This window comes from Promicromonospora panici (assembly GCF_900608595.1).
GTDB lineage: Bacteria > Actinomycetota > Actinomycetes > Actinomycetales > Cellulomonadaceae > Promicromonospora > Promicromonospora panici.
Map to the genome: position 1 here is coordinate 57,672 of NZ_UWYY01000022.1, position 55,852 is coordinate 113,523.

General features: G+C 69.9%; 56 protein-coding genes, 3 tRNA genes and 1 pseudogene (2 of these 60 only partly in view). 30 read left to right on the forward strand and 30 right to left on the reverse strand.

The genetic code is table 11. The annotated features are described in order from the left end of the window. Together EW117_RS23370 and murQ are read left to right on the forward strand one after the other, a co-directional pair. Positions 1-28, forward strand: partial view of a glycoside hydrolase family 3 N-terminal domain-containing protein gene (locus EW117_RS23370; RefSeq protein WP_129789103.1) — the 3' portion only. 1,826 nt of this gene lie to the left of the window's left edge; the window shows 28 of its 1,854 coding nt (coding positions 1,827-1,854); the start codon falls outside the window, past its left edge; its stop codon occupies positions 26-28. 109 nt (positions 29-137) lie between these two features. Beyond that, the gene (gene murQ / locus EW117_RS23375) at positions 138-1,097 is read left to right on the forward strand and encodes an N-acetylmuramic acid 6-phosphate etherase (RefSeq protein WP_129789104.1); all 960 of its coding nucleotides are present in this window, start codon (positions 138-140) and stop codon (positions 1,095-1,097) included. Positions 1,098-1,105: 8 nt separating this feature from the next. On the opposite strand, the gene EW117_RS23380 is transcribed toward murQ, so the two are convergent. Continuing rightward, a complete protein-coding gene (locus EW117_RS23380; RefSeq protein ID WP_129789105.1) occupies positions 1,106-1,621 on the reverse strand; it encodes a GNAT family N-acetyltransferase in 516 nt (171 codons plus the stop codon). 120 nt (positions 1,622-1,741) lie between these two features. Continuing rightward, a complete protein-coding gene (locus tag EW117_RS23385; protein WP_129789106.1) occupies positions 1,742-2,515 on the reverse strand; it encodes a YggS family pyridoxal phosphate-dependent enzyme in 774 nt (257 codons plus the stop codon). A gap of 87 nt (positions 2,516-2,602) precedes the next feature. On the opposite strand from EW117_RS23385, the gene EW117_RS23390 reads away from it, so the two are divergent. After that, entirely contained in the window at positions 2,603-3,016 is a 414-nt protein-coding gene (locus EW117_RS23390; RefSeq protein WP_129789107.1) for a YccF domain-containing protein, read from the forward strand. A gap of 80 nt (positions 3,017-3,096) precedes the next feature. Here EW117_RS23390 and ybaK read toward each other — a convergent pair whose 3' ends face one another. Continuing rightward, entirely contained in the window at positions 3,097-3,597 is a 501-nt protein-coding gene (ybaK, locus tag EW117_RS23395; RefSeq protein ID WP_129789108.1) for a Cys-tRNA(Pro) deacylase, read from the reverse strand. Positions 3,598-3,747: 150 nt separating this feature from the next. On the opposite strand from ybaK, the gene EW117_RS23400 reads away from it, so the two are divergent. After that, the gene (locus EW117_RS23400) at positions 3,748-4,503 is read left to right on the forward strand and encodes a sulfite exporter TauE/SafE family protein (protein ID WP_129789109.1); all 756 of its coding nucleotides are present in this window, start codon (positions 3,748-3,750) and stop codon (positions 4,501-4,503) included. 81 nt (positions 4,504-4,584) lie between these two features. On the opposite strand, the gene EW117_RS23405 is transcribed toward EW117_RS23400, so the two are convergent. The 3 genes from EW117_RS23405 to EW117_RS23415 all read right to left on the reverse strand — a co-directional run bounded on the left by EW117_RS23405 (position 4,585) and on the right by EW117_RS23415 (position 9,844). Then, complete coding sequence (locus EW117_RS23405; RefSeq protein ID WP_129789110.1) at positions 4,585-5,901, reverse strand: SGNH/GDSL hydrolase family protein; 1,317 nt, start codon at positions 5,899-5,901, stop codon at positions 4,585-4,587. Between the two features lie 150 nt (positions 5,902-6,051). Further along, complete coding sequence (locus EW117_RS23410; RefSeq protein WP_129789111.1) at positions 6,052-8,811, reverse strand: DEAD/DEAH box helicase; 2,760 nt, start codon at positions 8,809-8,811, stop codon at positions 6,052-6,054. Between the two features lie 37 nt (positions 8,812-8,848). Further along, positions 8,849-9,844: an EamA family transporter gene (locus EW117_RS23415; protein ID WP_129789112.1), complete on the reverse strand. Its 996-nt coding sequence runs from the start codon at positions 9,842-9,844 to the stop codon at positions 8,849-8,851. A gap of 38 nt (positions 9,845-9,882) precedes the next feature. Between EW117_RS23415 and EW117_RS23420 the strand changes: the two genes are divergently transcribed. Continuing rightward, the gene (locus EW117_RS23420) at positions 9,883-10,431 is read left to right on the forward strand and encodes a CGNR zinc finger domain-containing protein (RefSeq protein WP_129789113.1); all 549 of its coding nucleotides are present in this window, start codon (positions 9,883-9,885) and stop codon (positions 10,429-10,431) included. Here the strand turns inward: EW117_RS23420 and EW117_RS23425 are convergent. Beyond that, positions 10,413-10,994, reverse strand: coding sequence for an AAA family ATPase (locus EW117_RS23425; protein ID WP_129789114.1), 582 nt, complete (start codon positions 10,992-10,994; stop codon positions 10,413-10,415). The genes EW117_RS23420 and EW117_RS23425 overlap by 19 nt on opposite strands. After that, positions 10,991-11,812, reverse strand: a complete 822-nt coding sequence (locus tag EW117_RS23430) for an aminoglycoside 3'-phosphotransferase (protein WP_129789115.1) — start codon at positions 11,810-11,812, stop codon at positions 10,991-10,993. The genes EW117_RS23425 and EW117_RS23430 overlap by 4 nt, the downstream gene beginning before the upstream one ends. Positions 11,813-12,045: 233 nt before the next feature. Between EW117_RS23430 and EW117_RS23435 the strand changes: the two genes are divergently transcribed. Beyond that, positions 12,046-13,224, forward strand: a complete 1,179-nt coding sequence (locus tag EW117_RS23435) for a DUF418 domain-containing protein (protein ID WP_242504488.1) — start codon at positions 12,046-12,048, stop codon at positions 13,222-13,224. 25 nt (positions 13,225-13,249) lie between these two features. On the opposite strand, the gene EW117_RS23440 is transcribed toward EW117_RS23435, so the two are convergent. The 4 genes from EW117_RS23440 to EW117_RS23455 form a co-directional block, all read right to left on the reverse strand. Next, complete coding sequence (locus EW117_RS23440) at positions 13,250-14,197, reverse strand: phosphotransferase (RefSeq protein ID WP_129789117.1); 948 nt, start codon at positions 14,195-14,197, stop codon at positions 13,250-13,252. Between the two features lie 187 nt (positions 14,198-14,384). Beyond that, a complete protein-coding gene (locus EW117_RS23445) occupies positions 14,385-15,032 on the reverse strand; it encodes a lytic polysaccharide monooxygenase auxiliary activity family 9 protein (protein WP_207212009.1) in 648 nt (215 codons plus the stop codon). A 274-nt stretch (positions 15,033-15,306) separates the two neighbouring features. Further along, complete coding sequence (locus tag EW117_RS23450; RefSeq protein WP_129789118.1) at positions 15,307-15,948, reverse strand: lytic polysaccharide monooxygenase auxiliary activity family 9 protein; 642 nt, start codon at positions 15,946-15,948, stop codon at positions 15,307-15,309. Positions 15,949-16,172: 224 nt separating this feature from the next. Next, a complete protein-coding gene (locus EW117_RS23455; RefSeq protein WP_242504489.1) occupies positions 16,173-17,237 on the reverse strand; it encodes a 3-methyladenine DNA glycosylase in 1,065 nt (354 codons plus the stop codon). 110 nt (positions 17,238-17,347) lie between these two features. Here EW117_RS23455 and EW117_RS23460 point away from each other — a divergent pair, with 110 nt between their 5' ends. Genes EW117_RS23460 through EW117_RS23475 form a run of 4 tightly spaced genes read left to right on the forward strand, consistent with a single transcriptional unit; the run spans position 17,348 to position 20,284 of the window. Beyond that, entirely contained in the window at positions 17,348-17,920 is a 573-nt protein-coding gene (locus tag EW117_RS23460) for a type IV toxin-antitoxin system AbiEi family antitoxin domain-containing protein (RefSeq protein WP_129789119.1), read from the forward strand. Continuing rightward, positions 17,917-18,402, forward strand: coding sequence for a nucleotidyl transferase AbiEii/AbiGii toxin family protein (locus tag EW117_RS23465; RefSeq protein ID WP_207212010.1), 486 nt, complete (start codon positions 17,917-17,919; stop codon positions 18,400-18,402). The genes EW117_RS23460 and EW117_RS23465 overlap by 4 nt, the downstream gene beginning before the upstream one ends. Before the next feature lie 9 nt (positions 18,403-18,411). After that, on the forward strand, positions 18,412-19,374 hold the full coding sequence (locus EW117_RS23470; RefSeq protein WP_129789120.1) for an aldo/keto reductase: 963 nt from the start codon (positions 18,412-18,414) through the stop codon (positions 19,372-19,374). Positions 19,375-19,417: 43 nt separating this feature from the next. Beyond that, positions 19,418-20,284, forward strand: a complete 867-nt coding sequence (locus EW117_RS23475; RefSeq protein ID WP_129789121.1) for a PhzF family phenazine biosynthesis protein — start codon at positions 19,418-19,420, stop codon at positions 20,282-20,284. Here the strand turns inward: EW117_RS23475 and EW117_RS23480 are convergent. Continuing rightward, a complete protein-coding gene (locus EW117_RS23480) occupies positions 20,269-21,630 on the reverse strand; it encodes a heparan-alpha-glucosaminide N-acetyltransferase domain-containing protein (protein ID WP_129789122.1) in 1,362 nt (453 codons plus the stop codon). The genes EW117_RS23475 and EW117_RS23480 overlap by 16 nt on opposite strands. Before the next feature lie 354 nt (positions 21,631-21,984). Between EW117_RS23480 and EW117_RS23485 the strand changes: the two genes are divergently transcribed. The 13 genes from EW117_RS23485 to EW117_RS23545 all read left to right on the forward strand — a co-directional run bounded on the left by EW117_RS23485 (position 21,985) and on the right by EW117_RS23545 (position 30,693). After that, the gene (locus EW117_RS23485; protein ID WP_242504496.1) at positions 21,985-22,842 is read left to right on the forward strand and encodes a class I SAM-dependent methyltransferase; all 858 of its coding nucleotides are present in this window, start codon (positions 21,985-21,987) and stop codon (positions 22,840-22,842) included. Positions 22,843-22,874: 32 nt separating this feature from the next. Next, positions 22,875-23,654 (forward strand): fumarylacetoacetate hydrolase family protein, encoded by a 780-nt coding sequence (locus EW117_RS23490; RefSeq protein ID WP_129789124.1) that lies wholly within the window; start codon positions 22,875-22,877, stop codon positions 23,652-23,654. A 2-nt stretch (positions 23,655-23,656) separates the two neighbouring features. After that, entirely contained in the window at positions 23,657-24,253 is a 597-nt protein-coding gene (locus EW117_RS23495) for an NUDIX hydrolase (protein ID WP_207212011.1), read from the forward strand. A 7-nt stretch (positions 24,254-24,260) separates the two neighbouring features. Further along, the gene (locus EW117_RS23500; RefSeq protein WP_242504490.1) at positions 24,261-25,070 is read left to right on the forward strand and encodes a GNAT family N-acetyltransferase; all 810 of its coding nucleotides are present in this window, start codon (positions 24,261-24,263) and stop codon (positions 25,068-25,070) included. A gap of 307 nt (positions 25,071-25,377) precedes the next feature. Beyond that, positions 25,378-25,566: a hypothetical protein gene (locus tag EW117_RS23505; RefSeq protein ID WP_129789125.1), complete on the forward strand. Its 189-nt coding sequence runs from the start codon at positions 25,378-25,380 to the stop codon at positions 25,564-25,566. A gap of 156 nt (positions 25,567-25,722) precedes the next feature. Beyond that, on the forward strand, positions 25,723-26,142 hold the full coding sequence (locus EW117_RS23510) for a hypothetical protein (protein WP_129789126.1): 420 nt from the start codon (positions 25,723-25,725) through the stop codon (positions 26,140-26,142). Beyond that, on the forward strand, positions 26,139-26,711 hold the full coding sequence (locus EW117_RS23515) for a hypothetical protein (RefSeq protein WP_129789127.1): 573 nt from the start codon (positions 26,139-26,141) through the stop codon (positions 26,709-26,711). The genes EW117_RS23510 and EW117_RS23515 overlap by 4 nt, the downstream gene beginning before the upstream one ends. Before the next feature lie 58 nt (positions 26,712-26,769). Beyond that, on the forward strand, positions 26,770-28,272 hold the full coding sequence (gltX, locus tag EW117_RS23520) for a glutamate--tRNA ligase (RefSeq protein WP_129789128.1): 1,503 nt from the start codon (positions 26,770-26,772) through the stop codon (positions 28,270-28,272). 20 nt (positions 28,273-28,292) lie between these two features. Beyond that, complete coding sequence (locus EW117_RS23525) at positions 28,293-29,414, forward strand: CPBP family intramembrane glutamic endopeptidase (protein WP_129789129.1); 1,122 nt, start codon at positions 28,293-28,295, stop codon at positions 29,412-29,414. Next, positions 29,411-30,190, forward strand: a complete 780-nt coding sequence (locus EW117_RS23530; protein WP_129789130.1) for an HAD family hydrolase — start codon at positions 29,411-29,413, stop codon at positions 30,188-30,190. Before EW117_RS23525 ends, EW117_RS23530 begins: the two co-directional genes overlap by 4 nt. Before the next feature lie 160 nt (positions 30,191-30,350). After that, a tRNA-Gln gene (locus EW117_RS23535) sits at positions 30,351-30,422 on the forward strand. 88 nt (positions 30,423-30,510) lie between these two features. After that, positions 30,511-30,583 (forward strand) — tRNA-Glu (locus EW117_RS23540). A 37-nt stretch (positions 30,584-30,620) separates the two neighbouring features. Beyond that, positions 30,621-30,693, forward strand: a tRNA-Glu gene (locus EW117_RS23545). A 79-nt stretch (positions 30,694-30,772) separates the two neighbouring features. On the opposite strand, the gene EW117_RS23550 is transcribed toward EW117_RS23545, so the two are convergent. The 3 genes from EW117_RS23550 to EW117_RS23555 all read right to left on the reverse strand — a co-directional run bounded on the left by EW117_RS23550 (position 30,773) and on the right by EW117_RS23555 (position 32,915). Further along, a complete protein-coding gene (locus EW117_RS23550) occupies positions 30,773-31,741 on the reverse strand; it encodes a PH domain-containing protein (RefSeq protein ID WP_129789131.1) in 969 nt (322 codons plus the stop codon). A gap of 113 nt (positions 31,742-31,854) precedes the next feature. Further along, positions 31,855-32,025: a hypothetical protein gene (locus EW117_RS29535; protein WP_165362834.1), complete on the reverse strand. Its 171-nt coding sequence runs from the start codon at positions 32,023-32,025 to the stop codon at positions 31,855-31,857. A gap of 170 nt (positions 32,026-32,195) precedes the next feature. After that, positions 32,196-32,915, reverse strand: a complete 720-nt coding sequence (locus EW117_RS23555) for an IclR family transcriptional regulator (protein ID WP_026365378.1) — start codon at positions 32,913-32,915, stop codon at positions 32,196-32,198. Between the two features lie 77 nt (positions 32,916-32,992). On the opposite strand from EW117_RS23555, the gene leuC reads away from it, so the two are divergent. Both leuC and leuD read left to right on the forward strand, forming a co-directional pair. After that, a complete protein-coding gene (gene leuC / locus EW117_RS23560; RefSeq protein WP_129789132.1) occupies positions 32,993-34,549 on the forward strand; it encodes a 3-isopropylmalate dehydratase large subunit in 1,557 nt (518 codons plus the stop codon). Between the two features lie 14 nt (positions 34,550-34,563). Then, positions 34,564-35,199: a 3-isopropylmalate dehydratase small subunit gene (gene leuD, locus EW117_RS23565; protein ID WP_129789133.1), complete on the forward strand. Its 636-nt coding sequence runs from the start codon at positions 34,564-34,566 to the stop codon at positions 35,197-35,199. A gap of 30 nt (positions 35,200-35,229) precedes the next feature. Here the strand turns inward: leuD and EW117_RS23570 are convergent, their stop codons facing one another. After that, the gene (locus EW117_RS23570) at positions 35,230-36,096 is read right to left on the reverse strand and encodes an LLM class flavin-dependent oxidoreductase (protein ID WP_129789134.1); all 867 of its coding nucleotides are present in this window, start codon (positions 36,094-36,096) and stop codon (positions 35,230-35,232) included. Positions 36,097-36,227: 131 nt separating this feature from the next. Here EW117_RS23570 and rnhA point away from each other — a divergent pair, with 131 nt between their 5' ends. Together rnhA and lpdA are read left to right on the forward strand one after the other, a co-directional pair. Next, entirely contained in the window at positions 36,228-36,674 is a 447-nt protein-coding gene (gene rnhA / locus EW117_RS23575; protein WP_479725116.1) for a ribonuclease HI, read from the forward strand. A gap of 100 nt (positions 36,675-36,774) precedes the next feature. Next, positions 36,775-38,178, forward strand: coding sequence for a dihydrolipoyl dehydrogenase (gene lpdA / locus EW117_RS23580; protein ID WP_129789135.1), 1,404 nt, complete (start codon positions 36,775-36,777; stop codon positions 38,176-38,178). A 1,013-nt stretch (positions 38,179-39,191) separates the two neighbouring features. On the opposite strand, the gene EW117_RS23585 is transcribed toward lpdA, so the two are convergent. Further along, positions 39,192-39,818: an HAD family hydrolase gene (locus EW117_RS23585; RefSeq protein ID WP_129789136.1), complete on the reverse strand. Its 627-nt coding sequence runs from the start codon at positions 39,816-39,818 to the stop codon at positions 39,192-39,194. A gap of 114 nt (positions 39,819-39,932) precedes the next feature. Then, the gene (gene aroA / locus EW117_RS23590; protein WP_340641109.1) at positions 39,933-41,303 is read right to left on the reverse strand and encodes a 3-phosphoshikimate 1-carboxyvinyltransferase; all 1,371 of its coding nucleotides are present in this window, start codon (positions 41,301-41,303) and stop codon (positions 39,933-39,935) included. A 220-nt stretch (positions 41,304-41,523) separates the two neighbouring features. On the opposite strand from aroA, the gene metG reads away from it, so the two are divergent. Then, positions 41,524-43,245, forward strand: coding sequence for a methionine--tRNA ligase (gene metG, locus EW117_RS23595; RefSeq protein ID WP_129789138.1), 1,722 nt, complete (start codon positions 41,524-41,526; stop codon positions 43,243-43,245). 148 nt (positions 43,246-43,393) lie between these two features. On the opposite strand, the gene EW117_RS23600 is transcribed toward metG, so the two are convergent. The 7 genes from EW117_RS23600 to EW117_RS23630 all read right to left on the reverse strand — a co-directional run bounded on the left by EW117_RS23600 (position 43,394) and on the right by EW117_RS23630 (position 50,364). Further along, positions 43,394-43,714 carry a hypothetical protein gene (locus tag EW117_RS23600; RefSeq protein WP_129789139.1) on the reverse strand — a complete coding sequence of 107 codons (321 nt, stop codon included), beginning with the start codon at positions 43,712-43,714 and terminating at the stop codon, positions 43,394-43,396. Between the two features lie 99 nt (positions 43,715-43,813). Beyond that, positions 43,814-45,061, reverse strand: a complete 1,248-nt coding sequence (locus EW117_RS23605) for a class I SAM-dependent methyltransferase (RefSeq protein WP_129789140.1) — start codon at positions 45,059-45,061, stop codon at positions 43,814-43,816. Continuing rightward, positions 45,024-45,686 (reverse strand): GNAT family N-acetyltransferase, encoded by a 663-nt coding sequence (locus EW117_RS23610; RefSeq protein ID WP_242504491.1) that lies wholly within the window; start codon positions 45,684-45,686, stop codon positions 45,024-45,026. The genes EW117_RS23605 and EW117_RS23610 overlap by 38 nt, the downstream gene beginning before the upstream one ends. A 74-nt stretch (positions 45,687-45,760) precedes the next feature. Beyond that, complete coding sequence (locus EW117_RS23615) at positions 45,761-46,378, reverse strand: GNAT family N-acetyltransferase (protein WP_242504492.1); 618 nt, start codon at positions 46,376-46,378, stop codon at positions 45,761-45,763. A gap of 5 nt (positions 46,379-46,383) precedes the next feature. Further along, on the reverse strand, positions 46,384-46,986 hold the full coding sequence (locus EW117_RS23620) for a lasso peptide biosynthesis B2 protein (RefSeq protein WP_129789142.1): 603 nt from the start codon (positions 46,984-46,986) through the stop codon (positions 46,384-46,386). Beyond that, entirely contained in the window at positions 46,983-48,809 is a 1,827-nt protein-coding gene (locus EW117_RS23625; protein WP_129789143.1) for an albusnodin/ikarugamycin family macrolactam cyclase, read from the reverse strand. Before EW117_RS23625 ends, EW117_RS23620 begins: the two co-directional genes overlap by 4 nt. An 88-nt stretch (positions 48,810-48,897) precedes the next feature. Further along, positions 48,898-50,364, reverse strand: coding sequence for an HAD family hydrolase (locus EW117_RS23630; RefSeq protein ID WP_242504493.1), 1,467 nt, complete (start codon positions 50,362-50,364; stop codon positions 48,898-48,900). Here EW117_RS23630 and EW117_RS23635 point away from each other — a divergent pair. Further along, the gene (locus tag EW117_RS23635; protein ID WP_129789144.1) at positions 50,354-51,610 is read left to right on the forward strand and encodes a hypothetical protein; all 1,257 of its coding nucleotides are present in this window, start codon (positions 50,354-50,356) and stop codon (positions 51,608-51,610) included. The two genes, EW117_RS23630 and EW117_RS23635, sit on opposite strands and share 11 nt — an antisense overlap. Before the next feature lie 19 nt (positions 51,611-51,629). Here EW117_RS23635 and EW117_RS23640 read toward each other — a convergent pair whose 3' ends face one another. Further along, the gene (locus tag EW117_RS23640; protein WP_242504494.1) at positions 51,630-52,661 is read right to left on the reverse strand and encodes a 1-aminocyclopropane-1-carboxylate deaminase/D-cysteine desulfhydrase; all 1,032 of its coding nucleotides are present in this window, start codon (positions 52,659-52,661) and stop codon (positions 51,630-51,632) included. A 38-nt stretch (positions 52,662-52,699) separates the two neighbouring features. Here EW117_RS23640 and EW117_RS23645 point away from each other — a divergent pair, with 38 nt between their 5' ends. Further along, a complete protein-coding gene (locus EW117_RS23645) occupies positions 52,700-53,593 on the forward strand; it encodes an aminoglycoside phosphotransferase family protein (RefSeq protein ID WP_129789145.1) in 894 nt (297 codons plus the stop codon). A gap of 193 nt (positions 53,594-53,786) precedes the next feature. On the opposite strand, the pseudogene tyrS reads toward EW117_RS23645, so the two are convergent. The 3 genes and pseudogenes from tyrS to EW117_RS23660 all read right to left on the reverse strand — a co-directional run. Further along, positions 53,787-55,175 (reverse strand): annotated as a pseudogene (gene tyrS / locus EW117_RS23650) (tyrosine--tRNA ligase). After that, positions 55,172-55,633: an NUDIX domain-containing protein gene (locus EW117_RS23655; protein WP_129789146.1), complete on the reverse strand. Its 462-nt coding sequence runs from the start codon at positions 55,631-55,633 to the stop codon at positions 55,172-55,174. Before EW117_RS23655 ends, tyrS begins: the two are co-directional and overlap by 4 nt. Next, a protein-coding gene (locus tag EW117_RS23660; protein ID WP_129789147.1) for a DegT/DnrJ/EryC1/StrS family aminotransferase crosses the window boundary here: on the reverse strand, positions 55,630-55,852 show its 3' portion. It continues 1,031 nt past the right edge of the window; 223 of the gene's 1,254 nt are visible here — the last part of the coding sequence; the start codon falls outside the window, past its right edge — the gene reads right to left on this strand; the stop codon is at positions 55,630-55,632. The genes EW117_RS23655 and EW117_RS23660 overlap by 4 nt, the downstream gene beginning before the upstream one ends.

A 55,852-nucleotide genomic window follows, 5' to 3' on the forward strand; every position in this document is an offset into this window, starting at 1 on the left:
AGCAGCGAGCAGTGATGAGCAGCCATGAGCGATGAGCAGTACCGGCTGGGACGGCAGCACGGGTTCCAGCGGCGAGACAGAGTCCAGCGGCATAGAGTCCTAGAGCACAGGGCAAATGATGAGAAAGGGGCACGCCGATGATCGCGGAGGCGGGATTCGAACGGCACGCACAGTCGGCGCCGCGCCCGGTCTCACCGACCGAGGAGCGCAACCCGCGCACACGTGACATCGACGTGGTCTCCACGGCGGAGATGGTGCGCATGATCACCGACGAGGACGCCGCCGTCATCGCCGCGGTACGCGCGGCGCACCCGCGCATCGTCGAGGCGATCGACCTGGCCGTGGACGGCATCCGGGCCGGCGGGCGGGTGCACTACGTGGGTTCGGGCACGTCGGGCCGCATGGGCCTGCTCGACGCCGCGGAGCTGCTGCCCACGTACGGCGTGGGTGAGGAGATGTTCGTGCCGCACCTCGCGGGCGGGCTTACCGCCTTCAAGAAGGCGGCCGAAGGCGCGGAGGACGACGTCGAGGCGGGCGGCGCGCTCGTGGCCGACGTCGGGCCGGCCGACATCGTGTTCGGGATCGCCGCCAGCGGCGGCACGCCGTACGTCGGGGGTGCGCTCGACATGGGCCGCTCCCGCGGCGCGCGGACCGTGCTGCTCGCGTCGAACCCGTTCGCCGCGCTGGCGCCGAAGGCCGACGTCCCGATCCTGGTGAACACTGGTCCGGAGGCCATCACCGGCTCCACGCGGATGAAGGCGGGCACCGCCCAGAAGATGGTGCTCAACACCTTCTCGACGGCGGTCATGGTGCGGCTCGGAAAGACCTACTCGAACCTCATGGTCGAGGTGATCGCCTCCAACGCCAAGCTGCGCCTGCGCCTCGTGCGGCTGCTCGTGCAGGCGACGGACCTGGAGCAGGACGTGTGCGAGGACGCGCTGGCGGCGACCGACGGCGACCTGCGGGCCGCCCTCGTGATGCTCGTCGCGGGCGTGGACCGGTCCGCGGCGCTACGGGCCCTGGCGATCGAACCGGGCCGGCTCGCCGCCCCGTCGGTCCGCGAGGCCCTGGCAACCCTGGGAATCGACCCGGCGTGACCCGCGTGTCAGGCGGGGGTGACCTCCGCCGCGAGCTTGGCGACCAGGATGTCACCGCCCTTGGTGAGCTGCTGCCCGCGCTCGGAGAACCCGAGGCGCCCGTGGAAGCGCAGCGAGCCCGGGTTCGGCGGGTTCAGGTTGACCTCGCAGGTGACGACGTCGTGGCCCGCGGTGCGGGCGGCGTCGAACACGGCGTCGTAGAAGAGCTTGCCGATGCCGCGGCCCCGGGCGCCCTCGCCCACGACTATCCGGTCCACGTACAGGTGGTCGAGGCCGCGCTCCTCGAACCAGGCGTAGTTCTCGCCGGACCAGTCCTCGCCGCCGTCGAGCGCGACGACGAAGCCGAGGGGGTCCGCCGGCGTCTCCGCGTCGACCGCGACCAGGGCGAGCGACGAGGCGTCGAGCAGCTCGGCCATGTCGTCGGCCGGGGTGTCCGGGACGGCGGGGATCGAGGCGTTGTTCAGCACGACCAGGCGATCGACGTCCATGTCGGTGACGGGGCGCAGCAGGGTGGCCGTGGGCATGACGGTTCACTCCAAGGAGTTGGCGGGGGAACCCGAGGACCTTAGCCGTCGGGCCACCCGCGCGTCTGTGACCTGTCTCAAAGAGTGGTGGCGGTCACGCGGGCGCTGCTCCGGCGCCGGTCACACCGGCGTCGGGCGCGGGCCGAAGACCGCGGTGCCCACCCGCACGATCGTCGCGCCCTCGGCGATCGCGAGCTCCAGGTCGCCGGTCATGCCCATGGACAGCTCGGTGGCGGAGGCAGTCCCCGGCGCGCCCGACGCCCGGACCTCGTCGCGGATCGCGCGCAGGCGGGCGAAGCCGGCGCGGACCGCCTCCTCGCCCGAGCCGTCCAGGCGGGCGCCGATCGTCATGAACCCGGTCAGCCGCAGGCCCGGCAGGGCGGCGACGGCGGTGGCGAGCGCCGCGGCGTCGTCGGGCGCGAGGCCGGACTTGCTCTCCTCGCCCGTGACGTTGACCTGCACCATCACCTCCAGGGCGCGGTCGCCCGTGCGGCCGTCGCGCAGGCACCTGTCCGAGATCGCCCGGGCGAGGTCGAGCGAGTCGAGCGTCTCGAGACACGTCGCGGTGGCGAGCACCTGGTTGATCTTGTTGCGCTGCAGGTGGCCGATCATGTGCACCTGCAGCTCGCCCTGGGTGACCCGGTCCGCCACGGCGGGCGCCTTCGCGACCAGCTCCTGTACGCGGTTCTCGCCGATCAGGTCGACGCCCTCGGCCAGCGCGTCGAGGACGGCGTCCGGCGTCTGCGTCTTCGTCGCCACGAGGAGCCGCACGTCGCCCGGGTCGCGCCCGGCGGCGACCGCGGCGGCGGCGATGCGGCCGCGGACGACGGCGAGCCGCTCGGCGATCGAACCGGATGCGAGAGGGGACGCTGAAGGCTGAGACTGGTCTGGCACGGGGCGAGTCTATTTCGGTGGACTTCAGGGTCGGGTCAGGGGATCGCCCGGTACCACCGACCCGCCGCGCTAGGGAAGGATGGACCTATGAAGACGCTGCTGAACATCATCTGGGTCATCTTCGCGGGGTTCGGCCTATGGGTCGGGTACATGCTCGCGGGGATCATCTGCTGCCTGCTGATCGTCACCATCCCGTTCGGCATCGCGTCCTTCCGCATCGCGGGGTACGCCCTGTGGCCGTTCGGGCGCGAGGTCGTCGAGAGCCCGCGCTCCGGTGTGTTCTCCCTGATCGGCAACGTGATCTGGGTGATCGTGGCCGGCTGGTGGCTCGCCCTCGGCCACATCATCACCGCGATCCCGCTGGTGATCTCGATCATCGGCATCCCGATGGCGTGGGCGAACCTCAAGCTCATCCCGGTCTCGCTCATGCCGCTCGGCAAGCAGATCGTGCCGAGCGACGCCCTGCTCCCGACCTACCGCAAGCAGCCAACGGCCGCTTGAGACCGGGGTTAGTTGTGGGCGTGATCGTTGTGACTACCCGTCCGTTTCAGGCGCAACGATCACGCCCACAGCCAACCCCGTCAGGCGCGGGCTATCGGGGCCGTTGTGCCGGACGTCAGGGTGAGCAGGTCCGACGGGGCCAGGCCGATGTCCAGGCCGCGGCGGCCACCGGAGACGTAGACGACGTCGTACGCCTCGGCCGACTCGTCGAGCACCGTCGTGTGCCGCGTCTTCTGGCCCAGCGGCGAGATGCCGCCCACCACGTAGCCGGTGGCGCGCTCGGCCTCCGCCGGGTCGGCCATCCAGGCCTTCTTGCCGCCCGCGGCACGGGCCAGGGCTTTGAGGTCCAGCTTGCGGTCCACGGGAACGATGCCGACGACGAGCTTCCCATCGACGTCGGCAAGCAGTGTCTTGAACACCTGCTCCGCGTCGACGCCGATCGCCACGGCCGCCTCCATGCCGAAGCTGAGGCCGCTCAAGGGGTCGTGCTCGTACGGGTGCAGCGTGTGCGGTATGCCCGCCTTCTCGAGTGATACGACGGCGGGCGTCCCATGGCTCGCGCGTGCTGTCTTCTTGGCCACGACGCGATTCTGCCTCGTCCGGCCCGCGGCGCCGCACAGATTTTCCGCGCGAGTCTCCCGCGGCGCCGCCGTACGCCGTCGTCCCGCGCGGCCTCGCGCCATCGATACCCGGCCAGCTCGGTCGGACGGAGATCAGTTAGCGTGGGTAACGTGTTAGCCCTCCTGATCGTCGCCATCCTGGTCGGGGGCTCGCTGCAACGTGTCGCGGGTATGGGCTTCGGGCTCGTCGCCGGGCCGTTCATCGTGCTCCTCGTCGGCCCGGTCGAGGGTGTGCTCTTCGTGAACCTCGTGGGCGCGATGATGGCGGCACTGGTGCTCGGGCGCACGATCCGCGGCGTCGACTGGCGCCGCTACCGCTGGCTGGCCGCCGCGTCGGTCACGGTCAGCGTGCCGGCGGCGCTGCTGCTCCGGGACGCCAGCGCGTCCGCGCTGGAGATCAGCGTGGGCGGCATCGTCGTGATCTGCATGACGCTCGCCCTGGTGGCCTCGCGCCTGCGCGGCGCGGAGCGCCCCTTCGCACCGGAGGCGCGTGTCCCGCTCCTGGTCACGGGCGCGGCGGCCGGTTTCGGCAGCGTCGCGGCGGGGATCGGGGGCCCGCCCATCGCCGTCTACTCCGTGCTCGACCGGTGGGACCCGCGCGCGTTCGCGGCTACCGCCCAGCCGATCTTCCTGACCAACGCGCTGGCGGCGATGACGGCGAAGCTCCTGGTCGCCGACGCCACCTTCCCGGCCCTGGCCGTGTGGGAGTGGGTGGTGGTCTTCGTCGCTCTCCTGGCGTCCGTCGGCCTGGGCGAACTGCTCGTCGGGCGCATCTCGGCGAGCGCCACGCGCAACGTCCTCGTGGCGCTCGCCTACGTCGGTGGGTTCGCGACGCTCGGCCGCGGGCTCATGGGTCTGGTCGGCTGACATCCGGACCGGTCACCGAAGCCCGGTCCCGTTGGCGGCAGACCAGCCATCCAGGCCCGGCCCTCCGCTGCCCGCTGCGGGTCAGCCCCGGGAGAGCGGCCCGAGGACCATCGACGGCTCGCCCGTGGACGTGAGCCTGGCCGTCCCGAGGTTCCCTACCGTGCAGCTCCCGCTGCGTGGTGTCCCGCCGTTCCAGACCTGGCGCAGGCAGTTGCGCATCGCGAGCTGCCCCCAGTAGCTGGGGTGCAGCGACTCCTGCACGTAGTACGGGCTGTCGCCGATGGTGGACACCGTACGGATCTGGTTGACCCACTCGGTCCGGTCGACGGCGCCGGGCGACTGCCAGCCGGGCAGGCCCACCTCCTCGTAGAGCCCGACGCCGGTCTCGCACAGGCGCTTGCCGTCGAATGCGTGCGTCATGTCGAGGGTGCGCACGTTCGGCAGCCCGACGTCGGACGCCGCACCGAGCAGCGCACCGTTGATGGTGGGCAGGGCCGTGGAGTTGGCCCAGTCGGCGTCGCGGTTCCAGATGCCGCACCCGCCCGTGGACTGGCGGGTGTACCCGGACTCGGGGTACCGGAAGCCTGAGCCGCTCGGCACGGGCGACGGGTACGTCTGGACCACGAGCGTCCACCGGTCGGTGGTGTACCCGGCGTTGCTCATGGCGGTCGCGACGTTGCCGAGCGCCCGCGCCACCCGCGACCGGACGGCGGCGACGTTCGCGGCGGTGAAGTTCTCCGCGACCGAGGCGTCGTCGTGGCAGTAGTTCTTCCACCAGGACGGCGACGTGAGGAAGTTGACCACGCAGGTCTGGACGACGCTCGCGAACTCGAAGTCGTTCCCGCCGATCGAGACCACGACCATGCGGACGTTCCTCGTGGCGGCGGCCTCCTGGAGCGCGAGGGCCTGGCCCTTCCCCGCCGAGCTGTCGTGGAAGTCGATCCCGGGCTTGAAGTACTTGCCGGTCGAGGTCGCGGTCGTGGCGCCGCTGCAGGCGAGGTTGAGTCCGTTCACGCCGCCCCCGATGTGCGCCTCGGCGGAGGACGCGCGGTGGCAGCGGTTGATCGTCTCGGCGGTGCCGTCGGGGTTGTCGAAGTAGGCGGTCGGGCCGAGTGCGTCCGCCCGGCGGTAGTCGCGGTTGGAGCTTCCGGCCCAGCGTCCCGCCTCGCCGGAGATGTAGGAGTCGCCGAGGGTCACCACCCACGGCGTCCCGGCGCCGGGACCGTCGGCGGGTGTCGCGGTGATGGGCGTCGCGGTGACGGGCGTCGCGGTGGCCGGCGTCGCGGTGACGACGAGCCCGGCGAAGAGGCTCACCGTGCCGAGGGCGGCGGTGAGGACGGGGGTGAGGCGGCGGAGAGGGCTGAGGTGGCGGTCGGGGTTTCGCAGGTGCGTCGTCATTGGCACTCCTGTCTCCACAGCAGTGCCCGCGCGGCGCTGCTGACCGGGACTTCAATAACGGAAGTCTAAGTCAGGACCGCAATAAGGTAAATAGCGAGTCAAATCCGACGGATGGCCTCATCGGCACCCGTCAGATCTGACAGGTCGGGGTCAGAGCTGGCCGACGTCGAGCACGGTCAGGACGACCTCGCCCGCCTCGTCGCTCGCCGCGAGGTCGACCCGCGCGGTGAAGGCCCAGTCGTGGTTGCGGTCGGCGTCGTCGAGCACCTGCCGGACCCACCAGGTTCCGGGTTCGACGCGGATGTCGTCCCCTCCGGTGCCGCCCGGCAGCTCGGCGCCCGGCTCCAGGATCGTCAGCAGCGCGGCGGAGCGGGCCTCCGGGCCGATGCCGACTGCATCGTCGCCCTGTTCCTCGAACAGCGGGTCCAGGGCGTCAGCCCAGGCGTCGGCGTCCCAGCCGCCGCCCAGCGCGGCCAGCCGCCCGTAGGACTCGCGGGCGATGAGCTCGACGCGGCGGAACATGGCGTTGCGGACCAGCCGGCGGAACGCGCGCGGGTTGCCGGTGACCGGTCGCGCGGGAGCCTCGGCTCCGGCGTCGGCCAGCTCGCCGTCCGTCACGAGGTCGGCATCGTCGTCCACCGGGTTGGCCAAGCGCTCCCACTCGTCGAGCAACGAGGAGTCCACGCCGCGCACGAGTTCGCCGAGCCACTCGATGATCTCCTGCACCTCCTCGGTGCGGTGCTCGTCGGGGACCACCTGGCGCACGGCGCGGTAGGCGTCGGCGAGGTAGCGGAGCACCACGCCCTCGGTGCGCTCCAGCCCGTACACGCTCACGATCTCGGCGAATGTCATGGCCTTCTCGACCATGTCGCGGACCACGGACTTGGGCGACAGCTCGGCGTCGGCGACCCACGGGTTGGTGCGGCGGTAGGTCTGGAACGCCGGCTCCAGGAGGTCGGCGAGCGGCTTGGGCCACGTGACCTCCTCCAGGAGCTCCATGCGCTCCTCGTACTCGAGCCCCTCGGCCTTCATCGCCGCGACGGCCTCGCCGCGCGCCCTGTTCTGCTGGCCCATGAGCACCTGGCGGGGGTCGTCGAGGGTGGCCTCGATGACGGAGACGACGTCGAGCGCGTGCGTCGGGTTCTCGACGTCGAGCAGGTCCATGGCCGCCAGAGCGAACGGCGACAGCGGCTGGTTCAGCGCGAAGTCGCGGGGGAGGTCCACAGTCAGGCGGGCCGACGGCCGGAGGCGGCCGTCGCCGTCGGGCACCCGTACCTTCTCGACGACGCCCGCGATCCGCAGCGAGCGGTAGATCCGGAAGGCCTGGCGCACGTGCTCGGCCTGCTGCGTCTCGGTGTCGTGGTTGGCCGTCAGGAGATGCCGCAGCGCGTCCACGGGATCGGTCCCGTCGCCGCCCGAGCGGGCCGACGCCCGTGCCAGGACGTTGAGCACCATCGCGTGGTTCACGCGGAACTGGGAGACGAGGGGCTCGGGGTCGGCGTCGCGCAGGCGCTCGAAGGTGGCATCGGTCCAGTTCACGGAGCCCGACGGCGCCTTCTTGCGGACTATCTTCTTGAGCTTCTTCGGGTCGTCGCCCGCCTTGGCCAGGATCTTGCGGTTCTCGATGACGTGCTCGGGCGCCATCACGAGCACCTCGCCCACCGTGTCGTACCCGGCGCGGCCCGCGCGCCCGGCGATCTGGTGGAACTCGCGGGCGCTCAGGTGACGCATGCGCTCGCCGTCGAACTTCACGAGGCTGGTCAGGAGCACCGTGCGGATCGGCACGTTGATGCCGACGCCCAGCGTGTCGGTGCCGCACACGACCTTGAGCAAGCCCTTCTGCGTGAGGCGCTCCACGAGGCGGCGGTACTTCGGCAGCATGCCCGCGTGGTGCACGCCGACGCCGTGCCGCAGGAACTTGCTGAGCGTCCTGCCGAACCCGGTGCCGAACCGGAAGGCGCCCATCTCCGCGGCGATGGCCTCCTTCTCGGACTTGGTGGAGACATTCATCGACAGCATCGACTGCGCGCGGTCGACGGCGTCCTTCTGCGTGAAGTGGACCACGTAGACCGGGGCGCGATGCGTCTGGACGAGCTCCTGGATGACGTCCGTGAGCGGTTCGACCACGTAGGAGAACGTGAGCGGCACCGGGCGCTCGGCGCCCGCGACCTCGGCGACGGGCCGGCCGGTGCGCTCCTCGATGTCCTCGCGCAGCCGGGTCGTGTCGCCGAGCGTGGCGCTCATCAGGATCAACTGCGTGTCCTTGAGCTCCAGCAGGGGTACCTGCCAGGCCCAGCCGCGCTGCGGGTCGCCGTAGTAGTGGAACTCGTCCATGACGACCTGCGCGATGGCGTCGTCGTCGGCGGCTGCGCCGGTCTCGCCGTCTCCGTTGCCGCGGCGGAGCGCGAGGTTCGCGAGGATCTCCGCCGTGCAGCAGATGATCGGCGCGTCCGGGTTGACGGCGGAGTCGCCGGTCATCATGCCGACGTTCTTCGAGCCGAACGCCGCCACCAGGTCGAAGAACTTCTCGCTGACCAGCGCCTTCAGCGGGGCCGTGTAGTACGTGCGCCCGCCGCGGCCGGACCGGTGGGCGGCCAGGGCGGCGAACTGCGCGCCCATCGCGACCATCGACTTGCCGGAGCCCGTCGGCGTCGCGAGCACGACGTGGGACCCGGTCATGACCTCCAGGAGGGCCTCCTCCTGGTGCGGGTAGAGCGACCGACCGCCCGCGGCGGCCCATTCGCCGAAGCTCTCGAACAGCACGTCCGGGTCGGGATCCTTGCCCGTGGGCGCGGGCAGGTACGGGATCAGGGTTCCGGCGGGCTTCGGGGTCGCCGATGCCGGGCCGGGGTCGCCGGTGGAGGAGAGAGCTGTCGAGGAGACCGAGGTTGTCGAGGAGGGCGCCGTCATGGTCCGCCCATTGTTGCAGGCGGGTGAAGAGCGCCGCCTACCCGTTGCCGACCCGCTTCTCGCCCGCCTGGACCGCGACGACGCCGGCGAGGATCAGGACGCCGCCGACGAGCTGGATCGTCCGGGGGAGCTCGCCGAGCAGCAGCCAGGCGAACGCGATGGCCGAGACGACCTCGAACAGCCCGACGAAGGACGACAGCCGCGGGCCCAGCAGGCGCCCCGCGGCGATCCCTGCCACGTAGGCGAGCGCGGCGGTCACGATGCCGAGCCCGATCACCGGCAGCCACCAGGGCACCTCCGTGCCCGCGTAGACCGGCGACGCGGTGCTGTAGGTCAGCGGCATGATCCCGGTCGCGCCGAGCAGGCCGAGCGCCAGGGAGGCCGTCGTCAGGCCGCCGGCGGCCAGGGCGAGCGGCGGCAGGCCCGTGTCGACGTTCGCGTTGATGACGAAGTAGGTCGAGACGCCGAGCATCGCGACCAGCGCCCATGCGACGCCGACCGGATTCATCGCGGTGGCGCCGGGAGCCCCGGAGACCAGGTCCAGCACGAGCACCAGCCCGACGGCGGCGAGCAGCGTGCCGGCGATCGTGGCGAGCGTCGGCCGCTGGCCGTGCCGCACCCAGAACCAGAGCACGACGGCGGCGGGCGCCGTGTACTCGATCAGCAGGGCCGGGCCGACAGGCATGTACTGCACGGCCGAGAAGTAGGCGAACTGGCAGCCCGCCACCGACACCGCGCCGTAGACGGCGATGAGCCCGAGGTTGCGCCGCACCGGACGCCAGTCCCCGCGCAGCGACAGGATGCCGAGCGGCAGCACCACCAGAGCCGCTATCGCGACGCGGACCAGCACCATCGCGCCGGGGCTCCAGCCGGTGTCGAGCAGCCCGCTGGCGAACACCCCGGACAGGCTGAAGGCCGCGGCGGAGACTCCCGCGAACACGAGGCCGGTGGTCAGACGGCGCGTCGGGCGGGCACGGACGACGCCCGGCCTGCTCGCTTCGGGAGTGCCGGTGTCAGGTGTCACGATGCCCATGAGTCCTGACGTTAAGGCGCAGGGGGTAATGTGTCAACGTGGTTTTCACCTATGACACCGAGGAGTCGCTGCAGGCAGCAGTCGCGCTCGTGAACTCAGCCGAGCCGCCCGTCACGCTGGTGACGGTCGCGGAGCTCGACGCGTTTTTCGACCGGTACGGCTACACGGGGCGGCACGACAGCACCCGCGCCGAGCTCGACCAGGTGCTGGCGCTCCAGCCGCGGCTGCGCGAGCTGCTCACCGCGGACCGCGACTCGGCCGCGCACCTGGTGAACGACATGCTGGCCGACACCGGCGCGGTGCCCCAGCTCGTGCGGCACCCGCCCGTCGACTGGCACATCCACGCGGTGCCCGCGGACGCCCCGCTCGCCACGCGCATCCTGGTCGAGACCGCGATGGCGATGATCGACGTCATCCGGGAGGACGAGCTCTCCCGCCTGGCCGTGTGCGCGGACACCGACTGCGAGGGCCTGGTCCTGGACCTCTCCCGCAACCGTTCACGCCGCTACTGCTCCACCACGTGCAGCAACCGCAACGCCCAGGCGGCGCATCGGGCGCGCCGGGCGGGTCAGCCCTCGACGGTGTAGCGGCTCCGCCCCGACTCCAGGGCCGCGACGATCATGTCGGTCACCCCGGCGACGTCGTCCGGCAGCTCGGTCAGCACGACGCCGGGCGGGTCGGACACCGTCGCCCGGACGAAGTCGTCGTGCATGTGCTGGGTGGCCGCGAGGTCCGTGAACCCGTGACCCGTGCGCGTCTCGACCCGCTTCAGGCAGGTCTCCGCGGGCGGCAGCAGCACCACGTAGTCGATCACCTCGACGCCGGCCAGCCGCGCGAAGGTGGGCAGGAACCACGGGCCGATCACGCCGTCGTACACCACCGTCATGCCGCCGGCGGCAAAGCGGCCCGCGGCGGCCGCCGCCGCGCGGACGGTCGTGTCGTTCTGGGCGTGCGACCCCGGCAGCCAGGGCGAGATCGCCCCGCGGCGCAGAAAGGCGAAGAACGCGTCGCCCTCCACCAGGACGCTCGGCTCCCAGCGGTCGGCGAGGGCCTCGGACACGGTGGACTTGCCCGAGCCGGGCGGCCCCGTCACGACCAGCAGCCGCGGCGCGGGACCGACTTCGGCCGGGTTGCTCTCGGCCGCGCTCATCCCAGGTCCCACAGGAGCCGGTAGTAGGCGACGCGGTCGGGGTCCTCCTCGATCCCGTACGCCTCGTACACGAGGTGGTCGTACCCGGGGCCGAAGTTCCAGCCCAGGCTGTAGGTCGCGATGGACAGGTCGGCCCAGCGGTCGGCGATGCCGAGCGCGCCGAGGTCGACGTGCCCGGCAAAGCTGCCGTCGTCGGCGAGCAGTGTGTTGGGGGCGCAGGCGTCACCGTGGCAGACGACGAGCCGGTCGTGGTCCGGCGAGTCCAGGAGGCGGTCGCGGGCCTCGGGTGACCAGCCGTCGGACGCGTGGCCCTGGGCGGCCCGGGCCTCGGCGACCGCTATCCGGTCGCTGATGCTCCAGGTCCAGGGGCACTCGTCGACGGGCAGGGCGTCGTGGAGCGCCCGCAGTCCGGCGCCGATGGCGCGGGCGGCGGTCTCCGGCTCGGCCAGCCACCGCGGGTCGACGGCGGAGCGCGCCTCGATCGCCTCCGTGACCAGCCACTCCGAGTCCTCGTCGGCGCCGACCTCGAGGACGTGCGGCACCCGGGTGTACCGGGCGGCCCACTGCATCCGGGCGGCCTCGTCCGCCAGGTCGACCCGCTCGATGGTCGCCCGCTCCGAGCGGGGTGCCCACTTCACGAACGAGGCGCGCTGTCCCGCTCCGGCCCGCCCGCCGCCGTCGGCCGCCTGACCGTTGGCGGGCTCGATCCGGAACGTGAGGCCGCCGAGCTCGTTGCTCCAGGCCGGCGCGACGCGGGAGTCGCCGGCGAGCTCTCGAACGACGTCGGGCACGCCGACTTCGCCGGTGGGGATGGTCATGGCGCCAGCGTGCCAGACCAGGTCAAGCCGTCACGAGATGATTTCCGGCGCCCGCTCCGACGGCGGCTACCGGTGCCGCTCCGGCATCCTCCGAAGGATGTACGCGGCCCGGACAGATCGCCCGGATGACCGACGACACCGGCCGCCGTCCGCGACAGGGTCGGGGCATGCCCGCCAACTCGCCAGCAAGTCCGTCACCTGCGACGACGGCGTCTCCGCCGTCGACCACCTCGATGAGCACCGGGGGCCGGATCGCCGCGCTCGACATCCTGCGCGGGGTCGCGATCCTCGGCACGTTCGCCAGCAACGTCTGGATCTTCACGACGCCGGGCGGCCCCGCCGAGTGGATCTCCGACGGTTTTGCCACCGCCGATCCCGTGCAGCGTGTGCTGCAAGGGTTGGCCAACGGCAAGTTCCTCGGGCTGCTGACCCTGCTGTTCGGGGTGGGGCTCGAGCTGCAGTACCGGTCGATGGTGCGCCGCGGCCTGCCGTGGCCGGGCCGGTATGCCCTGCGCGCCGGGATCCTGTTCGTCGAGGGCCTGGTGCACTACGTGCTCGTCTTCGAGTTCGACGTCCTGATGGGGTACGCGATCGCATCCCTGCTCGCCGCCTACCTGATCGGCCGCAGCGACCGCGGGGTGCGGGCCTGGGGTGGCGTGATCGCGTCGGTCTACGTGGCGGGGATCGTGGGCATCACGGCGCTGCTCGTCGCGGCGCCGGATGCGTCGGACGGCGCCGCAGCGGGGGACGGGACGGCGGCCGGCGCCGCGCCCCTGCCGACGACGAGCTGGCTCGACCAGGTGCTGCTGCGGATCACGAACATGGACGTGTTCCGGATCGAGCTGATCCTGATCGTGCCGTCGGCCACCGTGCTGTTCGTCGTGGGCTCTCGGCTCGTCCGCGCCGGGATGTTCTCGGCGACCGAGAGTGGGGCGTGGCTGCGCCGTCGGCTCGCGTTGGCCGGGCTGGGTGCCGGCATCCCCCTGAACGCACTGACCATGTGGGCCGGGGCGGACTGGTTCCTCGTCGACCGGTACCTGGTGCCGCCGCTGGTGGCGCTCGGCATCCTGGCGCTGGGCACGACCCTCGTCCAGCGCGGGCAGGCCCGGGCGCAGGTGGCCCAGGTCCCGACGAGCGGCCCGGGCCGGGGCCCGGCCGGCCTGCTCCGCCGGGGTGTCGAGGCGGTCGGGCGGACGGCGCTGTCGTGCTACGTGCTGCAGAACGTGCTCGCTTCGGCCCTCTGCTACGACTGGGGCCTGGGGCTGGCCGGAGGCGGCCCGTGGCAGGCGGTGGCGATCTGGGCCGGCGTCTCGCTGACGCTGATGCTGGTGGCACCGCTGTGGCTGCGGCGGTGGCCGCGCGGCCCCATCGAGCTGGTGATACACCGGGTCTATGGCGCGCGGCGCCGGTGACGGAGCCTGAGGCCACCCGGCGCGGCTACCTCGGCACCCCGGGACGGGCGCGGGCGGCCTCCTCGGCGTCCCACAGGGCCCGGTAGTAGGCGGTGCGCTCGCGGTCGGGCGCCACGCCGTACGCGGCGAGCACCAGCGGCTCCAGGCCGGGACCGTAGCGGCGGGTGACGCTGCGGGTGGTCACGGCGATGTCGGACCAGCGGTCCGCGACACCCAGGTCGCCGACGTCGACGTGGGCGGCGAACCGGCCGACGTGGTCGAGGAGTGTGTTCGGGACGGTGGCGTCGCCGTGGCACACGACGAGCCGGTCGACGGGCGGCGGGGCGGTGATCGATCGAGCGGTGACCGGTTGGGCGCCGATCGGCTGGGCCGTGAGCGCGGCGACGCGCGTCTCGGCCGTGCGGACGAACGGGCAGGTGTCCGTGGGCAGTGCGTCGTGGAAACGCCGCAGGCCGATGCCGACGGCTATCGCCGAGCGTTCCGCCCGGGAGCGCCACTGGGGTTCGATGGCCGACGTCGCCACCGCCCCGCCGACCTCGACGGCCGCCGTGAGCATCCACGAGCCGTGCCCGTCCCGCCCGGCGCCGAGCACCCGGGGGACCGGGGTGAACGAGCCGGCCCAGACCAGGCGGTCGGCCTCGGCGAGCAGGTCCGGGCAGGGTGCGCCGTGGGGCACCCACTTGAGGTACGCGCTGTGGCTCCTGCGCCGCGCGGACCGGCGTCCACCGCTGTACGCCCTGGGGTTGGTGAGCTGAGCCGGACGGCGGGCGGGTACCCGACCGGGCTGGAGGGCGGGCTCGCGTATGGGGTCGATCCCGGGCCGGCGGTCTTCGAGCCGCACCGTGAGGCCGCCGTACTCGTTGCGCCATACGGGGACGACCGTCGTTCCCGTCCGTAGCCGTTCGGCCAAGGCGCGTACGACGGGCGGTACTTCGACGGGTGCCGGACTGATGCCGACGAGCGCGTTCGACACCCTAATATCGTCCCATAGAGCGGGTGAAAAAGTGCTCCTGGTTCGGGACGCTCGCGGGCACTGGGCAACATGGTCGGGGCCTGCGTGCCGTCCGCTCGGGCGGCCCGGGCCGGAGACCGAGAACGGGGTGAGGTGCGTCTCAGGCCACCCGACGCAGATAACCCCGTTCTCGACCTGCGGCCTCGGGTCAGACGGCGGTCAGGATGCCCGCAGTGCCCAGGAGGTTCGGCAGTGTCGTCGCGGTCGACCCGGTGGCGGCCCCGGACCCGGTGTCCGACGCCGCGGCGCCCGTCACCGTCACGTCGACGCACTGGTAGAAGGCGTTCACGGTGTCGGCGATGTTCCAGCGGGCGAAGATCGTGTGGTCGCCGGCGGGCAGGCCGGTCAGCTGGTGCTCGACGGTCGCCCCGGGCTGGGCGCCGCCGTCGTCCACGGTCTTGAAGAGCTGGCCGTCCACGAAGTACTCCCACGTGGACGTGGAGTGCCGGGCGGTGATCTGCCAGCGGAACGTGGTGTCGCCGCTGATGGTGGTGCGCGGCCAGGGGAGCGAGTCGTCGTCGACCACGCTGAACCCGCCGCCGCCGGAGCACTGCATCGAGCCCTTGGGCGCTTCGACGCTCTGCGGCTCGTACTGGAGGCCGCCGCAGTCGAAGTCGACCTGACCCGTCGCGCAGTGGTCCGCGCGGCTCGGCGGGTTGGTGATCCAGCCGTGCGCCTGTGCCTGCGGCTGGAACGCGCTCGGGGCGGCGACGAGGAACGCCGCCGCCAGAGCCAATGTCGCGAGGGCGGAGAGCAGGAGTCGGATCTGTGGGCTGGCTGTGCGTGCACGGTTCACGGTGGTGCCTTCCGCCGGTCGGGAGTGGCTGCCGGTCCGGGCGCGGCCCCAGGGTGTGCGGCCGGCTCGGGGCGGGTGAAATATGTTGTGGGCACCGAACCTAGGGAAATGTCAGCACTGCTGACAATGAGGGTGAATTCGTACGCGGAAACCCGTATTTCTCCCACGGGCCCGACGCCGGACGCCCGCCGCGCCGTCGGCGCGGGCACACCGAACGGCCGGTGTCCGACGTCGGGCACCAGCCGCTCGTGCTGTTCTCCGGCTCAGCGGGTCGTCACAGCTGCGCCGCCAGCAGGCGCCCGCCCCCGCTCCGGAGCTCGGCGTCGACCGTCGTCGTGCCGGTGCCACCACCCGCGCTCGGGCTGCCGCCGCTGACGTTCACGTCCATGCAGGCGTAGAACGCCATCGCGGTGTCGTACACGTTCCACCGCGCGAGGATCGTGTGGTTGCCGCTCGGCAGGCCCGACAGCGTGTGGGTGACGGTCGGTGGCGGCGCGGCGCCGTTGTCGTTCACCGTCTTGAAGAGCCGGCCGTCCACGAAGTACTCCCAGGTCGCCGTGCGGTGGAAGGCCGTCAGCGTCCACTGGAACGTGTGCGTGCTGCCGATGTTCGTGCGCGGCCAGGCGAGCGACGCGTTGTCGAGGGTGGTGAAGCGGCTGCCTCCGGAGCAGAGCATCGAGCCCTTCGGGGCCTCGACGCTCTGCGGCTCCCACTCGACGCCGTTGCAGGTCCAGCTCACGGTCCGCTTGGCGCAGTGGTCCTGCCGGCTGGGCGGTGAGACCACCCAGCCGTGGGCCTGGGCGTGGGGTGTCATGGAGCTCGGTGCGGCGACCAGCGCCGTCAGGGTCAGGGCCAGGACGGCGAAGATGCCGAGTACGACTCTGGCGGCGGGCGTATGCAGTGCGGCGACTCTCATGGGGCTCACCTCGGGATGTGAAGTTGGAAAGTTCCTGGAGTACTCCTGTGTGCTCGGGTGTGACCCCTCGACGCTAGAAAGCGGAGGAGCCCGCGACAATTGGGGCAACTACGTACTGCCGGGCGTCAGTGCTGAGCCGGGCCGCGATGCCGGGTGCGGCGGTGGTGGGGCGGGGAGCGGGGCGACGATGTCGGGACCGTGCCCGGGTCGTTTCGGTACCGGGCCTATCCCGTCGAGCCCGCGCCCAGCAGCACGTCGCAGACCTCGATCAGCCGACGCCGCAGGTCCTTCGACCGCCGCGCGTACTCCCGCTGCCGCCGCACGTACTCCGCCTTGCCGTGCGGCGTCTCGATCTCGACGGCGGCCACGCCGTACTCCGACACGTCGTACGGCGAGGCGGCCATGTCGGTCCAGCGGATGTCGCGCGCCAGCTCGAACGCGTCGAGCAGCAGGTCACCGGGTACGGCCGGGCCGAGCTTCAGGCACCACTTGTAGAGATCCATGTTGGCGTGCAGGCAGCCCGGCTGCTCCAGGCCGACCTGTGTGGCGCGGGTGGGCCGGAGCTGGTTGCGTCCCGTCGCCTCCGGCGTGAAGAACCGGTAGGCGTCGAAGTGCGAGCAGCGCACGGGGTTCGCCTCGACGACGGCGTCCGTCCCCGCGTGCCCGAGCCGCAGCGGCAGCGGATGCCGCTGGTCGCGCCCCGCCTCCCGGTCCCGGTAGACCATCGCCCACTCGTGGAGCCCGAAACAGCCGAACGTCCCCGGGCGCGACGCCGTTGCGGACAGCAGCTCGCGCACGTACCGCACGGTGTCGCCGCGGTCGGCGAGGAAGGCGTCGGGGTCGAGAGTGACGGTCAGGCTGGGGCCGCAGGTGGGGCCGGGCACCGCGGCGTCGTGCGGGACGGTCGTGTGCCACCGCCACGTCGTGCGGTCCTCGGGGTCGGCGGCTCCGGGAGCGGCGGCTCCGTAGCCGGGCGAGCCCGGCTCGGGGGTGCCTGTCCCGTCGTCGTCGGGCAGCTGGAGAGCGACGCCCCCGCCCGGGTGCCAGCGGCGCAGGTGCGTGATCCGAGTGGGGTAGTAGGTGAAGAGAAAGTCCTCGATCGCGTGCTTCCGCCCCGCGGCGCGGGCCTCGCGCCAGACGGCGGTGAGCGCGTCGGCGCGCTCCGCATGCGCGGTTGCGAGCGGCAGCCACTCCTCGGGGAGCAGCACCCGGGCAGGCTGCGCACCCGACCCGGGCCCGACGGCGTCGGGCGCAGCGGGCGCGATCGGCTCGCCGAGGATTGTGCTCATCGATCCAGGGTAGGTCCGTCTCGGCACCCTGCCGACGGCCTTGCTGTACGCGATGTGTTCCTAACTGTATACAGGCACCCTTGAGGTGTGCGCAGTTAGGAGTTCTGATCATGACGTCCTCGTCGGCCGTGCTGACACTTGACGATGCGCGTGCTGCTGGTCTGCGCAAGGACCAGGTGTATCGCATGGTTCAGAGCGGTGAACTGGAGCGGGTCGCAAGGGGCGTGTTCATCCGCCCCGACCTGATCGATCCGACATTGATTCCCCTCGCTGCGGCAACAGCGCTCCGACCTCAAGCGACAATGTGTCTCACCAGTGCACTGGTCCACCATGGATTGAGCGACGCGATTCCGTTCGGTCCGGACATCGCCCTCCCGCGGGGAGTCCGTCTTCCATCGGGTTTCGGTCAGGTGACCTGGCACAGCTTCGATCCCGCGACGTTCGACGTCGGGCGCATCAGGCTGGACGACACGGACGATCTGGAGTTGTGGGTCTACTCCGCCGAGCGCACCATAGTCGACAGCTTCCGCCTGGCCCATCGCGAAGGCCTTGATGCTGCCCACACAGCGCTACGCCGCTGGGTACGCCGGCGGGGGAACTCACCTGCCGCACTGCTCACGATGGCTGGCGAGTTCCCGCAGTCCTTGACTCGCATTCGACAAGCCCTGGAGATTCTGCTGTGACTCGACCTACCCGCGGCACATCGGCAGGTCGCGCCTACAACGACTTGCGGAACCTGGCACGCCGCGACGGCCGCGACGGTGCCGAATACCTGACGCTCTACGCCCTCGAAGGTTTCCTAGCACGCCTGGCCGCGTCGAAGCACGCCGCAGGCTTCGTTCTCAAGGGCGGTGTCCTGATGGCAGCTTTCGCCGCCCGCCGGCCCACGCGGGACGTCGATCTTGCCGCGTCAGGCTTCCCGAACGACATCGACGACGTCGCCGAGCGCGTGCGCCAGATCGTCGCTGTCGATCTCGACGACGGGCTGGAATTCGATCTGGCTTCGGTCTTCGGCTGGACGAGATCGTCGCCTTCACAGGCCCAGTACTTGATGGCAGTTCCGAGAGCCGGGCGTGGGATCCCGAAGCACGCGCATGGCAGGCGCCACGGGCGGTTTCGACGACCACGTAGGGGTCCGGCGCGTTCGCTCCGCAGGTCGTCGTAAGGTGCAAACATGTCCGACCTCCCCCTGCGCCGCCTCGGGCGCTCCGGCCTGTCCGTTCCCGTCGTCGGCCTGGGGTGCAACAACCTCGGCCGCTCCGGCACCGTCACCGAGACCGCGGAGGGCGCGACGGCCCTGGTCGACGCCGCCATCGACGCGGGCGTGACGTTCTTCGACACCGCGGACTCGTACGGCGTCCGCCCGGGGTTGTCCGAGGAGCTGCTCGGCGCCGCCCTGAAGGGCCGCCGCGACGACGTGCTGGTCGCCACGAAGTTCGGCCTGGACGTGCGCGGGGCGAACGGGAACGACTTCGGCGCTCGCGGCTCGCGCCGGTACATCGTGCGGGCGGCCGAGGCGTCGCTGCGCCGGCTCGGCACCGACTGGATCGACCTCTACCAGCTGCACGCGCCCGACCCGGCGACCCCGATCGACGAGACGCTGGCCGCGCTCGACGACCTCGTCCGCTCCGGCAAGGTGCGCTACGTGGGCCATTCCAACTTCAAGGGCTGGCAGGTCGCCGACGCCGAGCACGTGGCGCGGTCGATCGGCACCACCCGGTTCGTGTCCGCGCAGAACCACTACTCGCTGCTCGCCCGCGAGGTGGAGCACGAGGTGCTGCCCGCCGCGAAGGCGTACGGCGTCGGCGTCCTGCCGTACTTCCCGCTGGCGAACGGCCTGCTCACGGGCAAGTACACGGGTGGCGACCGACCGGACGGCTCCCGGCTCGTGATCGCGAAGCCCCACCTGCTGGAGACGGCGCCGTGGGAGGCCCTGGACCGGTTCGGCGCGTTCTGCCGCGAGCGCGGCGTGGCCGAGATCGACGTCGCGTTCTCGTGGCTGCTGTCCCGGCCTGAGGTGTCGTCGGTGATCGCCGGCGCCACGCGGCCGGAGCAGGTGCGCCGCAACGCCGAGGCGTGGTCGTGGTCGCCGACGCCAGAGGACCTCACGGAGCTGGACGAGATCTTCCCGGCCTGACGACCTGTCGGACGACACGTTCCGGTCGGTTAGCGTGGGCGCCATGAGCCTTCCGTTCCGCCAGGTCAACGTCTTCTCCTCGAACCCGACGGGTGGCAACCCCGTCGCCGTCGTGCACGACGCCGACGGCCTCACCGACGACCAGATGGCCGCCTTCGCGCGGTGGACCAACCTGTCGGAGACCACGTTCCTGCTCACCCCGACCGACGCAGGCGCCGACTACCGCGTGCGGATCTGGACCCCGGGCGGCGAGCTGCCGTTCGCCGGGCACCCCACGCTCGGCACCGCGCACGCGTGGCTGGAGGCCGGGGGCGCGCCCGCCGGGACGGACGTGGTCCAGGAGTGCAGCGTCGGCCTCGTGCGGCTGCGGCGCGAGGCCGTCGGTGATGGGCACCGCCTGGCATTCGCGGCGCCGCCGCTGATCCGCTCGGGCGCGGTCGACGACGCCGACGTCGCGCAGATCGCGAAGTCGCTGCGCATCGACGTGTCCGACGTCGTCCGTTCGGCCTGGGTCGACAACGGTCCCGGCTGGGTGGCGGTCCAGCTCCAGGACGCCGACGCCGTGCTCGCGCTGGAGCCCGACTTCGCGGTGATGGGCGACCTGCGGCTCGGCGTCGTGGGCGAGTACGGCATCGGGGTGGTGGGGGAGGAGTACGCGACCGGCGAGCCCGCCGTCGAGGTGCGCGCTTTCGTGCCGTCCCTGGGGACGGGAGAGGACCCGGTGACCGGCAGCCTCAACGCCGGCCTGGGGCAGTGGCTCGCCGGCGAGGTGCTGCCCTCATCCTACATCGCGTCCCAGGGGACGGCGCTGGGTCGCGAGGGCCGCGTGCATGTCGACAAGCTGCCGGACGGCGAGGTGTGGGTCGGGGGCGACACGCTCACGACGATCGTCGGTCAGGTGGGCTTCTGACTTCTTGCTTCGCCTGACGCCGGTTCGCCTGACGCCGGTTCCGGGCCCGGAAAAGGTGCGGGAAAGGCCTTCCGGGCGACCCGCGCGAACAGCCGCTCCAGCGGTCCGCGGCCCAGGAACGCCCGCCACAGGGTTGCCGCGGCGAGCGTGATGAGCACCATCCAGCCGAGCGGTTCGTTGTCCGGGGGATCCAGCAGGTCCCAGTACGTGCGGGTCCACCACCAGATGACGGCGATCTGCACGGAGTAGACGGTCAGGGCCAGGGCACCGACGGCGGCCAGCGGCGTCACCACCACCAGCACGGCCCAGCGCACGATGCGTCCGAGCCAGCCGCCCACGCCACCGTTGCTCGTGCCCACGCCCGCGCTGACCAGGGTGCCGACGAGCAGGCACAGCCCGAGCACACCGAGCGCGAACCCGCCGGACCCCAGGGCCTCGAACATCGTGTCGTCGTGCGGGCCCTCCAGGTACAGGCCGGCCAGCGGTGGCCACGGATCGGACCAGGCCGGTGCCGGCACGACGCTCTCGGACGACGTCATGGCGACCTGGCCGTCGATGGCTACCGTGCCCCCGGCGCCGGCCACGAGGGTCGCCGAGGCGATCGAGCTCATCGTGGCCAGCCCGAACCCGCCCGCGACCAGAGTGAGGTGCAGCGCCGGCGACCGCAGGTCGCAGCGGCCCACGGCCAGCCCCGCGAGCACGTACGCCATCCAGACCAGGGCCGGGTAGTGGCCCGTGAGGAGGAAGTCGGTGGCGGCGCCCGAACCGTCGTGCGGCGCGCGGAGCCCGGCACGGGCCAGCGCCTCTGGCCCGTAGTACACGAGAAACGGGCCCACCACGGCGATGAGCACCGCGATCGCCGCGAGCCGGGCCGGCGGCATCCGCAGGAACGGCAGGGCGAGCACGAAGTACGCGGCGTAGAAGCCGAGGATGAGAAACACGCGCGTCCCGAACAGGTCCAGGAGAGCGACCAGGGCCAGCAGCAGCACGGCCCGGACCAGGATCCGGGACCGCGCGGTGCGCATCACCTCGCCCGAGAACGGCTCGCGGCCGCCGGTGACCAGCGCCAGGGACAGCCCGGCGACCGTCGCGAACAGGATTGACGAGCGCCCGTGCGCCAGGCTCAGCCAGCCCTCCAGCGTGCTAATGTCCGCGCTGGTCACGCCCACGTGCGCGGTAAACATACCGAGCACGGCGATGCCCCGGGCGAGGTCGGCGCCGACCACGCGGCCCGGGCCGCCGCGCAGGTTGCGGCGCATCCTGTCGAGGATCCCGCGGACCGTTCCGCGAGACGCGCCGTGGTCGACCGCGGCAGGCCGGTCGGACGGCTGGGAAAGCGTGGGCATGCGGGCATCCTTCCGCGTCGTCGACGCCGATGCGCGCGGGCCACGCCGTCGGGCGGGCCGACGGGCTGACTGTCGGGCAGGCTGCTGAGCAGGCTGCCGGGTGAATGGCTGGACTTACCGTCCCGAGGGATGAGAACGCAGATGTGCGGCACTGCGCGTCGCACATACAGTTCGCCCATGACCGGCAGCGCCAACGAGCACGACATGGCCCGCAGTGACACGCCCAGCCACAAGCTCGGCAACACGTTCACCCGCAGCGCGAGCGAAGGGACCGGCGGCCCCGCCCGCGACCGGGCGAAGCCCGCGGGGACCGACCCCATCGACGCGGTCGACGCCCCCAGCAGCCTCTCGGGCCTGAACGGCCACGACCAGAACAACCCGGGCGCGGTGAAGGACCTCACCAAGGAGTCCGAGTCGTACACGCACGGGCACCACGAGTCCGTGCTGCGCTCCCACCGCCGTCGGACGGCGGCCAACTCCGCCGCGTTCCTCCTGCCGCACCTGCTCTCCGACATGACGCTGCTCGACGTCGGATGCGGGCCCGGCACCGTCACTGTCGACCTGGCAGAGCGGCTGACACAGGGCAGCGTCGTCGGCGTGGACGCGTCCGACGACGTCCTGGAGTCCGCCCGCGGCCTCGCGGACGCGCACGGCACGAAGAACATCAGCTTCGAGCACGCCAACGCCTACGAGCTGCCGTTCGCGGACGACTCGTTCGACGTCGTCTTCGCGCACCAGCTCCTGCAGCACCTCTCCGACCCGGTGGCCGCCCTGCGCGAGATGAAGCGCGTCGCCAAGCCAGGCGGTTTCGTCGCGGTGCGCGACGCCGACTACGAGGCCATGGCCTGGTACCCCGAGTCCGCGGAGCTCACCGAGTGGAACATGCTCTACCACGAGGTCACCCACACCTACGGCTTCGAGCCAGACGCCGGCCGCCGGCTCGCCTCCTGGGTGCGTGACGCCGGATTCGACCCCGCCACGATCGAACCCGGCGCCAGCGTCTGGTGCTACGCGACCCCCGACGACCGCACCTGGTGGGGCGGCCTGTGGGCGGAGCGCTGCACCCAGTCCAACTTCGCCGTGCAGGCCAAGGACTCGGCGCTCGCGGACGACGTCGCCCTCGAGCAGCTCGCCCAGGGCTGGCGGGAGTGGGCGGCCGCGCCGGACGGCTGGTTCGCCGTCCTCAACGGCGAGGTGCTGGCGCGGGCGTGAGCGTCCCGCCGTCGGGCACGTAGATTGAGCACGTGCGTATCGCTAGATTCACCACCGGAGACGACCCCCGCTTCGCCCTCGTGCAGCAGGAGGGCGACAAGACCTTCCTCGCCGTCCTGGGCGGCGACCCCCTGTACATGCCGGCCATGCCGACCGGCGAGCGCATCGAGCTGGGTGACGGCGTCCGGCTGCTCGCCCCGGTGATCCCGCGCTCCAAGGTGGTGGCCGTGGGCAAGAACTACGTCGACCACGCCAAGGAGATGGGCGGCGAGGTCCCGGCCAGCCCGCTGCTGTTCTTCAAGCCGAACACCTCGGTGGTCGGCCCGGACGACCCGGTCGTGCTGCCGGACTTCACGCAGGAGGTCTCCTACGAGGCCGAGCTGGCCGTCGTCATCTCCAAGGTCTGCAAGGACGTCACGCCGGAGAACGCGCCGTCGTACATCCTCGGCTACACGGTCGCGAACGACGTCACCGCGCGGGACGCGCAGCGGACCGACGGCCAGTGGGCGCGTGCCAAGGGCTTCGACACCTCGTGCCCGCTGGGCCCCTGGATCGACACGGACCTCAACCCGGAGGACGTCGGGGTGCGCTCGCGGGTCAACGGCGAGCCGCGCCAGGACGGCCGGACCCGGGACATGGTGTTCGACGTACCGTTCCTCGTGTCGTACATCTCCGAGGCGATGACGCTGCTGCCCGGCGACGTGATCCTCACCGGGACGCCGGCCGGGGTCGGCCGGATCGACCACGGCGACCGCGTCGAGTGCGAGGTCGAGGGGCTCGGCGTGCTGTCCAACCCGGTGCTGCGGCGCTGAGGGTGCTCAGCGCTGAGCAGCTGCATCACGACGCGTCGCGGGTGCTGCGCGCCTGGACCGGGCCGACGCCGGAGCAGGAACGCCTTCGAGCGCGGTACGTCCGGCATCTCGACACGCACGATCCGTCGGCCGATCCGTCGGCGGGTGCGAGTTCCGGCGTCTTCCGTGAGTGCGTGCCTGACCACCTCACGGCGTCGACCCTCGTGCTCTCGCACGACGGCGCACGCGTGCTGCTGACCCTGCATGCCAAGGCACGGCGATGGTTCCAGTTCGGCGGGCACCTGGAGGCGGCGGACCCCACCCTGGCGGACGCCGCCAGGCGGGAAGCGCGCGAGGAGTCCGGGCTTGCGCTGACGCTCGACCCGGTGCCGGTGCACCTGAACGAGCACGCGGTGCCGTTCTGCCGGCCGGGCACGGGTGACGCGGATCGTCCGGTGCACCACCTGGACGTGCGGTTCGTCGCCGTCGCCGGCCCGGACGCAGTACCCGTCGTCTCGGACGAGTCGCTGGACGTGCGCTGGTGGGACGCCGACGCACTGCCGAACCCCGACCTGACCGACCTGGTGGCACTGTCCCGGGCACGGTTCGGTAGAGCATGATCGACGCATGATCATCAGACGGTCCACCGCCCAGGTACGGCCGGGCATGCTCGACGAGTTCCGCGCCTTCATCGAGGGCGGCATCACGGAGTTCGCGTCGCTCGACGGCTTTCTGGGCGACGAGATCGTCGTCGGACCCGACACGCTGACCTACGTGAGCAGGTGGCGGGACACCGCGGCGCTCGCCGGTTACGCCGGGCCCGGTTGGCGGACCGAACCGGTGGTGCTGGACGACGAGGACCGCTTCCTGCGCGAACCGCTTCGCGTGCGGCACGTCGAGCTCCGGCCTGCCACCGCGGGCGACGCCCCGGCGATCGCCGTAGTCTGGCACACCGGCTGGGGTGACGGGCACCGTGGGCTGGTGCCGCCGGAGCTGGAGCGAGTCCGCACGCGGGAGTCGTTCGGACCGCGCGCGGCGGACCGGGTCCCAGGCACCACGGTCGCGGTGGTGGGCGCCGTCGTCGGCGAGGGAGTGCCCGGCGTCGGAGTCGCCGGCTTCGTGACGGTGCACGGCGACGAGGTGGAGCAGGTGCACGTCTCGGCGGCACACCGTGGTTCCGGAATCGCGACAGACCTCTTGTCCGACGGCGAGCACCGGGTCGCCGCCGCTGGGCACTCCGAGGCTTGGCTCGCCGTCGTGGCCGGCAACGCGCGGGCACTGCGGTTCTACGAACGTCAGGGCTGGTCCGACGCCGGACCGCTCGACTACTGGACGGATACCGCTGAAGGCCCGGTGTTGGTGCCGGTGCGCCGGTACGTGAAACGCCTGGTGGACCGTCCCGCGTCGTCGGCGTCGACCGCCCGCTCAGGCCGCTGACCGGCAGCATTCGTGGCTATTCCGTGGCGGACCAGTCAATATGAGCCATGGCGATCACGCGGCGGTTCCTCGTGCTGTCCCCTGTGGCGCTCGGCGTCTGCGCGGTCCTGCTCCTGATCTTCTACGTCACGGTCGGCACCGGTACCAGCATCGGGTTGCTGGAGATCGGCATCGCCCTCCTGGTGGCGCTCGCGGCGACGGTCGTCGTGCTCGCGGTGGTCCTCATCGCCGTCGGGCTGCTCCGTCTGCTGGTGTCCGCAACGCCTGGGCCGCACTGGGCCTGGCCTTCGGCCTGGTCGCCATCGTCATGGGAATCATCTACATCGGGATCGACGCGTCCATGTCGCCGGGCGACCCGGGGTTCAACATGCTCATCCTCATGGAGGCTGCCGCCGTGCAGATCCCCGTCTGGCTGACATTCGTCGTCGGGCTCCTGGTCGGCGACCGGCGGAACCGGGCGGCGCGGGACGGAACCGTCGGTCCCACCACTGCCTAGGCCTGAGGCCTGCGACTGAGAGCGGGGTGCTGCGGCGCTGACCTGCGTGTATTCCTGGTCATTCCGGCAGGCGCGGCGCGCGGCGCGTCAGACCGTGTGAGCCACGGGCGGCGGACATTGCTGGTCCTGGTGCCACGCACCAGTCACCATGTGCCTATGACGACCATGCGGCGTTTCCTCGTCCTGACTCCCGTGGCGTTCATCGTGACCGCGGTCCCGTCCGTCTACCTGGCGCCCGTCATCTGGCTGGAAGGCACCGGCGCCGCCCTCCTGATCGCGCTCGCGGTGACGGCCGTCGCGCTGGCAGCGGTCCTCGTCGCTGTATGGCTGCTTCGTCTCCGGGATGTCCACAGCGCCTGGGCTGCGCTGGGCTTGGCCGTCGTCCTGTTCGCCGTCGTCTGCGCGCTCGTCTATGTCGCGGTCGCGCAGCCGTGGCCTAGCGGCGCAGGGTGGGGAGCGGCCCTGGTCGTCGTGGGTGCGATCGCCTCTATCCCCGCCTGGCTGGCATACGCCGTCGGACTCCTGGTCGGCGACCTGCGGCACCGGGCGGCCCGGGGACAGAGCGCGGCGGTATGACTGCCGCAGGCGCGTCGGGCATGCGGTTGCGCTACCTGATCGCCGCCGCAGTCGCTGGATTCCTCTACGCAGTGGTTCTCACGGGTATTGGGCTGGGGTCCGCCGCGAGTGCGGAAGCCGCAAATGAGGACGTGGACGTCTGGCCGCTCGGCGCCGTGGTCGGTGCAGTTTTCTTCGGTGTCGTCCTCACCGTGCTCGTCTACGTCGTGGTGGTGGGTGACCAGATCGGCCGCGTCCGTGACCGGCACGACGTCCGCTTCGTGGCCGTTGCTCAGGCTGGGGTGCTCGTGGTGGTCGACCTAGCGCTCGTCATGTGGCTCGGTGCCGTGCCGGGTGTGCCATGGACGACGCCGCTGATCCTGCTCGGCGGCCTCCTGTTGGCGACCGTCCCGGGGTGGCTGGTCGTCGGCGTCCTCCCATGGTTCGTGCGGGGGCCGTCGACGAGCGGCAGCGGGCCGGACGACACCGTCGATGCGGAGTCCGACGACACGGATGAGGGGGTCGCTGCCCGCCGGGAGATCGCGATCCAGGATGCGCTGGACCGGGTTCGTGCCCGCGAGGGTCGGTGATCCGGGGGACTTGGCCCCGCTGGACCGCAGTGTCGGTCCCACCGCCTAGGCTGGGTCCGTGACCTCAGCAACCAACACCTCGACCGGCCCGGCGGCGGCCGCGGCCGTCCGTGTCCGCTTCGCGCCGTCCCCCACCGGCATGTTCCACGTGGGCGGCGCCCGCTCCGCGCTGTTCAACTGGGCAGTGGCGAAGCAGCAGGGCGGCACGTTCGTGCTGCGCATCGAGGACACGGACGCCTCCCGGAACCAGCCCGAGTGGGTGGACGGGATCATGTCGGCCATGGCGGCCCTCGGGATCACCAAGGACGACCCGGCGTTCGAGGGGCCGTACTTCCAGTCCGAGAACGCCGGCATCCAGAAGGAGGCCGCACAGCGGCTCTTCGCCGAGGGCAAGGCGTACTACTGCGACTGCACCCGCGACGTCGTCCTGGCGCGCACCGGCAACCAGCAGACGGGCTACGACGGCTTCTGCCGCGACCGCGGCCTGGAGTACGCCGAGGGCCGCGCCCTGCGCTTCCGCACGCCCGACGAGGGCGAGACGCAGGTCGTCGACCTGATTCGCGGCAACCCCACGTTCCCGAACCGGAACCTCGAGGACTTCGTCATCGCGCGCGGCAACGGCTCGCCGGTCTTCCTGCTCGCCAACGTCGTGGACGACATCGACGAGAGCATCACCCTCGTCATGCGCGCCGAGGAGCACCTGCCCAACACCCCGAAGCAGCAGCTGCTGTGGGAGGCCCTGGGCCAGACCCCGCCGCAGTGGGCGCACATGCCCGTGATCGTCAACGAGAAGCGTCAGAAGCTCTCCAAGCGCCGCGACAAGGTGGCGCTGGAGGACTACCTCGCCGAGGGCATCCTGCCCGACGCGATGGTCAACTACCTGATGCTGCTCGGCTGGGCGCCCGGCAACGACGAGGAGATCCTTCCGTTCGACGAGCTGGTGCGCCGGTTCCGCGTCGAGGACATCAACTCGTCGTCGGCGTTCTTCGACATCAAGAAGCTCACGGCGTTCAACGGCGAGTACATCCGCGCCCTGAGCGTGCCCGAGTTCACCGAGGCCTGCGGCCCGTGGCTCCACGCTCCGCGTGCGCCGTGGAGCGAGGAGCAGTTCGACCAGAAGGTGTTCGACGCCGTCGCGCCGCTCGCACACTCCCGCGTGGCACTGCTGTCGGAGATCACGGACAACGTCGACTTCCTGTTCCTCGACGAGCCGCAGATCGACGAGGACTCCTGGAACAAGGCCTTCAAGGGCGCCGCCGCAGAGCTGCTCGCCGACGTGCGCGCGACCCTCGCCGCGACCGGGACCGGCGAGGTCGCGTGGGAGGCCGAGCCGCTCAAGGACACGGTTACCGCGGTGGGCGAGGCGCACGGCATGAAGCTCGGCAAGGCGCAGGCCCCGGTCCGGGTTGCCGTGACCGGACGCCGCATCGGCCTACCCCTCTTCGAGTCGCTCGAGGTGCTCGGCCGGGAGCGCACGCTCACCCGACTCGACGCGGCGCTGGCTCGCCTCGCCGAGGGCGCCGCCCGGACCGACGCGGAGGTGCCAGCCGGGGCCCAGTGAACTGGGCTAGCGTGTCTGGCGTGACCGACGCCACCACCCCTGACGCCGCGCAGCCTCCCGCGATGCCGCCTCCGCCGGTGCCGCCCTCGGCGGTACCGGCTCCCGGACCGCGCGAGTACCCACAGGCCCTCCGCGGCCCGAAACACCGGTGGTGGCGGCCGCTGATCGGGCTGGTCGCGATGACCGGCGCCGTGATCGTGCTGGTCGGGGCGCTGCTGCTGTACGCGATCGGCTACATGGTCGCGCAGACGCTCGGCGCGGAACTCCCGAACCCGACGGCGGTCCCCAACTCCTGGTTCGTCTCGCCCGTCGGCATGCTCGTGACCAACCTCGGCCTCGCCCTCGGCATCCCGCTCGCGCTCGTGGCCGTCTGGGCGCAGGCCGGGCGCGCGGGCCTGGTGTCGTCCGTGCTGGGCCGCGTGCGCTGGCGCCTGCTGCTCGGCGCGATCGGGCTGTCGCTGCTGCTCCTGGTGCCGCTCACCCTGGGCAGCGACCTCCTGGTGACGCAGCTGGGGCTTGCGCCCGAGGGCTCGGACGCCTCAGGCACGGGCGCGGGCACCGAGGAGTCCGGCTGGTGGCCGCTCACCCCGGCGTCCGGCTGGGCCGTCCTCGCGATAGTGATCCTGCTGACCACGCCGCTGCAGGCCGCCGGCGAGGAGTACTTCTTCCGCGGCTGGCTGTCGCAGTGGATCGGCAGCATGCTGCGCTGGCGTTGGCTCGCCCTCATCGTGCCCGCCGCCGTGTCCGCGCTCCTGTTCGCGTTCGCGCACGGCGCGCAGAGTCCCTGGCTCTTCGCCGACCGGCTCGTCTTCGGCCTGATCGCCAGCCTGCTCGTCTGGCGGACCGGCGGGCTCGAGCTCGCCGTCGGGCTGCACGCCGCGAACAACCTCTTCGCATTCGGCCTCGCCATCGCCTACGACGGCCTGGAGGAGTCGCTCCTGATCACCGAGGTGGCGCCCATCGAGGGCGCGGTCAGCATCAGCGTCACGATCGTCACCACCGCAGTCCTGCTGTGGTGGGCACGACGCCGCAGGCTCGCCGTGGTCGTGCCCGATCCGGTGGCGCCCGTCCCAGCAGGGCCTGTTCCGACGGGCCCGGTTCCGGGAGAGCCCGGCAGGGGCGAGGGAGAGACGACGGCGTGACGATCCACGGCATCCTGTTCGACGTCGACGACACGCTCGTCGACACCAAGGGCGCCTTCGCGCGGGCGCTCGCGGCCGTGCGGGCGGAGTACATGCCGAACGTCCCGCCCGAGCGCGAGCCGGAGATCCTGTCGCACTGGCGCACCGACCCGGGCGGCTACTACCGCCGCTACACGAGCGGTGAGATGGACCACGTGACGCAGCGGCGGCTCCGGGCCGAGCTGCTGCACGAGACGTTCGGCGCCGCCCCGGTCACGGCGTCGTCGTTCGACGCCTGGGACGCGCTGTTCTGGGGCACGTTCGAGAAGTCGTGGACGGCGCACCCGGACGCCCGGGCGGCGGTCGACGCCGTCGTCGCCGCGGGGCTCCGCGTCGGCGTGGTGACGAACGCCGCCACCGAGCTGCAGGAGCGAAAGCTGAAGCTGGCCGGGCTGGCCGACCTGCCCGTGCTCGTCGGGGTGGACACGCTGGGCTTCGGCAAGCCCGACCCGCGGGTGTTCCTCGAGGGGGCGCGGCGGCTGGGTACCGACCCGGCCCGTACCGCGTACGTGGGCGACGAGCCCACCGTGGACGCGCTGGCGGCCCGCGACGCTGGCCTGACCGGCGTCTGGCTGGACCGGGCGGGTCACCGGCGTGGTCCGGGCTACACAGGCCCTCCGCTGCCCGACGGCGGCCTGCGTGACCTGCAGGATCCCGCTGCCCTGCGCGCGGCCGGCGTCGTGGTGATCGAGACGCTTGCGAGCCTTCCGGGTGCCCTCGGTTACGGCTCTCAGTAGTCCGGACCACGGCTCGCGATGGCCCGAACCGGCGCGCGTGACGGACGGCACCCTCATTCCGTTTTGCCCACCGTCCGAGGTCAGGTAGTGTTCTCCAGCGGTAAGGCCTCCACGGAAAGCCTGTAGGAGATAGGTGTATCCAGCGAGGTTGTTACCCCCATGGGGTATGGTGTAATTGGCAGCACGAGTGATTCTGGTTCACTTAGTCTAGGTTCGAGTCCTGGTACCCCAGCGCAGACCACAGCGCACGTACGGCCGATGTGTAACCCTGGCCGGTGCGCTAAGGTTTCACGGCAACCGGTCCGTAACCGGTAGTTCAGGCCCCCATCGTCTAGCGGCCTAGGACGCCGCCCTCTCACGGCGGTAACGCGGGTTCAAATCCCGCTGGGGGTACGCAGGTCCTTCGGCTTCGGCCGGCGGATCCGTTCAGGCCCCCATCGTCTAGCGGCCTAGGACGCCGCCCTCTCACGGCGGTAGCGCGGGTTCAAATCCCACTGGGGGTACAGCAGGAAGGCCCGGTCCACACAGACCGGGCCTTTCGCCGTCTCGGGACTGGGCCGCCGTCAGGGCGGCGCCGAGGTGTCAGCGCATCTTCGGGTCCTTGCCGCCCTCGATGAACGGTTCGGGTCGCACCTCTGTCGGGTCGCGGTCGGCGGTCGGCCCGCCGGGTACGTGCTCGCCGCCGGCGTCTCGTGCGCGGGCGGTCCTCGCCTGGTCGGCCCAGGTCTGGTCCGCCGCGTCGCCGGACGCCGGTGCCGCGTCGCCTGCCGTCGCGCCACCGGTCGCCGCCCAGGTGACGCCCGTGGGCTCCTCGCTGCCCGGGCTCGTGGTGTCCTTGGCTGTGCTCTCCTCGGCGGCGCTGTCCGGGGCTGCGCCACCCCGGGCGATCGGCAGCTCGATGCGCTGCGTCGGCGGGTTGCTCCGCCGTCCGATCCGCGGCATGAGTGCGGGAGGCGGGGCGGGGGAGGGCGAGTCCGTCGACGGCACGGCCTGCGGCCGGACATCCGGGTTGGCCTGCGCGGCGGCCTCGGCGTCGGCGGCGTCCGGATGGAAGAGCGACGCGATGATCAGGCGGTACCGGGAGTCGGGCCGTGGGATCCACGTGACCCGGTCGAGGGCCTGGTCCTGCCCGGCGGTCTCGAAGATGAAGGTGCCGTAGCCGAGCAGCTGGCCCATCGGGGTGCGCTCGTACCCGAGGTCGGTCACCTTCTCCGAAGGCATCATCGCCACCCGGTGCACCAGGAAGCCGTCGAGGAGCAGCAGCCGGCGGTCGGTCATCACGAACCACCTGGCCCGCCACTCCAGCCACTTGTAGAGCAGCCGGGCGCCCAGGACGACGAACGGCAGCCAGACCCAGCCGAGAGCGTCGCGAACGTTCGGGTCGACGGCGACGAGCAGGCCCACGGCCAGCACGAACGCGCCCGCCGTCGTGAGGATCGGCTCCCACAGCATGCCCCAGTGCCGGTGGGTCGCGATGATGACCTTCTCGTTCGCCAGGATGTACCGCTGCAGGGCGCGGTGAGGGACGACGAAGTCCGCTGTGGCGCTCATGCGGGTCTCCCCGGGGGTGCGGTCGGATACGGTCGCTCGAACCGACGGATTCCCCTGGATCGGTCCGGGAGTGGGGTCCGATGTGGTCGAGTCTCGCCGCCGACCCTACGTCGTCAGCGGCCGATCGACCCGGTGAAGAGCTCCTCGAAGAACGTGCCGATGTTCGCGATGGCACCCCAGATGACATCCCAGAGCGCGAGCACGATGTCGGCGGAGCGTTCAGGATCGTTGATGACCGAGTACAACAAGAAGATCACCACGAGCCAGATGATGATGAGCCTCACCCTTGGCGGCATCAGATTCCTCACGACGTGGGCGCGTGCGCCCCTGGTGTGCACACGTCTCGCAGAAGACTACTTACCCCACCGGGACCTGGGGAATCACCTGACCCGGCGTGGCGAACCAACGCACACGGACCGCTCACCGGCCACACACTCCATGCGCACTCGCAGCGTTATTCGCCGGACCGGTGCAGCACCTCGGTGAGCTTGTTCGCCGCGGCGACGACGGCCGCCGAGTGCAGCCGGCCGGGCTGCCGGGAGAGGCGCTCGACGGGCCCGGACACGCTGACGGCGGCCACGACCCGGCCTGACGGACCGCGCACCGGCGCCGACACGGACGCCACACCGAGCTCACGTTCTGAGACGGACTGGGCCCAGCCGCGGCGTCGGACGCCGGAGAGGATGGTGGCCGTGAAGGTCGCATCGCGGAGCCCGCGGTGCAGCCGGTCCGGCTCCTCCCAGGCGAGAAGAACGTGCGCCGCGGAGCCGGCGCTCATGCTGAGCGTCGCGCCCACGGGGATGGAGTCGCGCAGGCCGACCGGGCGCTCGGCGGCGGCGACACACACGCGGTGATCGCCCTGCCTACGGTAAAGTTGTGCACTTTCCCCTGTGTGGTCCCGCAGCGCGATGAGCACGGGGTTCGCGGCCGCCAGGAGGCGGTCCTCACCGGCGGCGGTGGCCAGCTCGTTGAGGCGCGGACCCAGCACAAAACGGCCCTGCATGTCGCGGGCCACGAGGCGGTGGTGCTCGAGGGCCACGGCCAGGCGGTGCGCCGTCGGGCGGGCCAGACCGGTCGAGGAGACGAGCTGCGCCAGGGTGGCCGGTCCGGCCTCGAGTGCCCCGAGGACGGACGCCGCCTTGTCCAAGACGCCGACTCCGCTAGTATCGTCCATACCGCGATATTGCCGTCTCGGAACGTGAGATTGCAAGTCGAGGCCCAAAGTTGTTTCTGACGAGGAGGCGAACCGCAATGGCCGGCACGCTGGCGGAGAAGGTCTGGGAAGCGCATCTGGTGCGCCGAGGCGAGGGTGGCTCGCCCGACCTTCTCTACATCGACCTGCACCTGGTGCACGAGGTCACGAGCCCGCAGGCGTTCGAGGGGCTGCGTCTCGCCGGACGCCAGGTGCGGCGACCCGACCTCACAATCGCTACCGAGGACCACAACACCCCCACGCTCGACATCGATCGGCCGATCGCCGATGTGACGAGCCGCACACAGATCGAGACGCTGCGTGCCAACGCCAAGGAGTTCGGCGTCCGGCTGCACAGCCTCGGCGACGCCGACCAGGGCATCGTGCACCAGGTCGGTCCGCAGCTGGGCCTGACGATGCCCGGCCTCACGGTCGTGTGCGGTGACTCGCACACCTCGACGCACGGCGCGTTCGGCGCGCTCGCGTTCGGCATCGGCACGTCCGAGGTGGAGCACGTGCTCGCCACCCAGACGCTCCCGCTGGCGCCGTTCAAGACGATGGCGATCACGGTGAACGGGACGCTGCCCGCGGGCACGACCTCCAAGGACATCATCCTGGCGATCATCGCCAAGATCGGCACCGGCGGCGGCCAGGGCTACGTGCTCGAGTACCGCGGCGAGGCCATCCAGGCGCTGTCCATGGAAGCCCGGATGACGATCTGCAACATGTCTATCGAGGCCGGCGCCCGCGCGGGCATGATCGCGCCCGACGAGACGACGTTCGAGTACCTCAAGGGCCGTCCCCACGCGCCGGAGGGCGAGGACTGGGACGCAGCCGTCGAGTACTGGAAGACCCTGCGCACGGACGACGACGCGGAGTTCGACGCCGAGGTGGTGCTGGAGGCGGCCGACCTGGAGCCGTTCGTCACCTGGGGCACCAACCCCGGCCAGGGCCTGCCGCTGTCGGCGTCCGTGCCGGTCCCGGCGGAGATCGCCGACGAGGGCGAGCGCGAGACCGCGGCGAAGGCCCTGGAGTACATGGGTCTGACCGGCGGCACGCCGCTGCGCGACATCCATGTCGACACGGTCTTCATCGGTTCCTGCACCAACGGGCGCATCGAGGACCTGCGATCCGTCGCGAAGGTGATCAAGGGCCGCCACAAGGCGGAGTCCGTGCGGGTGCTCGTGGTCCCGTCCTCGGCCCGCGTACGGCTGCAGGCCGAGGCCGAGGGGCTCGACGTGATCTTCAAGGACTTCGGCGCCGAGTGGCGCAACGCCGGCTGTTCGATGTGCCTGGGCATGAACCCCGACCAGCTCGCGCCGGGGGAGCGGTCGGCGTCGACGTCGAACCGCAACTTCGAGGGGCGGCAGGGCAAGGGCGGGCGCACCCACCTGGTCTCGCCGCTGGTGGCCGCGGCGACGGCGATCCGGGGCACGCTGTCCAGCGTGGGCGACCTGGACCTGCCGCACGACATCGACATCACCACGTTCGACGGCACGCCGCTCGACGGCGTGGGCGCGTCCCCGCTGGGCGAGTCCGTCGTCGACCTGCCCATTCCCGTAGCGATCGGGTCCGCTCCGAGCGGGTCCGCTTCCGGCCAGCCCGCGCTGCGCTGAGAGGAGCACAGACCATGGAGAAGATCCACACCCACACCGGCGTCGGCGTACCGCTGCGGCGCAGCAACGTCGACACCGACCAGATCATCCCCGCCGTGTACCTCAAGCGGGTCACGCGCACCGGGTTCGAGGACGCGCTGTTCGCGGCGTGGCGGGGCGACCCGTCGTTCGTGCTCAACCAGGAGGCGTACTCGAAGGGGTCCGTGCTCGTGGCAGGGCCGGACTTCGGCACCGGCTCCTCGCGCGAGCACGCCGTCTGGGCGCTCAAGGACTACGGCTTCCGGGTCGTGCTGTCCTCCCGGTTCGCCGACATCTTCCGCGGCAACTCGGGCAAGCAGGGCCTGGTCACAGGCATCGTCTCGCCCGAGGACATCGAGATCCTCTGGAAGATCCTCGAGACCAAGCCGGGCACCGAGGTGACCGTCGACCTCGAGGCGAAGACCGCGACGGCCGACGACGTCACCGTGCCGTTCCAGATCGACGACTACACGCGGTGGCGGCTCATGGAGGGGCTCGACGACATCGGGCTCACCCTGCAGCAGGAGGACAGGATCACCGCGTTCGAGGCGAACCGGGAGTCATGGCGCCCGAAGACCCTGCCCGCGCGGCACCTGCCGGCCGTCGAGATCGAGGCGGCCCGCCCGGTCTAGCTCGACGCCCGGTCTAGCTCGACGCCCGGTCTAGCTCAACAACGACGGCGGGCCCTGGCGCACCTTCTCCAGAAGGAGCTCCGGGGCCACCGTCGCCGGGTCCCACCACGAGTCGATCCACCACGTCGCCCCGGCGTCGGCCATGGCTTGCGCCTGGTCGGCGGCCTCGGCCGGGTCGGACGAGAGCTTGCCCTGCGCGACGACGTCGAACGGGCCGTCCGTCGCCCGCTCGACGTTGTCCCGGTGCTCAGCGAGCCACTGGGTCAGGCCGGCGATGGCGGCAGGCAGCGGCTCGTCAGCGGTGCCGCGCTGCTGCGGCACGACGCCGTCCCAGCGCAGCGCGCGCCGGAGGTTCTTGGCCGGCGGGTTCTCGGCGTCCCACACCCCGACGGGCCACACCGGGATGTGGCCGTTCACCGGCGGCTCGGGGAAGTGGAACTCCCCGGCGCTCAGGCGGGTGCCCTGGAACTCGAACGGCTCGCCCTTCCAGGCCTCGGCGAGGAAGGTCAGGACGTCGTCCAGGAGCTCGGCCCGTTCGCGCAGCCCGGTCGCCTGGCCCGGCACCGACGTGAACGCCTGGTCGATCGTCACGCCGACGCCGACAGGTAGTACGAGCCGTCCTCCGGACAGGTGGTCCACGGTGAGCGCCCGCTGGGCGAACTCCCACGGCCGATGCCGCGGCGGCGCGAACACCATGGCGCCGAGCGTGATGCGCTCGGTGACTGTCGCTACTGCACTGAGCAGGCTGAACGGATCCCAGGTGGCCGAGGACCACTCGCCGCCCATGCTGATCGCGTCCCACGTGAAATAGCCGTCCCAGCCGTGCTCCTCGCACTCCTGCGCGAGAGCAATCTGCTGCGCGGGCGTTCCGAAACTGCCGATGAACCCGAACTTCATCGTTCTCCTCCCGTTGCGTCCGAACCGTCGGCGCACTTCTGTGACCGACCTGCGTCACGCTACGCCGGGACACTGACATCGACAGGGGGCCGGATACCGGCGTCGGCCCTCGGCGAAGCTAGGGTTGCGGCGTGACCGAGATACGACCCGTGGTGGAGATGTGGACCGACGGCGCCTGCAAGGGCAACCCGGGGCTGGGCGGCTGGGGTGCGCTCCTGAAGGCGGGGGAGCACTCCAAGGAGCTGTTCGGCGGTGAGAAGGTCACCACGAACAACCGCATGGAGCTCAAGGCCGTGGTCGAGGCGCTGCGGGCGCTCAAGCAGCCGAGCGAGGTCACCATCCACGTGGACTCGTCGTACGTGATGAACGGTATGAAGACCTGGATCATCGGCTGGAAGCGCAACGGCTGGAAGACCGCCAGCAAGCAGCCGGTGAAGAACGTCGACCTCTGGCAGGAGCTCGACGCCGAGGTCGCCAAGCACACGGTGCGCTGGGTCTGGGTCAAGGGCCACGCGGGCGACCCGGGCAACGAAGCCGCTGACGCGCTGGCCAACAAGGGCGTCGACAGCGTGCGCTGACGGCGCTCTGCGGCCCTTCGCAGGTCTTTCGCGCGAGTCGTGGCGACAACGAGACCGATGTCACGTCACCACGATTCGCGCACACTAATACCCTTGACCCATGGCTTCCCACTACGACGTCGTACTCCTCGGTGCGGGCCCCGGCGGCTACGTCGCCGCGATCCGCGCTGCCCAGCTCGGTAAGTCCGTTGCGATCATCGAGGAGAAGTATTGGGGTGGTGTCTGTCTCAACGTGGGCTGCATCCCCTCCAAGGCCTTGCTGCGCAACGCTGAGCTGTCCCACATCTTCACTCACCAGAAGGACTTCTTCGGCATGGCCGGAGACGTCACGTTCGACTACGGGAAGGCCTGGGACCGCTCACGCACGGTCGCGGACGGGCGCGTCAAGGGCGTGCACTTCCTGATGAAGAAGAACAAGATCACGGAGTTCGACGGCCGCGGCACGTTCCGCGACGCGAACACCATCGACGTGGCCCTCAACAAGGGCGGCACCGAAACCGTGACCTTTGACAACGCAATCATCGCCACCGGCTCCGAGGTACGTCTGCTCCCGGGCGTCGAGCTGTCCTCGAACGTGGTGACCTACGAGGAGCAGATCCTGACGCGGGACCTGCCCAAGTCGATCGCCATCGTCGGCGCCGGCGCCATCGGCGTGGAGTTCGGTTACATCCTGAAGAACTACGGCGTGGACGTCACGGTCATCGAGTTCCTCGACCGTGCGCTGCCGAACGAGGACGCGGACGTCTCCAAGGAGATCGCCAAGCAGTACAAGAAGCTGGGCATCAAGGTGCTGACGTCGACGGCGGTCCAGACCGTCAAGGACGACGGGACCTCGGTCACTGTCTCCTACAAGGGCGTCAAGGACGACAAGCCCGGTGAGCTCGTGGTCGACAAGGTCCTCATGGCAGTCGGCTTCGCGCCCAACGTCAGCGGGTTCGGGCTCGAGAACACCGGCGTGCAGCTCACCGACCGCGGCGCCATCGCGATCGACGAGTACATGCGCACCAACGTGCCGCACATCTACGCCATCGGTGACGTCACCGCCAAGCTCATGCTGGCGCACGTCGCGGAGGCGCAGGGCGTCGTCGCCGCCGAGACCATCGGTGGGGCCGAGACCCAGACGCTGGGCGACTACCGCATGATGCCGCGCGCGACGTTCTGCTCCCCGCAGATCGCGTCGTTCGGCCTCACGGAGCAGCAGGCTCGCGATGAGGGCTATGACGTCAAGGTCGCCTCGTTCCCGTTCATGGCCAACGGCAAGGCGCACGGCCTGGGCGACCCGACCGGCTTCGTCAAGCTGGTCGCCGACGCGAAGTACAACGAGATCCTCGGCGCGCACATGATCGGCCCGGACGTCTCGGAGCTCCTGCCGGAGCTGACACTGGCGCAGAAGTGGGACCTCACCGCTGATGAGATGGCGCGGAACGTGCACACGCACCCGACGCTGTCGGAGGCGCTGCAGGAGTCGATCCATGGCATCACTGGGCACATGATCAACTTCTGATCGCCTGACCGGATCGTCCTGCGACGATGCGCAGAAACGGCGGCTGACCTGCACTTTCGTCTTGCGACGTTGTGCAGCGTTTGCCGCCGTTTCTCGTGCTCCCGTGTAACCCTCGTGTAATGCCTCAGGTGCCCCGCAGAGATCCCGACGCGCTCATGCTCGGCCGTCCTGTGCGGGTCTGTGACCCGGCCATACTCCCGGCTCGGGGTCCCTGGTCCTCCGTCATCCGTTGGCGCGGGGCGCGTCTCGGACATCGGTTCTGCCGTCAGTGCAACAGGTCCCGTCCGTTGGGTGTGGGTGACGTGGTGCGCTCGGTCGGCGGGACCTGTTGCACTGACGGCGGGTTCGGTGTCAGGGTCCCGGTGAAGCTAATGGATGACGGAGGACCAGGGACCCCGTGTCCCTCGATCCTCTTGATTCCAGCAGGTGCCCCACCGGAGGTCCTTTGCCCGCGCGGATATCGCGTGCCTCGGGAAGGTCAGGACCTAGATTCGCGAGTAGTGGATCGACCGCCACTTCAGCGACTCGGTGGCCCTGTCATCTTCTGCACCTCCGAGTGGATGTCTTCGCCAGGGTGCACGATGTCCCCTTCCGCGTCCATCCACCCTGAGGGGCCATACACAAACTGTGTGCTGGTCACCATCAGTGCACCGGTGGGTTTGATTGAGCCCTTGACGTCGATGCCTTGCGCTCCGATCCACCCGTGGACGTCTCCGTTGGGCAGAGTCACGTTCAACCAAGCTCTGGACTTGGCGAGCTCGGGGTACTTGTTATTGAGCTCCGCCCGGGTGATTGAGTCGACTCGGTCCCGGTAAACCACGAAGTATCCGTCCGCCATTTCCGATCCTCCACTGGCCACGTGCCTGCTTCGTTTGCAGGCTCCGCCTTCGAAGGTACGGCGGTTCATGGACGCGCGCGCGTTCTGGTCATCAGGCCCGCGCGCCGTCAGGCGCGCGTTGATCTTGTAGAGGTCAATTCGGCAGTACTTCAGCGCGCAAGGGCGACGAGGCTGCTCATGCTGTCCGTGATCGCGTCGGCTCTCGCGTCGCGCAGTTCGACTCCGCGCTTCGATTCTTGGCGTAACCGATGGATCGGACGCCGACTGCTCGTGCGACTTCGATGTCTGACACGGAATCACCGATGAGTACCGTGGCGGCTGGCTTGGTGGCAGTGATCTGCAGGGCGCGGTTGATGGTGTGCGGGTGCGGCTTCATGAGGTCGGGGCGGTGAACTGGGCGGCCGACTATGTCCCGCACGTAGCGAGTCAGGTCCCACCGTTCGAGGTAGATCCGGCCGGCGTCGGCGGCGTTGTTGGTGACGATCAGGACGGGGACGCCGTTCGTGTCGAGCGCACGGAGAAGTTCGTGTGCTCCAGGGGTCGGCGCGCACGAACGGGCTGCCTCAACCTCGGCGGCGTGGCATGCGGCTTCGACATCGGGCAGGGCTTCTGCGGCATGAGCCCCGGCCCAGCGGATGACTGCGAGGTGATCAGACGTAGCGTGAATTTCGCCCGTGTCGATTCCGTGTACGGCGAGAGCTGCACGACCGGCGTCGGCGGCATGCATGTTCGCGGGCGCGGGCATGAGAGGTGTGACCGGGCCGTCGAAGTCGAGGAGGAGCGCGCGGGCGGATCCGAGCACGACGGTTGGATCAGTCACCGGAGAACCTGCGTCACATCGCCGCCAGGAAGCGCTAGGCCGAACGGCACATGCAGCAAGCCGACAACGACGGGTTCGACGCCCTGGACTAAATGATCACTGACGACGCAACACTCCGGCACCACTTGACTCGGTCGGAGAGGTGAACGAGTGGACGACGTCGCCCAGGGACCTATGGAAGGTCGGGAAGGTCTTCTTCACGCACCCTGGGTTGTCGAGCGTCATGCCAGGCGTCCGCAGGCCCGCGACGCTGAAGGCCATGGCGATCCGGTGGTCGTCAAAACAGCGGATCTGGGTCGGGTGCGGCGTGGCCGGCTGGATCTCGATCCAGTCGGGTCCGGTCTCGACCTGGACCCCCATCGCGCGCAGGTTCGTGGCGCAGGCATCGAGCCGGTCGCATTCCTTGACCCGGGTGTTGGCCACATCGACGATCCGCGTGGGGCCTTCGGCGAAGGGTGCGATTGCCGCCAGCGTGGGCATCGTGTCCGAGATATCGCGCATGTTCACGGTAATCCCGCTGAGCCTGCCTTTGCCTCTGACCGTCGTCGCCGTGGCGCCCTTGTCGACGCTGGCGCCCATGCGTGCGAGGACGTCTACGAACTCGAGGTCGCCCTGCAACGCATCGACCCCGAGACCGGGCACGGTGACCGACTCTCCCAACAGTGCCGCTGCCGCGAAGAAGTAGCTTGCCGACGACGCGTCCGGCTCGATCTCGTAGCGCCGTGCCGTGTAGGTTCCCGGTTCGACGCGGTACGTGCGCCCGGACTGGGTGACCTCGACGCCGAACGCGCGCATCATCGCCGTCGTGATCGCGACATACGGCTGCGAGACAAGGTCGGTGACCTCGACGGTCAACCCGTTTCGCATCAACGGCCCGGCCAGCAGCAGCGCCGTGAGGAACTGCGACGAGGCCCCTGCGTCCAGGCGGACCGAGCCACCGACGAGCCCGACGGCGTTCACGGTCAGGGGATGGTAGTCGGGCTCACCACCGAATTCCAGGTCCGCCCCTAGCTGTCGGAGCGCCTGAGTGAGGGGCGCCATCGGACGCCGACGCATCTGGGCGGAGGCGTCGAAGGCGTACCGGCCGTGACCGGTTGCTGCCAGCGACGGCAGGAAGCGCGACGTCGTCGCGCCGTCGCGGGTGAACACCTCGGCCGTCTCGCGCGGCGGCCCAGCCGGCGTTCCACCGATCACCCATTCCGACGTGTCCTGCTCGACCGGGTACCCGAGCAGCCGCAGTCCCTCGACGAACGCCTCTGTGTCGTCCGAGACCAGCGGGTTCACCAGCGTCGAGTCACCATCCGCCGCCGCGGCGAGGAAGAGCGCACGCGCCGTCATGGACTTCGAACCAGGGATCTCGACCACAGTCACGCCCCGACGGTAACGGTCCCGCAGGCCATGGGCACGAAATCTGCTGCGCGGCCGGCCAGAGGCCGGCCGACAAGCCCTGCCCCATCGCGACACCACGGCTACGAGTTGGCTTGAGTGCTGAGGTCATCGACCGCTTCCTCCTCGATTGTGTGGAACGGACCTGCCACTAATTCGTAGCGCGGTATCTCTACGATTGGACGAGCCCAATAGCCTGAGCCCGGGCGCCTCCCAACTCTGCATGCCTGTTCGTCGCCGTCCGGGCAGCAGTGCTTGGTGGCGATCCGTGACCAGAACCCACGATTTGGAGCATCCAGCAATGGCTCGACACCTTGTCACCAGTGCGCTTCCGTACATCAACGGCATCAAGCACCTGGGGAACATGGTCGGGTCGATGCTCCCGGCCGACGTCTATGCGCGCTACTTGCGCCAGCGCGGCCACGAGGTGCTGTACATCTGCGCCACGGACGAGCACGGCACGCCGGCGGAGCTCGCCGCGGCCAAGGCCGGCCAGCCGGTTGCCGAGTTCTGCGCGCAGGCGCACGAGACGCAGAAGGGGATCTACGACGGCTTCGGCCTGAGGTTCGACTACTTCGGCCGCAGCTCGTCGCAGCAGAACGCGGAGATCACGCAGCACTTTGCGCGGCGCCTGCAGGAGAACGGGTTCATCGAGGAGCGCGCCATCCGGCAGGTGTACTCGCCGGTCGACGGCCGGTTCCTGCCCGACCGGTACGTCGAGGGCACGTGCCCGCACTGCGGGTACGACAAGGCGCGCGGCGACCAGTGCGAGAACTGCACCCGCGTGCTGGACCCCACCGACCTGATCAACCCCCGCTCGGCGATCAGCGGCTCCACCGACCTCGAGGTGCGCGAGACCAAGCACCTGTTCCTGCTCCAGTCGAAGCTGCAGGGCGAGGTCGAGGCGTGGATCGACGAGAACAGCAAGGAGTGGCCGCTGCTGTCGACGTCGATCGCGCGCAAGTGGCTCGCCGAGGGCCTGCACGACCGTGCGATCACGCGCGATCTGGAGTGGGGCGTGCCGGTCCCGGCCGACACGTGGCCGGAGCTCGCGGCCGAGGGCAAGGTCTTCTACGTCTGGTTCGACGCCCCGATCGAGTACGTCGGCGCCACGAAGGAATGGGCGGACGCCGCGGGCGCGGGCGAGACCCGCGACTGGAAGTCCTGGTGGTACGAGGCCACCGACGTGCGCTACACGCAGTTCATGGCCAAGGACAACGTCCCGTTCCACACGGTAATGTTCCCCGCCACGCAGCTCGGCGTGCGCGAGCCGTGGACGATGGTCGACTACGTCAAGGGCTTCAGCTGGCTCACCTACTACGGCGGCAAGTTCTCGACGTCGCAGCAGCGCGGGGTCTTCACGGACGCCGCCCTGGAGATCCTGCCGTCCGACTACTGGCGGTACTTCCTGATCGCGAACGCCCCGGAGTCGGACGACTCGTCGTTCACCTGGGAGCACTTCGCAGGGACCGTGAACAAGGACCTGGCCGACACGCTGGGCAACTTCGTGAACCGGGTCCTGACGTTCTCCGCGAAGCGGTTCGGGAACACCGTTCCCGAGGGCGGCGAGCCGGGCGAGGCCGAGGCGAGGCTGGGGGCGGAGGTCGCCCGGCTCCTGGCCGAGCTCGAGGAGCACATGGAGGCCCTTCAGTACCGCAAGGCCGCGAACGCCGTGCGTGCGCTCTGGTCGGCGGGCAACGCGTACCTGGTCGAGAAGGAGCCGTGGAAGCAGGTCAAGACGGACGAGGCCGCGGCCGCCGTCACCCTGCGCACCGCGATGAACCTGATCCACCTGTACGCCGTGGTCTCCGAGCCGTTCATCCCGCAGAGCGCCGCGACGCTGCGCGGGGTGTTCGCCCTCGACGACGACACCGCCACCTGGGTCACGCCCGAGGCGGCGACCTCGCTCGACACGGTGCCCGCCGGGGCGGCGTTCACGGTGCCCCCGGTGCTGTTCGCCAAGATCAGCGACGAGGACCTGGAAGGATTCCGCGAGCGCTTCGGCGCCGGCGAGACCAACTGATCCTGTGGAGCGGAGCGCCCTCACCTGGGTGCTCCGCTCAGCAGGACGACCGTAGCAACTCTCGAACGACGTTAGTCATCCGGACCTTCGTCACGAGATTGGGGTTGGAGTGGGGTAACGGCGCCCTCAGACGGTCGAGCCGGGGCCGTCATCTGTTCGACTCCCAGAGCGTGATCGCTTGAGAGGCCGCGGCCTCGTCGCCGAGCCGTATCGCATCAGGACAGGGGAGTGTTTCAACCTTCCCTGACCATGTCGGGTGGACCAGCGCAAAGGTGCCGTCAACCAGGCTGACGATGACGTCGTCGCTCGGCCAGAAGCGCGCCTCAACACGCACTACCTGACCGTACAGATCGTGCTCAGGGTTCAGCTCCTGCTCGATCTCGTGAAGCACTGCAGCGAAGCTCTCCTCCGCGGATGGCTCCGGGTCGTCGCTGCCCCACCACTCAGACGAGAGCTTGAGCCTTGTCACGCGGCCGATCGTGCCATACGCGTTGATCACACCTCTCACTCGGTGAGGGTCTGCCCAGTTGGGACGATCGTCCGGTTCTCGGATGGGCGAATCGGCGTGTCACAGCTGCTCCGCCACAGGCCAGCTGAGTGTCAGCGTGCCGTGCGGGCGCGGCAGGACTGTCACGGACGGCGGCACGTCGCCGGGCTCGGTGCTGGTGGGCCACCATTGGAAGAGCGGCTCGGTGCCGCGGTGGGCGGCCCCGTACCAGGCGATCGTGTCCGCGAGATGGCGAGTGAGGCGCTTCGCGTCGGGGCCTTTGCCGATCGCGCCGACCTCGACCGTGGTGTCGGTCGCGGGGCGGCGGTGCAGGGCCGCGAACGACGCTCCATCGACCAAGGCCGGGTAGAACGACTTGTCCGAGCCGCGGTCGGCCGGATCCTCGGCCTCCATCGAGCACGCACCCGGTTGGACCAGGAGGAAGGTGAGCAGGTCGAGCCAGATGGTGCCGTTCTCGTAGGTCACACCGGACCATGCCTCAACTGGATCGGATGCCAGGACGTTGTCCGACACCCCGAACTGCTCCGGGACCTCGCTGGTGAACCTGAACGTGACCGGCTTGCCCGACGGGCCCGTCAGCCGGGCGGACGGAGGGTTGAACAGCCCCGTGCCCTGCAGCGGAACGAAACCGCCCGGCACGGTCGACTCCGAGATCAGCCGGCCATCCCGCTTGCGCAGTCCAATCACCCGCTGCAGTCCCGGTGCGATCCCCAAGGGGACGACCAGGATCCCGTCGGGCGCGAGCTGCTCGACCCACGTCTGAGGCAGGGACCAGGGGGAGACGGTGACCATGATCCGGTCGAACAGACCACGGCCAAGAGGCTCGAACGCGTCGACCGTGACGATCTCGACGCGGTCTGCCAGGCCGAGACGTTCGAGGCCGGCGCGTGTGCGGGCGGTGACTCCTTCGTCGATGTCGACGCTCACCACATGGCCGCTCGGTCCGACGAGGTGGGCGAGCATCGCCGCGTTAGGGCCTCCGGACCCGATCTCCAGCACACGCTGGCCTTCCTGGATCCGGGCCTGATGCAGGTTCCCCGCGTGCATCACCGGCGCGGACAGCGAGGACAGGATCCTGCCGTCGTTACTGAACCTCGTCTCGACGACATCGTTGATCGCATACGGCAGCTCGGCCGGAGTGCCAGCCGGTGCGAACACCTCGCGCGGAACGGCCCGGAACGCGGCCTCGATCGCAGGGTCCGTGAGAACCCCGGACTCGATGAGCTCAGCAATCATCCGCTCGCGCAAGGCATCGGAGCTCGACGCCGCTTCAGCCTGACTGCCGGTCCTCGCATCGGTCTGCGTCATGTTTCCCCCTGTGAGTCAATTGCTTCGGCTGATCGATCCCGAACAGTTGGCGAACCGATGAGACACCTTCGAGCGCGATCTCGGAACGCAGGTCGTCCGGGCGTGCGTCCCATTGCTCTCGGGTCATGCGGTAGCTGTTCTCGACGACCGAGTGTCCTTCGCGAGCGGTGATCCGCAACCCGTTTGCCGTGTACCCGAGACGACGGGACACGGCGTTCGAGGCAGGATTGTCGTCGTACGCCTCGCTGACCATCTCTGCCGCGTCGAGTCCTTCGAAGGCGAGATGCAGCGCCATGAGCCGCATCCGGGTGCCGATGCCCTGGCCATGGTGTCGAAGCCCGAGCCAGGACCCGGTAAGTCCCGAGCGGGTCACCTGAAAGTTCTTCGCAGAGACCTGTTGCACCCCGACGATCTCGCCGTGCCTGAAGACGGCAAGCGACAGTGCCCAGTCGTCGGCTGCGGTCCGGCCACGGTTCTTCCACTGGTGGGCGAGGACGTTCCGCTTGACCTCTTCGTCGGTGCCACGGGTCCACGGCCAGGAGAACGGGGCGACCTCGGGATTGTGCACGCCATCGGCGGCGAGACCGGCGAGCGCGAGCAGCTCGACATCGTCGGGTTGGCGCAACTCCAAGTCATCCCAACGGACGCACAGTCCAAACGTCGGCAGGACTGCGCTGAGGGCGGACCGAGTAGGGCTCGTCATAGTCGGGACTGCTGGCTACCGAGAACGGCTGCCTCGACCAGCCGCGGTCCGGTGTACTCCTCAGGGACGGCGTCCATGATGACTTCGTCGGCGGGCTGGCCGAGCCAGGAGCCGGTGCGGCGTCGGGTGCCGACAGTGCGGAACCCGGCCTTCTCATAGGCGCGGATGGCGGCAGTGTTGTTGGCCAGGACCTCGAGGTAAACGCAGCGCAGCGCGGTGACGTGGAAGGCCCAGTCCAGAACCATCGTGGTCGCGATAGTTCCAGTGCCATGCCCGCGGTGGTCGGGGTTGCCGATGTAGATGAAGAACTCGCCGGTGCGGTAGCGGTCGTCGATGAGCAGGGATGTCATCCCGACCGGTGCCCAGGTGTCGTCGTGGTGGCGATAGATGGTGAAGCGGGTCTGGTCGGCGCTGCCTTCGAGCTGGGCTTCGAGACCGGCGCTTCGTTCGGTGAGGGACTCCGGGGCCTGCCGGGCGTAGCCGGCCATGACCGGCAGCGAGTTCTCCCAGCGCCAGTAGGTCTCGGCGAGGTCGGCGCGGAGCGGACCGAGGCCGACGCCGTCGTGGGTCAGCCACAGATCGGGGGTGGCGGTGTCGTTGATGATGAACTCCACGTGGGTCAAGGGATGGCGAGCAGGACGGTGTAGCGGTTCGTGGTCGGCGGCTCCGCGACGGGGGAGCCATGAGCCTGGACCCAAGCGTGGAACTGCACCGGGTCGGGCGCAACGCCATGGCACCACGTCACTCCGCGTCGACGTGCTGCGAGGACCAGGACGGCGGCGATGGACTCCTCAAGGCACGCGACCCGGAACGGCACCCAGCGCGATGCCCAGCGGACGGCGGAGACCACGCGTTCCGCCTCGTCGGCCGGCGACGGCGTGGCGGTGAGGTTGGCCGCCGTCGTAGCGAGGCCGGTCAGCCGTGACATCGCTAGCTCGCCCGGGCCGAGCGAGCGGACCGCGAGCGTCATGACGAGCGCCGCTGCAGCAGCGACACCGTCGCGGACGGTGGGTCGCGACGTAGGGCTAGGTTCGACGTCGGCTTCATCGGTGCCGAACGACAGACCCCAGCGAGCTCCCTGGATGACCCCGGGAGCCTGCGCCCACGCTTCGGCCGTGGTGCCGGTAGCAGCGCTGATGCGGCCGGTCGCGTAGTCGATCCGGATGGTCACGCTGTCGAACGCGCAGACCCGTACGTCAGGGGTGGCAGGTGCGGGCATCATGGTGTGAGCGCCTCCGATCTGACGTTCTCTCTGATGTTCTCCCAAGCGGGCAGCGGGGTGGAGTGGTGAGCCCGTAGCCAGGTCTCACAGGTGATCGCGGCGTCCAGGAGCCAGAGTCCGCCGGTGAGTTCGGCCGCGGCCCGTCGCAAGCCATTGACCAAGCCCGCGGGGTCGATCAGCCCGCGTTCGGCGAGGTGGCCGTCGACGATGCTGCTGAGATTGCTCAGGTGGGTGCGCAGTCCGAGGTGGTAGTCGGGGGTGTAGACACCCTTCGTGGTTCGTGCCAGCAGCGAGGTCGGCAGGATGCCGGCCATCTCTGCCCGAAGTATCGGCTTGTATGCGGCCGGGCTCGGCATCCGTCCCGCGACACCGGACAGGTAGGAGTCGATGACGCGGGAGTCCGCGAACGGGTTGTGCAGGTGGACGCCAAACTCGGCCGCGAGCTGAGCATTGGCGTAGGCAGTGCGTCCGACCTCGGCCATCTGCTCGACGACGTCCCAGACTGCCCGTTGTCCTGTCGGTGCAGGCAAGGCTGATTCGGCCGCCTGGTCCGCGCGTATTGCGGCGTGGTGCCGAGCCATGGGGGTAGCCCAGAGTTGTTGGTCGAGCAGCGGCAGCAACTGCCTCAGGCGCCGGACCGCTCGAGGACTTGAAACCTGCCCGCGGGCCAGTCGGGCCCACGTCGAGAGCACGTCGGCGGGGTCACTACGCAGGGAGTCCAGGACGTCGCTCAGGACCCGACGCGGTGAGTGCCGGCGCATACGGGCCAGGCGGACTACTTCATTGGACGCCTCGCGGTACCGCCCGGCGGCGAAGAGATCGGCGATCCACGCATCCGGCGTGCCCAGCAGCGAGTCCCCGCCGTCACCCGTCAGATGCGCGTCGGTGCCCACCCGGCCAACCATCGCGGTCATCTGACGGGCGAAGCGGGCGTAAGCCCGTGTCGATGGCGCCGGTTCGTCGGTAGCCGGGACGGTGTCCAAGTTGCTGTAGGGGAGATGTCCTGCTTCCAGCGGGAGGAGGTGGTGTGCGACACCAGGCCGCTCGGCCGCATCGAGGGCGTAGCGCAGGTCTCCCGCTGGACGGTCGAACGGTGCGTGGACCGTGAACGCAGCCACGGACCGGTCGGGACTGAGTCGATGTGCGGCCAGGAGCGTGAGCGAGCTGGAGTCGAGGCCGCCAGACAGGTCGGACGACGGCGACACGGCATCGTCCACCCGGACCCCCACAGCGGCGTCGAGCTCCGCGCGGAGTGAAGCCCCAGGACTCGGCTCCTGACCTGGCCACCACACGCGGGTCACGGTCGTCTCGCTGCTGGTGACCCTCATACGGTGACCGGCCGGCACTAACTCGACCGCTTCGAAATAGGTAGTGATGCCTGCCAGGAGAGGGCTGCTTGGCGCGAGCAGCTCCACCGCCAGGCGCTCGCTGTTCACAGCAGCGCCAGTCAGCCCGGCCAGGCCGCGCGCCGTCGTCGCCCAGTACACGGTCCCGTCGAGCAGCGTGGTGTAGACCGGGACGGAGGACGCCAGGTCTGTCCAGATGGTCGTAGCCACCTTCGTCTGCTCGACGACGGCGTACGCGCCCGGCCACCGTAGGGCGACGTCATCCGGAACGCCGGATGAAGCAAGCCGGTTCAGCTCGTCATCGCCGGCGCCGCACGTCCCGACGACAACGACACGCCGCATCGGAGCGTTCGCGGTGCGGAGCCAAGCTTGGGGTGGGTCGCCGACCAGCCAGAGGTCCGCCGCGCCGTCGACGGACACGCTGCCAGCCGGACGCCAAGCACTACCCGCACTGAAGGATCCCGCGAGCCAATGCATCTGTATCCCCTCTGCACTCGTCGTGCCAGACCTGTCAGGAGCCGGACGGTGGTGGCCCGGCCAGAGGGCCGGGCCACCATCGTTCAGGTCAGCGGTAGGTGTACCGCTTGTCCTCGGTACCCTTCTTCTTCTTGCTGCCCTCCGTGAGCGTGACGATGTCGCCGAGGTCAGTCACTTCCTGCTCCGTGGCCATGGGCTCGACCGCCATTGCCGCCGTCGTGTTCGCGTTGCTCTCCATTGCTATCTCTCCTCTCATCGGGTCCGGGTTGATCCCGGACGACTGTGGGGCCGCAACCGGCGGGCTTGCTCGATAGGCCGACCGGTACCGGTCGAGTAAGTGCAGGACGCCGTGTGCGGCTGTCGAGGTCAGCGCATCGAGCCGCGTGTACAGGGGCAGCGCGAAACCGGTCCGGCCTCGACCGTCGTGCACGCTGCGCCAGTGCGCGCGGCGTCGGCCGACGTCGCCGCGTGGATAGTTGAGACCGGCTTCACCAGCAGCGAGCTCGATCGCACGCATGGTCGTCCCCGTGCCAGAGGGGATCGGACTGTGCCGTACCCAGACGCCGTCACGAAGGACCCAGGTGTCGCAACGCGATATCTCTGAGCGGTCCTCGTGCCAGACCCGCAGGGCCATGACGCCCGATGCGGTGTGAGCAGCGACCGCGAGCTGCCCCGCGAGCGGTGAGAGCGCATCCGTCCGGCCGTCGTCGGGAAGCAGAGAGCGGAGAACCGTGGCGGCCCCGTGCTGGTCGATGGTGCCGGTGACCTCGTCCGCCGCCTGTCGCACCTCTTCGGAGGCCTGTCCCATCGCGACACCGCGACGAGCCCAGGCAAGCATTCCCAAGTCGTTGTGCCCGTCGCCGAGCGCAACCGTTCCCGCAGGCCCAATGCCGAGCTGGGTGCGGAGGCGCTCCAGGGCGGGTGCTTTTCCGGTTCCGGGCGCTGTCAGGTCCAGCCAGTCCTGCCCGCCAGGGATCACCGTCACCCCCGCAGCAGCCAGGGCCTCGACATGCCGGCTGATGCCTGGCCCGTGCAGCGCGATCCGCGTTGCCGGCATCGCGCACAGGTCCACGACTGGGACGTGCTTCTGCTCGCCGTTCAGCAACTCAGGTTCGAACGGCTCGGACACCTGCCAGCCCCACCCGATGTCCTCGACGCCGATCCGGACCCCGGGCGCAATAGCGAGAGCACGGCGGATGACAGGTGCAAAATCGAACCGCTGAGCATGCTGGATCACGTAGCCAGAGGCAACAGCCCGGTCCAGACGCACCGTGAGAGCGCCGTTCGAACACACCGCAAACCCGTCGATCAGGCCGAGCTGCGTGGCGACTGGACTCAGCCCTACCAGAGACCGACCCGTCGCCAGCACCACTTCGTGCCCGGCCGCGCGGGCCAGGTCCAGCGCCGCGACCGTCCCGGTCGGTACCCTCCCGTCACGACCAAGGAGGGTTCCGTCGATATCGAGGGCAACCATGTGTCGCGAGGCGGCGCTGGTGGTCTCACTGCGCGTTGTCACTGATCTCGTGCATGGTGGGCTTGCTGGGGTGTGGGCCATCGGAAGTGCTCCCTTGGCGGGCTGCGGAATCGACGCGGGACTGGCAAATATCCAGTGCCTTTACGAAACCGCAGGTCAGAGCCTCAAGACACCCCGCAGGTCGGTGAACATGCGATTCAGAATCTCCCTGTTCAACCGGGACATCTTGCGGTCGGACGCCGGACAGTGTTCGGTAGGAGCCACATCGAACGAGGGGCCGGGCATGGGGGCGAGGAGCGTCCGACAGGAGCAGCGGGACCTAGCTGCGGCCCTGCGCGCCGAGCGCAAGACCTGGGTGCAGGTCGCCACAGCGTTCCGCGAGCGGTACCACGTCAACCTCCGCGCCGGACTGCGGATGGCACGAGACTGGAGTCAGCGCGACGCCGCCGACCACTGGAACCAGCGCTGGCCCGATGACCCCAAGACGGACAAGAACTTCTCGTACTGGGAGCTGTGGCCCAGCCGCACGGGTCACGCGCCGTCGTTGGACGTGCTGGCGCACCTCGCAGAACTGTACGAGTGCAGCGTTGCCGACCTGGTCGCCGACTGCGCGAACTTCCGATCACGCGACGACGCCCACAGCGATTCCGCATGGTCCGACGTCGCCCAGCTCGCCGTCCTATTGAACGCTGGGGACGCGGGCGAAGAAGCCACCGAGGACCTGAAAGTGCGGCTGGAGCATGCCGACATGCAGGAGATCGCCGCTCTTGCGACCGAGTGGTCACGCCGGCTCGGTGGCCCGGATGAACGGCGCTCCCTCCTGCTCAAGCTCAGTGCCGGCCTTTCCCTCGCCGTCGCCTCGTCCGAGCTGACCGGACCGACGTCGTCGGACGCACCCACGACTGCGCTCTCAACCGCAGCGGATGGCTTCGAAGGGATCTGGCACAGCCGGTACGTGTATCGCAGCAAGAGAGCAGAGGAGGACCTGGTCGACGAGCACTACTTGGTGGCTCGACAGACGGCGAACAAGCTCATCGCTCAGAGCGTGCCGCACTCGACCGGATCCCGGGTACGGATCGAGCTCGCGCTTGACCCGCCCGTCGCCACTGGAAGCTGGACCGAGACGACGGCGCCCGACGGGTACTACCGGGGCGCGACTTACCACGGGGCTCTGCAACTCGTGATCGATCCGAGTCGTCGACACATGAGCGGGCGCTGGCTCGGGTTCGGACGCGACTTCACCGTGAACACTGGCGAGTGGACGCTCACCTGGGAAGAAGGGTCCACTGCGAAGTCGGTTCAGCGTCGGTACCACGAACGAGTCTGACCATCACATGGCCGGTCGGTCATCCTTCGGCTGTGAAGTCCGGTCCCGTGATGACCGCGACCACGGTCGTGCCCGGCGGGAACCGGCGCTCTTGGATCAGGTCGAACAGCCCGTACATCATCTTGGCGACGTAGACCCATTCCAGTCGCAAGCCGTGCTTGCTGTCGAAGTCGTCGATGAATGCGCGCAGAGCGTCGTTCGTCTTGGCGAACCCACCGAAGTGGTAGCCAGTCTCGATCGACCAGTTCGCCGTCTCGCGACCGTAGGCGTCGCGCTGGAGGGAAGCGACGTCTTCGCGCAGGAGATCGCCGCCTTTCAACGCGGAGAACCCCATCGCGGTGCGCGAAGGCGGGAGAGCTGCGGCGATGCCGGCCAGTGTTCCGCCGGTTCCGCTGGCGCAGCAGATGACGTCGAAGTCCTGGTCGATCTCCTCGACCAGCTCGGCGCATCCCCGCAGTGCGAGGGCGTTGCTGCCACCCTCGGGGACCAGGTAAAAGTCCCCGAACTGTTGGTGCAGACAGTCGATCACCGTCGCAGTGGTCTTGGTGCGGTAGGTGGTCCGGTCCATGTAGGTCAGCTGCATACCGCGCTCGACGGCGAACCGCAGCGACGGATTAAGGGGGAGGTGTTCTTCCCCGCGGATCACGCCGATCGTGTCGAACCCGAAGATCTGGCCTGCCGCCGCTACCGCCCGGATGTGGTTGGAGTATGCGCCACCGAACGTCAGCAGACGGCGGGCTCCCTCGTCGCGCGCGGCTGCCAGGTTGTACTTCAGTTTGCGCCACTTGTTGCCTGGCAGTTCGGGGTGGATCAGGTCGTCCCGCTTGAGCAGCACCCGCACGTCCGCGGCGGACAGGCGATCGTCGTGCAGCTCCGTCAATGGCGAGGGCAGGTGCAGGTCGGGAGCCTTCGCAGTGCTCATGCCGACGACCTCCATGACACCGATCCGAACGGGTGCTGCCACAGTAGACGACAGCGGGGTGCGAAACGCCTGGTCGAGATGGTCGACGACGTCGCTACGCTGAACCGCGACGCCGCCGGCGACCCGCACTGCCGGATCCAGATGATGCTCGACCAGGGACCACGACGATGCCGTACCTCTCGCCCGACGCCCAGATCTTCCAAGCCGTCCTCAAACGCGTCGGCGAGATCGTTGGACTGGACACCGACGAGGCCAGGCTGATCAAGTTCACCAACAGTGCCGTCTTCGCGCTTGACGGTCCGGGGCTGGTTCTTCGCATCGCAGGTTCCAAGCCCGTCTCTGACAAGGCGGCCCGCGGCGTGACCTTGGCGAGGTGGCTCGCCGAGCACGACGTGCCCGCGGTCCGGCTTGTCGAGGAGGTCGCTCAGCCCCTATACGTCGACAGGCGCGCGGTCACAACCTGGCATCTCGTGCCCGACGGGGGAGCACCAGCAACGCCCGAGGACCTCGGCCAACTCCTACGGCGGCTGCATGCCATCACCGATGCGCCACCCGGTCTACCGCAATGGGATCAAGTCGCCTCCGTTCGCGCTCGACTTGCCGCCGCGACCACTCTGACCGATAACGAGCACACCTTCCTCGAAGAGCAGATCAACGAGGTTGATGAACAGCTCAAGGACATCGAGCCGGTCCTGCCGCCTGGGCCGCTGCACGGCGATGCGCACACCGGCAATCTCATCCCCAGCCCCGACGGGCCGGTGGTGTGCGACTTCGACTCCGCCGCGGTCGGACCTCGCGAATGGGACCTGACACCGATCGCCGTCGGGCACCTCCGCCTCACACCACCCCCGGACGCGTACCCCAGATTCGCCGCCACCTATGGCACAGACCTGCTCGACTGGCCCGGCTTTCCTGTGTTTCGCCACCTGCGCGAGTTGCAGCTTGTTACCAGCGTTCTTCCCGTGCTAGGGACGAATCCCGGTCTGCAGCCGGAGTGGCGCCACCGGTTCGACACCCTCCAAGCTGGGGACATGTCGGCGAGGTGGCACCGCTACCGATGAGAGTTGGTGGGTGGTGGGACGACGTCGCGTGCGGACCGTAGCCCACGACGTCCCGCCACCGGTCGCCCGGCGGCAGCCGCGAGAACGGCTGCCGCCGAGGAGCGGTCGGCGGCGGTCGGCGCCGCGACCAGAGTTCCGAAGAGATCGAAGACGACGGCCCGGAACTTCCCCCCCGGCACCGCCGACCATCGACTCAGCCGGCGATCTTGGCCAGCTTGCGGCCGACCTTGAGGAAGACCTCGCCCGCGGTCGTGTCGACCTCCGCGAGCACCGTCGCCAGGCTCTCGCGGGCGTCGTCGGGCGTCAGCGTCGTCTGCTCCTGTCCACTATCGGTCTCGACGACGATCCGCAGTCCATTCTGTTCTGCGACGCGACGCACATCGCCGTTCGACTTCGCGAATCCGAGGCCCTTCACGATCTCGGTGACCGGGAGGTTGAGGTCAGCCACGACCGGGAGGTCAGAGACGTCGCTGAAGTTGCGCTTCGAGAACTGGGCGGTGAACTCTTCACGGGCCTTCATCGCGGCGTCGACGCCGTGGATCGCGGCGGTGACCTCGCCCGCGAGGATCTTCTTCAGGTCCATCGGGTGCAGGGTCCCGGCCTCGAGCCGCTCTGTGACGACGGCGAGCTCGGCATCGGTCCATTCCGAAAGTGCGCGGAAGTACGGCTCGACCAGCCGGTCCGGCACAGACATGAGCTTGCCGAAGATCTCGCCGGCCGGCGCCGCGACAGGCACGTAATTGCCCAGCGACTTGGACATCTTCGCGCCTGTGCTGTCGGTGCCCTCGATGAGCGAGGTCGCCGCGACAATCTCAGGGGTCTGGCCGCAGATCTCCATGACCTTGCGGCCCATCTGCATGTTGAGGAACTGGTCGATCCCGCCGATCTCCAGGTCACTGTTGATCTCGACCGAGTCCAATGCCATGACGACGGAGTAGATCAGCTCGGCCATCGATAGCCCCTGGCCAGCCTCGAGCCGCTTGCGGAAGTCCTCGCGCTGCAGCGGCATCGAGACCGGAATCTTCGCGAGGATCTCGATGATCTGCGGAAGCTTCACGTCGCGCAGCCAGTCGCCGTTGTAGCGAAACTGGGCGTGCGAGAAGTCGAAGAACGGGGTGACCTGATCCTTGTAGGTCCCCAGGTTCCGGGCGATGTCCTCGTCGGTCAGCGCCGGGCGCTCGTCGGACCGCCCCGAGGGGTCGCCGATCTTCGCGGTGACGTCGCCGACGATGAAGACGACCTAATGGCCCATCCGCTGGAACCGGGACAGCAGCACCATCGGCACGGAGTGGCCGAGGTGGACCTCGGAGCCGGTCGGGTCGATGCCGAACTTCGCGATGAACTTCCGATCCTCGGCAGCGGCCTTGGCGACGCGCTCGGCGAGCGCAGCCGTGGACGGCTGGAGCTGCTGGGTGCGGGCTGCGATCAGCTCGGCCTGCTCGGACGGTGAGAGGTCCGACAGGTCCATCGTGCGGCGGGCCGTTGTCTCGGTGAGCAGGTCGGTGACCGCCTGATAGCCGGCCAGGTCCGCTCCGCGCAGCAGCGTGGTGGCGGTCTGGACGGACTGGGCGAGGCGGGTCATGGTCCGGTGGCCGTCGAACCGACACCGGAAAGTGGCACCTGAGCCAAGACCTTCAGCACATCCTCGCTCACCGGCTTCTCACCGGACAGTGCCCATGCGTACTCGTCGTGTTCGGTGAGGTTCACTTCCCCGGGCTCGACGATGACCGCCCAGGTGTGCTGCCTCGTGCGTTTGCCGGAGCCACTCGTGTACTCGAAGGCGCCGAGATAAGTCGACACGCCCGAGACGGTCAGGCCGGTCTCCTCAGCGACCTCCCGAACCAGTGCGTCATCGAGGCTCTCGCCTGGGTCCACCTTTCCGGAGGGCAGCTCCCAGGTCCCGCCCCGGAAGTCGTCGAGGGGACGACGGAGCAGCAGCACCCGCTCGCCGTCCTGGATCACGGCACCGACGACCTGCTGCTGGATACCGTCAGCAGCATCCTGTGCGGTGAGATCGTCAGTGGTGGGCAGGCCGGTCATAGATCCTCCTGAAGCAGATGTGCGTGGGTCAGTACCTTGGTGATGCCGCGAACGTATCCGTCCGCGACCGGGCCGTCATCGTGCGGCACCGGAAACTTGACGGTGGTGCGATGCAGCCGCTCCGCGTTGGGGAACTGGCCCTCACGATAGCGAGGCCAGTCGCCTCCCACCTGCGGGAACAGCCCTTCAGGTCGAGAGAACAACGCGTGCTCGTTCATC

Bases quoted from the DNA above. Each gene is read 5' to 3' on its own strand.
- murQ (WP_129789104.1), top strand. From the start codon at position 138: ATGATCGCGGAGGCGGGATTCGAACGGCACGCACAGTCGGCGCCGCGC.
- EW117_RS23380 (WP_129789105.1), bottom strand. From the start codon at position 1,621: ATGCCCACGGCCACCCTGCTGCGCCCCGTCACCGACATGGACGTCGAT.
- EW117_RS23390 (WP_129789107.1), top strand. From the start codon at position 2,603: ATGAAGACGCTGCTGAACATCATCTGGGTCATCTTCGCGGGGTTCGGC.
- EW117_RS23405 (WP_129789110.1), bottom strand. From the start codon at position 5,901: ATGACGACGCACCTGCGAAACCCCGACCGCCACCTCAGCCCTCTCCGC.
- EW117_RS23410 (WP_129789111.1), bottom strand. From the start codon at position 8,811: ATGACGGCGCCCTCCTCGACAACCTCGGTCTCCTCGACAGCTCTCTCC.
- EW117_RS23415 (WP_129789112.1), bottom strand. From the start codon at position 9,844: ATGGGCATCGTGACACCTGACACCGGCACTCCCGAAGCGAGCAGGCCG.
- EW117_RS23425 (WP_129789114.1), bottom strand. From the start codon at position 10,994: ATGAGCGCGGCCGAGAGCAACCCGGCCGAAGTCGGTCCCGCGCCGCGG.
- EW117_RS23430 (WP_129789115.1), bottom strand. From the start codon at position 11,812: ATGACCATCCCCACCGGCGAAGTCGGCGTGCCCGACGTCGTTCGAGAG.
- EW117_RS23435 (WP_242504488.1), top strand. From the start codon at position 12,046: ATGAGCACCGGGGGCCGGATCGCCGCGCTCGACATCCTGCGCGGGGTC.
- EW117_RS23450 (WP_129789118.1), bottom strand. From the start codon at position 15,948: ATGAGAGTCGCCGCACTGCATACGCCCGCCGCCAGAGTCGTACTCGGC.
- EW117_RS23455 (WP_242504489.1), bottom strand. From the start codon at position 17,237: ATGAGCACAATCCTCGGCGAGCCGATCGCGCCCGCTGCGCCCGACGCC.
- EW117_RS23460 (WP_129789119.1), top strand. From the start codon at position 17,348: ATGACGTCCTCGTCGGCCGTGCTGACACTTGACGATGCGCGTGCTGCT.
- EW117_RS23470 (WP_129789120.1), top strand. From the start codon at position 18,412: ATGTCCGACCTCCCCCTGCGCCGCCTCGGGCGCTCCGGCCTGTCCGTT.
- EW117_RS23475 (WP_129789121.1), top strand. From the start codon at position 19,418: ATGAGCCTTCCGTTCCGCCAGGTCAACGTCTTCTCCTCGAACCCGACG.
- EW117_RS23480 (WP_129789122.1), bottom strand. From the start codon at position 21,630: ATGCCCACGCTTTCCCAGCCGTCCGACCGGCCTGCCGCGGTCGACCAC.
- EW117_RS23500 (WP_242504490.1), top strand. From the start codon at position 24,261: ATGATCATCAGACGGTCCACCGCCCAGGTACGGCCGGGCATGCTCGAC.
- EW117_RS23505 (WP_129789125.1), top strand. From the start codon at position 25,378: ATGGGAATCATCTACATCGGGATCGACGCGTCCATGTCGCCGGGCGAC.
- EW117_RS23510 (WP_129789126.1), top strand. From the start codon at position 25,723: ATGACGACCATGCGGCGTTTCCTCGTCCTGACTCCCGTGGCGTTCATC.
- EW117_RS23515 (WP_129789127.1), top strand. From the start codon at position 26,139: ATGACTGCCGCAGGCGCGTCGGGCATGCGGTTGCGCTACCTGATCGCC.
- EW117_RS23550 (WP_129789131.1), bottom strand. From the start codon at position 31,741: ATGAGCGCCACAGCGGACTTCGTCGTCCCTCACCGCGCCCTGCAGCGG.
- EW117_RS23555 (WP_026365378.1), bottom strand. From the start codon at position 32,915: ATGGACGATACTAGCGGAGTCGGCGTCTTGGACAAGGCGGCGTCCGTC.
- leuC (WP_129789132.1), top strand. From the start codon at position 32,993: ATGGCCGGCACGCTGGCGGAGAAGGTCTGGGAAGCGCATCTGGTGCGC.
- leuD (WP_129789133.1), top strand. From the start codon at position 34,564: ATGGAGAAGATCCACACCCACACCGGCGTCGGCGTACCGCTGCGGCGC.
- EW117_RS23570 (WP_129789134.1), bottom strand. From the start codon at position 36,096: ATGAAGTTCGGGTTCATCGGCAGTTTCGGAACGCCCGCGCAGCAGATT.
- lpdA (WP_129789135.1), top strand. From the start codon at position 36,775: ATGGCTTCCCACTACGACGTCGTACTCCTCGGTGCGGGCCCCGGCGGC.
- metG (WP_129789138.1), top strand. From the start codon at position 41,524: ATGGCTCGACACCTTGTCACCAGTGCGCTTCCGTACATCAACGGCATC.
- EW117_RS23605 (WP_129789140.1), bottom strand. From the start codon at position 45,061: ATGACGCAGACCGATGCGAGGACCGGCAGTCAGGCTGAAGCGGCGTCG.
- EW117_RS23620 (WP_129789142.1), bottom strand. From the start codon at position 46,986: ATGATGCCCGCACCTGCCACCCCTGACGTACGGGTCTGCGCGTTCGAC.
- EW117_RS23625 (WP_129789143.1), bottom strand. From the start codon at position 48,809: ATGCATTGGCTCGCGGGATCCTTCAGTGCGGGTAGTGCTTGGCGTCCG.
- EW117_RS23630 (WP_242504493.1), bottom strand. From the start codon at position 50,364: ATGGCCCACACCCCAGCAAGCCCACCATGCACGAGATCAGTGACAACG.
- EW117_RS23645 (WP_129789145.1), top strand. From the start codon at position 52,700: ATGCCGTACCTCTCGCCCGACGCCCAGATCTTCCAAGCCGTCCTCAAA.
- EW117_RS23655 (WP_129789146.1), bottom strand. From the start codon at position 55,633: ATGACCGGCCTGCCCACCACTGACGATCTCACCGCACAGGATGCTGCT.